The following is a 57671-nucleotide window of genomic DNA, read 5'->3' on the forward strand; positions in this document are numbered from 1 at the left end:
ACATTAAAGGTATTTTAATAGATTTTTATTGTTAACGAAAAACAAAATACAAATATTGTGTTTCTTAAATTCCGTTAATATTTTTTCTTCGGTATGTTTTCTCAAAATCTCACATAACGGGCCGCGTATTGGCGATAGTGGCGGATTAGAAAGCCTAAACTTTCAATTTTGCACTAAGCTAAGCAACAGCCTTTTATTATTTTCTAAATTTATGAAAAAAGGAAATATAAAAGGCTGTTGCGACAAAAAAAGGAGAAAATTTCAATTTTTTCCTTAAACCGCCATTTCGCCAATACGATGTTGGCTGTAGTTTTTTATTCGTAATATTCTTTATATAAGTTGTTGTTTAGCCTGAAATAGATATTCCCATTGTCATAGTCAAGGATTATATTGAATTTGTTCAGAAACGCATTCCCAAAAAAACCTGCTAATTTGTCTGTTGCATCTATTCCTTCTGTTACATTAGAAAGTGCCGCAGGTATGCGATAGAGATGTTTCTTTGCAAATTCTACTTCTGGGAAAAGAACAATAGGCATTTCATATTCTACTCCATTAGAACCGAGAAATCTTGATGAACCAATTTTTGTAGCTTTATTGATGAAGTCGTTCTTTTTGGCGAAAGGGGAAGCAATAGTTAACACATTGTCTGCTCCCGTATCAAGACCAAAAAGACCTTTATACTTTTTACCTTTAATAATAATTGTACTTTTTATATAGCTAGGATAAATATCAGAAGAATATAGTTTTAATTTTGTGAACTCTGTATAATTTATGCTATTGTCATTTTTTATAAAAAAATTAAGTTTTAAATTGTGGTAGTCGATTTCAATAATATGTCCTTTCATTAAATCTGTTCCAAAAACTCCATCAAATTTATCTGTCTCAAAAGAGATTATAGTAAATGAAATATCCTTTTTTAGGATGTTTCCAATTTTTATTTTGTTACCAGAGCTACTCTCTACTTCATTTACGCCATTCGACCCTTGATTCAAGGATTTTCCATTGATATTAAGATTTAGTTTTTTTAATGATTGTTTATTGATAACAGAACCATTGGCTCCAGTGTCAAAGAGAAATTTTATACTATCTGTTTCATTTACTTTGCAGTAAAAGTAAATATGATTATTCTCTACTGTAAATGGTAAAGACGTAAAAGGTGTGGATTGTGCCCAAACAGATGCAGACACTAAAACCAATGAAATTACAAATATTCTTTTCATTATGGTGTTCAGTTAAAATTACAGCCAACGGTTTACGTATTGGCGATGGTGGGGCATTTGGAAAACGTCAGCCCAACATTTGCACAAATGCCCAATAGAATTACAAATGTTGAGTTTACAACTGTCAGCCCCACTATTGCCAATACGATGTTAGCGGCTGTTATATTCTCTGTCCTTATTTGTTCGCACATAATTTATTCAATGCTTGAAATGTCTAAATAATCTCCACTGTCATGTCCTGTGGCTACAAATAATTTGTCTTTGCTTGTCAAAAAGAGTTTCTTGTTGAGTTTCGTTCTGATAATTTCGTCAAGCGTCAACGCACAATAAGCAAGCGGTAAAATCCAGTCAAGGAATTCATAATTGTCTTCGTCTGTTTTTGCTATGTCGTCAATTTGTTGTAGCAATGGAGGTTGAGCATATCTATTCTCAGGGAAGTAAATAGGGTCGCAAGCCCAATCAATATCGTCTTTGTCATAATTGTCTGCACCAGCTAAATAAATTGCAGGAATTTCTTTGTCATTGTCGGCAAACTTTAAAATGCCAACCCAAAGTGCAACCACACTGTCAGGAAGAGGAGAAGCTGTTACAAGATGTTGAAGCCACTCTACAATATCAGCTTGCTCTTTGTCAATGTCTAACTGTCGCAGAGCAGTCCAGTAAGGTTTAGGCGTTGTCTGTTCGTGAAAGTCTATAAACTTGTTCCAGGCATCTTTGGCTGTCAGTTTAGAAGCAAAAATCATTGTCAAGCTGTCCCAAGATTTGTCGTGTTGAAATTCCATGTCGTTATTTTCTAATTAATTTTTGCTGTCTGTTTAAGGATTGCACTGTCGTCAAATAATAGCCGCTAACTCTTAAATATACGCAATAATACAACTTTTTTATCAAATTCAGTACAACATCTTTATAAAAAATCAACAAGCTGTTTATCAATCATTTAAGTGCATTATTACAATTGCGTAATTGGTATTGTTTCACCTCTGAAAAATTGCGCATATATAAATCTACAATACAAAACGCGCATTAGAGGTGCCCATCATTTTTTTATTCTTGAACCCTCTTAATCTCTCAAAGTCTGACCCGCACTCCCCTGTTCTGCCCTGAACCTCAATCTTCGGCTTCGCACGTGAAATTCCGTACAACAAGTCCCAACATGCCTTCCGGACACCCCGTTCCTGATGCATCCACACCCATAGCCCCGATTGCAGCGGCATCCTTTTCCGGTGACGGCGCGGAGACGCCGTCACCGGAAAAGATACAGCGGAAAGCGGGAATAAGCTCCTGATTTCCAGTGTGGATTTCCCAGTTCCAAAGTTTGTAGGGTCATCCCGTTTACTGCTCCGCAATTTCTTTTACTTTCTGGAGTGCCCTGGGGAATATTTCCGAAAAGTGCGCCAGGTATTCATCCGTGATGTTCAGTGTGGCCGTGAGCGAAACCCTGCCGTTGTCTTCGGTAAGGTCATAATGTTCAATCGCTTCTTCGCCATAGATGGCTTCCTGTTTTTCACCCGCCAGCACTTCGCCCAGATGCCGGAAGTGCGCATGGTGCAGCGGCACCACATCTTCTACTACCCCATACATCCCGTTTTCTCCCGGCGAGAGAAACCGGATTTCTGAACCGGGCTGCAGATCGGACTCATAGTAACTTCCCGGATAAAAAACTTCCGTCCATTCCCGGTAATGATCGTGGTTCCAGAGGGCATCCCACACCTGCTGGCGGGACGCCTCTATGTCTATGGTAAACTGTATTTTTCTCATGGCTTTATTTTAAACTATAAAATTACGCAAAAAGGGAATGTGATGGGAAATTACGCCCAATTTTCACCAACTTTTCAGTTTAATAAACCTTCATCTACGTTGTGAGGCAGCGTCACCTTCAGATTGGGTTCTGCTTCCATAGCCCGTTTGATGGCGAAAACAGCGCCTTCATTCCGTGCCCAGCTTCGGCGGGCAATGCCATTATTCACATCCCAGAACAGCATGGATTTCAGTCTGCGGTCTGCATCTGCCGAGCCATCCAGCAGCATTCCGAAACCACCGTTGATCACCTCGCCCCAGCCTACGCCGCCGCCATTGTGAATGCTCACCCAGGTGGCCCCCCGGAAACTGTCTCCTATCACATTCTGTATGGCCATATCTGCGGTAAACCGGGATCCGTCATAGATATTGGAGGTTTCACGGTACGGAGAATCGGTACCGGACACATCATGGTGATCACGACCCAGAACTACCGCACCAATTTCCCCTCTGCTGATGGCCAGGTTAAAGGCTGCCGCTATTTTCATACGGCCCTCGGCATCTGCATACAGAATTCTGGCCTGGGAACCCACCACAAGATTATTATCCTGCGCACCTTTGATCCATTGAATATTATCCTGCATCTGCTGTTGGATTTCTGCCGGCGACTCCCGCATCATTTCCTCCAGAACTGCACAAGCCAGATCATCGGTTTTCTTTAAATCTTCCGGCTTGCCACTGGTGCACACCCATCGGAACGGACCGAAACCATAATCAAAACACATGGGTCCCATAATGTCCTGTACATAAGACGGATATCTGAACTCACGCCCCGGCGTGGGGTGTTCTGCCATCACTGCTGCCCCTGCCCGGCCGGCTTCCAGCAGAAATGCATTTCCATAGTCAAAGAAATAGGTTCCCTGAGCAGTATGCCGGTTAATGGCTGCTGCATGTCTGCGCAGACTTTCCTGCACTTGTTCCCGGAAGCGTGCGGGCTCTTCGGCCATCATGCGGTTGGATTCTTCAAAGCTTTGTCCCGCAGGATAATAGCCGCCTGCCCACGGATTATGGAGCGAAGTCTGATCTGAGCCAATGTCAATTTTAAGGCCGGCTTCATAGAATTTCTCCCATACTTCCACCACATTTCCAAGATAGGCCAGTGAGACGGTTTCTTTACTCTGCTGAGCAGACCGCACCCTTTCCACCAGCGCATCGGAATTTTCAAAAATCTCATCTACCCATTTCTGCTCATGCCGGATCCGTGTGATTTTCGGGTTGACTTCTGCGCAAACCGTCACGCAGCCTGCAATATTTCCGGCCTTGGGCTGTGCGCCGCTCATGCCGCCAAGACCGGAGGTTACAAACAAGCCGCCCTGAGGTTCTTTCTTAATTTTGCGGAAGGCATTCAGCACCGTAATGGTGGTGCCGTGCACAATACCCTGCGGACCGATGTACATATAGCTCCCGGCCGTCATTTGCCCGTACTGGGTTACGCCCAGTGCATTAAACTTTTCCCAGTCATCCGGCTTGGAATAGTTCGGAATCATCATCCCGTTCGTCACCACTACCCTGGGCGCATCTTTATGAGACGGAAAAAGTCCCATGGGATGTCCGGAATACATGACCAGCGTCTGTTCATCGGTCATTTGGGAGAGGTATTTCATGGTGAGCAGGTACTGGGCCCAGTTGCTGAACACGGCGCCATTTCCACCATAGGTAATGAGCTCATGCGGATGCTGTGCCACGGCATAATCCAGGTTATTCTGAATCATCAACATAATAGCTTTGGCCTGCTCGGACTTGCCGGGATATTCTGAAATGGGTCTAGCCTTGATCTCGTAGTCCGGGCGGAACCGGTACATATAAATCCGGCCGTAGGTTTCCAGTTCATGGCGGAATTCCGGCAACAGTTCTGCATGAAATTCCGGATCGAAATAGCGCAGAGCGTTTCTCAGCGCGAGTTTTTTCTCTTCGTCCGTCAGAATTTCTTTACGCTTCGGGGCGTGGTTGATATGGGTTTCATAAGGTTTCGGCTGCGGAAGTGTGGCGGGTATTCCCTGCTGTATTTGTTCCTGGAATGTCATGGAGGTTAGCGTATTTCAGATTAATGATTATTTAAAAATAAAAGCGGGTTACTTGCTGGTGCTTCCCAGCATGGGCACAAATTTATAGGCACCAAATTCTTCTTTCTCAAATTCCTTGTCAGATTTTTTGGTAAAGCGGGTCAGAATCTGTTCATCTGTTTTGCCCAAAGGAATGACCATCATGCCCCCTATTTTCAGCTGATGAAGCAATTGTACCGGCAACATTTCTGCGCCGCAGGTCACCAGAATTTTATCAAACGGAGCGAAGGTAGGCAGTCCGGCAAAACCATCGCCAAAGACCTGAAATTTGGGACGCAAATGCAGTTCTTTCAGTTTTTCTGTGGAAAAATCATACAGATCCTTCTGCCGTTCGATGGTATAGACCAAAGCGTTCATGGCCACGAGCACAGCGGTCTGGTATCCGCTTCCGGTTCCTATTTCCAGGACTTTCTCTCCGGCACTCAGCTCCAGCAATTGGGTTTGTTCTGCCACAGTAGAGGGATGCGAAATGGTCTGCCGGGCCGCGATCGGAAATGCTCGGTCTTCATAGGCATAGTCCTCAAAAATACTTTCAATGAACAGATGACGGGGCACCTCGTTCATGGCTTTCAGCACATGCTCATCGGCAATACCTGCTTTCTCGCGAAGGTACGTTACCAGAATCTTTCTTTTTCCTTTGTGTAAAAATGAATCCTGCATCCCACAAAAATAGGAAATAGAATTGAGAGCCTCTTTAAATTTTCATCTAAAATCTATCAGCAAACTGCAAGCGGCACCTTTTCAGCAGGTTCAGATTCTTTAACTGCTTAAAATTAAAAATAAAAGCAGAAAATAAGCATCCCGAATAATACCGAAACAGCGCTCTGCCGGAGCCGTGCCGACCGAAATTTCAACCGATGCCGGGAACACCGGTGCTCCGGAAAATCAAAATTCTTATCTTTGGCAAAAGAAAAATTCTATGCTCAAAGCAGGTTTGGTAGGTGCCGGTCACTTAGGCAAAATTCATCTGAAATTATTAAATCAGTCAGAAAAATACAATTTAGTGGGCTTTTATGACCCCGATGCAGAAAACGGCAGAAAACTGGAAGCGGAATTCGGCTACCGGTATTTTGAAAATTTCAACGAACTGCTGGCAGAAATTGACATGCTGGATATTGTAACGCCCACACTGTATCATTACGATTATGCGCTGAAGGCCATTGAAAACCGCAAACATTTTTTCATTGAAAAACCGGTGACCCAAACCCTGGAACAGGCCGAAGAAATTCTGAGAAAGTGTCGTGAATTCGGCATAAAAGCGCAGGTAGGCCACGTAGAGCGGTACAACCCGGCATTTATAGGGTCAAAGGATTTCATTAAGAATCCCATGTTCATTGAAATTCACCGCCTGGCGGAGTTTAATCCCCGCGGCACCGATGTTTCCGTAGTGCTGGACCTGATGATCCATGATCTGGACATTCTGCTTTCCATAGTAAAATCACCGGTAAAAAACATCCATGCCTCCGGCGTATCCGTGGTTTCCAAATCTCCGGATATCTGCAATGCCCGCATCGAATTTGAAAACGGTTGCGTGGCCAATCTCACCACTTCACGAATTTCTATGAAAGCCATGAGAAAATCCAGATTTTTCCAGAAAGATGCTTATATCTCTGTGGATTTCCTCGAGAAAAAGTCAGAAGTGATCCGCATGAAGCCTGCTCCCGAACAACCCAGCGATTTCGACATGATTATTGAAAATGCGGAAGGCGAACGGAATCAGATTCTGTTTGAATATCCGGACATCCGGCCGAACAATGCCATTCTGGATGAACTGGAAAGCTTCGCCACCGCGGTACTGGAAGATAAAAATGTAGAAGTTTCCCTGGAAGACGGCACAGAAGCCCTGAAAGTAGCACTGGAAATTATGAAACTGATTACTGCCCAGCCCGTTGTGAATTCATGAAAAAACTGCTGCTGCTTTTCTTTCTCCTGATCGCCACCTCCGGATTTGCCCAAAGTCCATGGGACATCCGCTTTTATAACGAAGTAAAAGACGGCGTGGTGCACATCTATGCAGACAATCAGGAGCCCATGGAGATGTCTGCCCGCTTTGAATTTAAACTCCAGAATGTAACCTCGTCCCTGCCGAGCCGGGAAATAGTAGTGGTTCCTGCAGACACCCTGAAATTTCTGATTGCTACCCTGACGCCGGTTAAGAAGAATGCAGCCAACAAATTTTCATACACCAATACCTTTAATTTTGGCAATGCCCTGCAACAGGATTACGATCAGAATCACATCTATTCGCTGCCTTTTGAAAAAGGAAAAACCCAGCGGATCTATCAGGGTTATTACGGAAAATTCTCACACCAGAACGCCCAGGCGCTGGACTTCGACCTGCAAACAGGCGATGAAATTTTTGCCGCCCGGGAAGGAATTGTGGTAGAAACCGTGAGCCACCATCACCGCAACTGCCCCGACATTTCCTGTGCCAAATTCAATAACCGCATCCTGATTCAGCATGAAGACGGCACCTTCGCAGATTATGCCCACCTGAAACAAAACGGCGTCTCCGTAAAAAAAGGTGATTTTGTGAGCAGAGGTCAGCTGATCGGGTATAGTGGTAATACCGGATATTCCAATGGGCCACACCTGCATTTTTCGGTCTTCATCAACCGCATTGATGGCAGCCGCACCTACCTCCCTACTCTTTTTAAAACCTCTGAAAGCGAAGGTACTTTGCTGAAGGAAGGTCAAAAATATACCCGAAATTATGATTAAAAGATCCACTATACTCCTCATTTTGCTGCCTGTTCTCTTTTGGGCACAACAGATCAATAACAGCCTTACCGGCTACTATCAGCAAAAAGGGGATACAAGTTTCTACCCCTATTTTTCCTTCGATGGCAATGGCAAAGTAGATATTTCCGGATATGGGACCGAAGATTTCTTCGTGAAAAATGACAGCGTATTTATTTTTACAGATAAAACCGATGTCTTCATTTTTAAACTGAAAGGCAATCAGCTTACAGGCCTCGCTACCGGTTATGTGAAAGGAGAACGCTGGCAGAAAAAAGATTCTGCCGTGACCAACAACCGGCGGGATGATGCAGCTGCACAACGCACAGCCGTACTGCTGAATGAATATTATTTGCGCACGGCCAAAAACCGGGATTTCACCATGCTTTTTGACGAAGATGCAAACCATAAATATGCGGACACACTGAACGATTTGTGCGGAAAAGGTTTGATGAAAGCCTGCAAAGAATTTTTTGCCCTCAGGCTGATGAACTTGTCCGGCGGTGTATCTCAGTTGCTTTCCGGAAAGAAAACGAGCATAACAAAAAACCCCGAACTGGAAGGTTTGGCGCAAAAAATCATTCAATCCGGCGATGCAGATGGCTATCTGCTGATGGGCAGTTATTTACAAGCAACCGGAAAGGAGCAGGAAGCCCGGGAACAATTTGAGAAAGCCGCAGAGGAAGGCAGTACAAAAGCTGCTTTGTTGCTGTGGCAAATGGAAATTGCAGAAGAAGAATCAGAACTTTAAACACATCGCATGAAAAACCGTCTCTTATTTCTATTCACTCTGATGTTTGCCATTTTGCCGGCACAGAAATCAGCATTAAAAAAGACCATCAACCACATTACCGAAGGTAAAAATGCCACGGTAGCCGTTTCCGTAAAGGGAATTGACTTCCCTTTTGAGTGGCACAATGCGGATGGTGAAAAAAAACTCCCCATGCTCAGCGTGTTCAAATTCCACATAGCCCTTACGATACTGAACGAGGTAGATCAGGGAAAATTGAAACTGGACCAGCGCATATTCATAAAAAAATCGGATTTGCTGGAAAACACCTGGAGTCCGATCCGGGAAAAATATCCCGATGGAAATATGGAACTTCCTTTAAGTGAAATCATCAGGTACACCGTAGCGCTGAGTGACAATAACGGTTGCGATATCCTACTGCGGCTGCTGGGCGGCACCGAAAAGGTACAACAGTTTATGGATGAAAAAGGCGTGAAAAACTTTCAGATCAGATACAATGAAGAGTGGATGCACAAGGGCAAAGAATACCTGTACCCGAATTATACCACCACCCGCTCGCTGAACCATCTGTACAAAGATTTTTACCATCAGAAAATACTGTCGCCTGCTTCTACAAAATTTCTGATGAACGTGATGCTGAACACCACCACGGGCGGCAACAAACTGAAAGAACAGCTGCCTGCGGGAACACCCATCGCCCACAAAACCGGCTCGTCCGGCAAGGAAGGCCCGTTAACCATCGCCGAAAATGACTCCGGAATCATTACCCTTCCGGACGGTCAGCATTATGCCATCTCTGTTTTCGTGAGTGATTCATCTGAAACCGACGCGGTAAACAATAAAATGATTTCAGACATCTCCAAAGCCGTTTGGGATTACCTGAATGCACCACGGCAGGGATTTTTCTTTCACCGGAAATAAGGCTTTTCCGTGAAAAAATCGTAATTTTAGACCTTTATAAAAAATCAATTCAATACACATGAAGAACATTGTTGTTATCGGCGCCGGAACCATGGGAAACGGCATCGCACACACTTTTGCACAAACCAATTTTAAAGTCAATCTGGTGGATGTTTCGCAGGAAGCTCTGGACAAAGGCCTGAAAACCATCAGCACGAATCTGGACAGAATCATTGCCAAAGGCAATCTTACAGAAGAGCAGAAAAACGAAACGCTCGGCAACATCACCACCTTCACCCAGCTTTTTGATGCCTGCGGAAATGCAGATTTAATCGTGGAAGCGGCGACCGAGAATCAGGAATTAAAACTGAAAATCTTTACGCAGATGGACGAACTGGCTCCTGAAAACTGCATTCTGGCGACCAATACTTCTTCTATTTCCATAACCAAAATTGCTGCCGCCACCAAAAGACCTGAAAAAGTGATCGGAATGCACTTTATGAATCCCGTTCCGATCATGAAACTGGTAGAAATCATCAAGGGATATTCTACTTCAAAGGAAACTTTCGATGCGGTATACGAAATGTCGAAAACTTTAGGGAAAGTTCCGGTAGAAGTTAATGACTATCCTGGGTTTGTAGCCAACAGAATTCTGATGCCCATGATAAATGAAGCCATAGAAACCCTGTATAACGGTGTGGCCGGTGTAGAAGAAATAGATACCGTAATGAAACTGGGAATGGCACATCCTATGGGTCCGCTGCAGCTGGCAGATTTCATAGGTCTGGATGTGTGTCTGGCCATTCTGAATGTGATGTACGACGGTTTCAAAAACCCGAAATACGCCCCTAACCCACTATTGGTCAATATGGTAACTGCCGGAAAACTGGGAGTAAAATCCGGTGAAGGTTTCTATGATTATTCTGAAAGCCGAAAAGCCGAAAAAGTGGCGAAGATGTTTTTGAAATAATCTTTTTTTCTTATTAAATCTTTCTGAAATGAACGGTCTTTCCGGGATGAACAATAACAAAAAGGTGCAACGCGACCACTGGATCATTATTTCAGTGGTTGCGCTCACTATTGTCATGATTGTTCTCCGGATTTTCCTGAACGAAAAAGGTAGAATTTCTCCGGATTCTATACGATTTATGCGTTTTGCGAACGTGCTGCCCGTTATTGATAATACCACCACGCCGCTCGGTTATCCACTGATTTTAAAATTCTTTTCCTATTTCACCTTCAGTGAGTTTTGGAGCAGCAAAATTGTAGGCATTTTATCTTATCTTTCTATGGTTTGCTTTGCCTGGAAGAAGAATTTTTACTTCCGGGAAGTGGTTCTGACAGGCGGATTGTTCAGTTTTGTGTCCATTTTCGCAGCTACATTGAGCGAATCTTTCACCCTGCCTTTTGTTTTTCTTTTGCTGTATGTTTCGCAGGGCGTTATTCATCAGAAGTATAATTTCAGGAAAGGAACGCTTTTGTTAACTCTGGCATTACTCGCCATTTTCAATGTCCGCTACAGCGGCTTATTCATCATGGGAGCGAGTTTTCTTTTCGGACTTCTCAGTTTGAAAAAAAGTTATGGCAAACAATTTATCATCAGTTCACTCATAGGTTTTGCATTTATAGTTTTGTACAAATTTCTGTTCATTGATACGTTTAATGAAACCTATCTGGATGGTGCTTTGGAAATTGCCCACTATCCTACTTCTAAACTGATTCCTGAATTTTTTGCAGGTGTCGCCACTTCTTTTAATCCTTTTATTCACATGACGGATCCGGGTGGAAGTATCCTGAATATCGGCATTTATGGAATCGGTGCTTTCACAGTGCTGGTTCTGATTTATTTTATGATAAAGAAAAGGGGGACAAAACACGAAATGTTTTTCATCATCACCGGTGTTTCCGGAATTTTCTGTTCCTTTTTTATACAGTATTTTTATGTGGTTGATCCGATTAATTACCGGTTAATATCCATGTTTACTTTGCCTTTGTGGCTGTTCTTTTTCTCTAAAATAAAGCCAATTTTAGGAATGAAAACTTATCTGATAACCTTTTTAAGTATGGGAGTCGGTGTTGCTTTTATGTGGATGGCACGAGGAAATTATCTTGAAAACCGGGCTGAAGCGGCACGCTATCTGAAAGCGGAAAATCTGGAAGAAACTCCTTTGCTTTTCTATGCAGAAAATTATGAAGACGGAGAAGCCATTGATCTGGCAGAACTTTTTTCTACTGTACAGTCCAATCTTACCCTTACTTTCAAGAAAGAGGATACACTGAGGCGAAATACGTTAACAAAGCACAAAGTTTTGCAAAAAATTACTCTGGACGAAAACAAATACAGATAAATTATTTATCTTTGATGAGTTTTAAAACATTAGAAAATGAAAATACCAAAGTTTTTATTAGCCGATAATTCCGAGATGCCGGAAGATTTATTTGTAGTGCACACCGAGTATCCAAGGTTCATTCTGAACGTAGAAGAAGAAGAGGTAGAGTGGCTGGATGATCTGGAGGGTGATGATGAGGAAACGATGGCAGAAGAAGCAACCAAAGTTGTGGAACAGGCCTTCAAATGGTGCGATGAGGAACTCGCGAAATATGACGACGAAGAAGACGACGAAGAATAAAACAAAAGGAACTCTGAAAATGAGTTCCTTTTTATTTTACTGTACCTTGCTGAATTTCAACAGCAGTAATCCGTCCTTGTAAAGCTCCAGTGAATTGCCGCTTACCCGGTATTTATTGGCTTTCGGCAGCATTCCGAAAAATGCCTGCTCTGCGTCCATATTCGGACAGGCCATTTTGGTAGCCCCTATACTTCCTGCAGAGAAAGATCCGGTAGCCTCATCGGCTGCCAGGTTTCCGAAATAATTATTACAACCACCGTTTCCGGTTATTTTTCCGTTTTCAATATTCAGGGTAGGCGTTTTACCTTTCACCTGGTCTGCCAGTTGCCATTTGGTATTCACCAGTGACGGCTGCTTTCCGCCGTTTGTTCCCGTTCCGGTTACTCCGCAGGCAATGAGCAGTGCAGAGGCACATACGGTCATGATCAGCTTTTTCATAAAATTTTTAAATATTTAATTTTTCGTTTTCGTTTCTATAACGAAAATCGCAGGGTATTATTTTCAGAAACTATGCCAAAAAAATGTCGATATATTGCGCATCAGCCGCGAAGCTCTGCACCGAATTCTGAACGGAATTTTGTTACAAGACCATTCATTACTTCCGTAATTTCCTTTTCTTCCAGGGTTTTTTCTTCGTTCAGCAACTCAAAACTCATGGCATAAGATTTTTTGCCCGCCGGCAGTTTATCCCCTTCATACACATCAAAAAGATTGACTTTTTTCAGGAATTCTGACTTATTTTCCAATGCCGAAGCATAGAGGTCATTGTAGGAAATATGCTGATCTATCAGCAGTGCCAGGTCGCGGCGCAGCACATTGAACTTCGGAATATCACGGAATTTAAAACTTCCTTTCGGTCTGATTTCCTGTACATGGTCCACTTCTATTTCGGCGTAGAAACATTCCTGGTCCACATCAAATTCTTTCAGTAGTTGTGGCGCAACTTTCCCGAGTCTGGCAATGGTGTTGCGGCCGGAAACGATTTCAAGTCCGTCAGAAAAACGCTCATCTTCCAGCGGTTTTTCTTCGGTATTCAGATTCAGCAGACTCAGCAGCTGCATGACATATCCTTTCAGAAAGTAAAAATTAGTGGCCGATTTCGGGAGCAGCCAGTTCTCAGCCTTTTCCCTGCCGGTGACCAGCATGGCGAGTTGCTTTCTTTCGCGCGCATAACTTCCGCCGACATTGCGGTTTGGATTTTTATGATAAATATTTCCAAGTTCAAAGAACTTCAAATCCGGAGATTTGCGGTGAATATTATGCTCTGCATTATCCAGAAGACCTTCCAGTAAAGATGTTCTCATGAAAGCAAGTTCTTTACTCAGCGGATTCAGCAGTTTTACGGCATCCGTTTCATCCTTTACAGCAGTGAGCGAGTTGTTCATGACTTCATTGAAACCATTGCCTTTCAGCATAGACGACCAGGAATTCTCCAGCGCCTCGCGGCCGTCAAAATTCAGTTTTACGGGCGAGTATGATATTTTCTTTGGGGAATCCACTTTGTTATAGCCATATATTCTGAGTATTTCCTCAATGACATCTATTTCTCTGGTCACATCTGCACGGTATGCAGGAACCGAAATCTCCAGTCCGTTCGGAATATCATTCAGAATTTTGATTTCCAGTGCCTTCAGAATCTCTTTGATTTTCTCCATGTGGATTTTGATGCCCAGTATCTGTTCAATTTTTGAGAATCTTAAAATAATATAATGATCCTCTGCAGGGGTAGGATAATGCTCCAGTGGTGGTGCTACCAGCTTAGCACCGGCTATTTCTTCCAGCAATGCTACAGCATGTGTGAGTACAATGTGGGTGATGTGCGGATCTGCCCCCCGCTCGAAACGGAAAGAAGCATCGGTATTCAGACCATGATGTTTAGCCGCTTTGCGCACCGCCACCGGATTGAAGTATGCACTTTCCAAAAACACTTTGGTGGTGGCATCTGACACACCGGAATCCATTCCGCCAAACACGCCGGCAATACACAGTGGCTGGTGATTGCCGTCTTTAATCATGATTTCACTGCCATTCAGCTTGCGCTCCGTACCTTCCAGAGTAGTAAACGGGGTCCCGGCTTCCACTGTTCCTACAATAATTTTGTTGCCGCCAATTTTGCCTGCATCAAATGCATGCAGCGGTTGCCCGTAACTGTGCAGCATATAATTGGTCACGTCCACCACATTATTGATGGGTTGTACTCCTATGGCCAGCAGGCGGTTTTTCAGCCATGCAGGCGATTCGGCCACCGTGACATTGTGCAGTACGGCGCCAATATATCTGGGGCATAATTCTGAATCTTCAACTTCCAGCTGAAAATCTGTGGTACCCTCAGGATTCAGTGTGCGGGCACTTACTTTTTCGAATTCAGGTTTAATATTGTTAGTTACCAAAAAGGCATTCAGGTCTCTGGCTACCCCATAATGTGACATGGCGTCTGTACGGTTTGGCGTAAGACCTATTTCATATACCTCATCCTGTACCATACCAAAGTAAGTGGCCAGCGGCTCACCCACCACATATTTTTCATCATCCAGCACCATAATGCCCTCATGACTTTTGCCCAGACCGAGTTCGTCTTCGGCACAAATCATCCCCTGGGATTTTTCGCCCCGGATTTTTGCCTCTTTAATTTCAAACGAACCACCATCCGGCATATGAATAGTCGTTCCTACGGTGGCCACGGCTACGGTCTGCCCCGCCGCCACATTGGGCGCACCGCAAACAATGTCCAGCAAAGTCCCGGTTCCCACATCTACCGTAGTTTTGCTAAGGCGGTCAGCATTCGGATGTTTTTCACAGCTTATCACCTTGCCCACTACGATTCCCTGCAGACTTCCTTTGATACTTTCAAACGATTCAATTCCTTCTACTTCCAGACCGGTATCGGTAAGATATTCGGCGATTTTTTTGGGTTTTAAATCTGTTTTAATGTATTCCTGTAGCCAGTTGTTTGAAATTTTCATTCTAATTATTTTGATTGCGTACCGGGTCCCTGCACCTCCTGTAAACCGGAAAAACCAGCACCCGAAATTCTATTTTATTCAGCGTACAAATATCGTAAAATTTCGGCAGAGACGAAACAACCACACTCAGAAAGAATGTGGTGAACAGATGTAATTAACAAAAATATGATGATTTCTGAATGAAAATCACCGGGCAGTTAACCTCAGTTATTTTCTACATATTTATGAAAGTTATTCAGAATATTGTACCAGGTATTGCGCTGCATCTCCCGTGAATTCCTAAATTCCAGATCAAAAATCTGTCTTACCTGCGTGGTATTGTCGTCTATTTTATTAAAATACACTTCCACTTTGCGGCCATCAAATAACGTATATTGTACAAACTGATGGGGAATAATTTCATCATACACGCCTACGATGTCATAGCCGAAAGAGTGGTTTTTTGCCTCCATCCGGGCTTCAAACCTGCCCCCTACCCTGAAATCATTGCTAGCCCGGGGGCAATACCAGTTATCCTGAATAAAATTCCATTTGGTAATATGCTTCGGGTCATGCATATAGTTCCATACCTTTTCCAAAGGTTCCAGAATCACGATTTCAATATTAATGGGGTCCATAATTTTTTCTTTTAAATATACAACAATTCTTTAAATATACAAATAATATGATGACGAAGCATTGATTTCATTCAGACAAATTGAACAGTATTACAAAAACACTCCGAAAACCACATTCATACACCGCACTGAATTCACAACCGGAACGTGTTCTGAGCGTCAGACAAGAGACACCGGCTACTGCGGTTTGCCCAGAATTTCCTTGCGGATTCTGCTGAGGGAAGTATCGGTAATTCCTAAAAACGAAGCGATATGTTTCAGCGGTGCCTGGCGGACAATCTGAGGCTTTTCTGCCAGCAACTTCAAATACCTGGTCGATGCCGTTTCTGTAACCAGATCCAGTGAGCGCTGCTTCATGGCAAACACCTGATAGGCAAACCAGGCTCTGCCCCACTCCCGCAGGCCTTCCATCTGTTCAAAAAGTGCTTGAAAGGTTTCGTAATCAATCTTCCAGAGCATACAGTCTGTGACCGCCTGTACCGTTTCCTGTGACGGAATATGGTGGAATAGCGAAGCAGGAACGATCGCGATTTCATTCTCACAGAAAAACTCCGTGGTAATTTCCTGACCCTGTAATCCTGTGACAAACGCCCGCACGAGCCCTTCTTCTACAATATAATACTCCTTTGCTACCTGACCTGCAAGCAGCAACAATTCACCTTTGCCAACTTGTACAGGCTGGTGCGCTTTCACAATCGCTGTCACGTTCTCTTCACTGAGGAGAAAATGAGCATAGATGAGTCGCATGGCAGCACTTTCTGTGGGATTGATCATAAATCTTCAGTCAAAAAATAACCTTAAAGCAAAAACTTCAAGGTTATATACATGTGTTTTATGCTGTTATCCGGCAGCATTCAGCGCAGCAGAATAATCCGGTTCCTGTCCTATCTCCGGCACTTGCTCGGTATAGATTACCCGGTCATTTTCGTCGGCCACAATAACCGCGCGGCTCAGCAATCCCTTCAGTGGAGAATCGCTCAGCGTAACGCCGTAATCTTCGCCGAAACTACCTCTGAAATCGGACAGTGAATCTACATGATCCAGACCTTCGGCAGCGCAAAACCGCTTCAGCGCAAAAGGCAGATCGCGGGACACGTTAATGACCACTGTATTTTCCAGATTTCCGGCTTCTTCATTGAATTTTCTTGCCGATGCCGCACAGACTCCTGTATCAATACTCGGAAAAATATTGAAAATTTTCTTTTTTCCCTGATAGTCGCCTTTGGTTTTCTCGTTCAGATCTTCATCAATCAGTGAAAAATCCTTAAGCGTACTTCCGTTCTCGGGTAGATTTCCGATGCTGTGAATTGCATTTCCATGCAGTGTAATATTTGCCATAGTTTTGTGATTTTAGTGAGTTACCTCACAAAATTACGCAAAATTATGTGGTCTGGATTCAAGTGAATGGTTAAATAAATCTTAAATATGAAGCATAGCGGCGTCACACCGGACTTAAATGCTGCAAAAAAATCAGGTTACCGGATTCAGACCAAGCAGCTTCCCCTGCTCAATGACAAACGAACGTGCTTGCGCATGGTCGTTGGCTATTTCACCTTCCAGAATAGCCTCCTTCACTTTTTCTTTCAGGATTCCGATCTCGCGTCCGGGTTTCAGGCCAAACAGATCCATAATCTCCTCTCCCGTCACCGGCGGCTGGAAATTGCGAATCTGATCTTTCTCTTCCACCTCCTTTATTTTCGCCGCCACGTACTCAAAATTCTTTTTAAACTTCTCTTGTTTGCGTGCATTTTTGGTTGTAATATCTGCCTTGCAAAGGGTAAAAAGATCCTCCAGATCGTCGCCGGCATCAAATAGCAGTCTTCGCAAAGCCGCATCTGAGGTATCATCGGTAATCAGTGCAATGGGCCGGGAAGAAAGCTTCACCATCTTCTGTACATATTTCAGATCAGCTCCCAGCGGTAGTTTCAGCCGGTGAAATAATTTTTTCACCATTTTGGAACCCAGAAATTCATGTCCATGAAAAGTCCAGCCGGTTCCTTCCACAAATTTTTTGGTCGGTGCCTTGCCGATGTCATGCAGCAGGGCCGCCCAGCGCAGCCAGAGATTGTCAGTATTCAGTGCAATATTATCAACCACCTCCAGGGTGTGGTAAAAATTATCTTTATGCGTCTGGCCTTCCACTTCTTCTATTCCTTTTAAGGCCGTAAGCTCCGGAATAATCAGTTTCATTAACCCTGTTTTTTCCATCAGCATCAACCCTTCAGAAGGTCTGGCAGACATCATGATTTTATTAAATTCTACCATAATCCGCTCCATAGATACGATTATAATGCGGTGGGCTTCCGTTTTAATAGCTTCCAGCGAATCCTTTTCAATAGAAAAATTCAGCACAGAAGCAAAACGGATGGCGCGCATCATGCGCAACGGATCATCAGAATAAGTCTGGCGCGGCTCCAGTGGCGTGCGGATGATTTTTTCCTGAATATCCTCCTGCCCGTAAAACGGATCGATTAATGTTCCGAAATCATGCGCATTGAGGGATATGGCCAATGCGTTGATGGTAAAATCACGGCGCAACTGATCATCCTGCAGCGTGCCAGTTTCCACTTCGGGATTTCTGGAATTTTCCGCATAACTTTCTTTTCGGGCACCTACAAATTCTAGTTCCAGGTTCTGAAATCTGAACATGGCAGTTCCATAAGTTTTGAAAACCGAAACCTTAAGCTCCGGACTGATATGACGTGCAATGGCTTTGGCCAAATCTATCCCGCTGCCCTCTGTAACAAAGTCAATATCTGACGGCGCACCGCGTTTCATCAGCAAATCGCGCACGTAACCGCCCACGATGTACACGGACTGATGATTCATTTCCGCTACCTGAGAAATGGTTTTGAAAAGTTTAAAATTTTTATTCTGAATAAGGTTGATTTGCATCTTCTGATATGTAAAAAGGAATCAGCCGGAATCATCACCTGATGAAAATATGCTTCCCGGCTGTAAAATTTTGACAAAGATAATTATTACTCCCGTAACACCTTCACCCGGCCGTCCTGCCAGATGCGGATGACGGAGGAGCCACTGTATATGGATACGCGGTCACGGTGCTCCTCCACAGCATAATCTACTGCGGAAACCAGTTCTGAAGCAATATCCGAAAATTTCACCGGTGACGGATTGCCGCTGAAATTGGCAGAAGTGGATACCAGAGGTTTATTGAGTTTTGATATCAGTTTTCTCAGGAAATCGTCCTTTACCAGGCGGATTCCAATGCTTCCGTCTTCTGCAAGAAGCTCAGCCGGCAACCCCTGAGGATGGTCATAAACAATGGTCACAGGCTTTTCACTGAGGTCTATAATTTCCCAGGCCATTTCCGGCACTTCTACCAGTTCCTGCAGGCGCTTTTCGCTTTCCACCAGAATGATCATGGATTTAGACGGCTCTCTTTTTTTAATTTCAAATATTTTACGGATTGCCTCCGCATTTGTGGCATCACAACCAATTCCCCAGATCGTATCTGTGGGATAGAGAATGGTGCCGCCCGCTTTCAGAATCTGAATGATTTTATCCATAGAACATTATTAAAAAACCTTCAGGACCGTGCTTCGCTGAAGGTTTTGATGTTTTCATTATGCAAATGCACGTTCCAGATCTGCAATCAGATCTTCTATATCTTCTATGCCCACACTCAGACGCACCAGATCATCGGTAATGCCCAGTTCGGCCCGTTTCTCTGCCGGAATGGAAGCGTGGGTCATCATTGCAGGATGATTGGCCAGAGATTCCACGCCACCCAGGGATTCTGCAAGCGTGAAAACCTTCACCTGCTCCAGGAATTTTATTGCATCTTCCTTCTTGCCGGATTTAAAGGTAAAAGAAACCATTCCGCCAAAATCCTTCATCTGCCGCGTGGCCAGTTCGTACTGCGGATTGTCTTCCAGTCCCGGATAGAACACTTTATCTACCGAAGGATGCTGCTGAAGGTATTTTGCCACAGCCTTTCCGTTTTCAGAATGTCTCTGCACCCGCAAAGCCAGGGTTTTGATTCCCCTGAGCACCAGATAGGAATCATGCGGCCCCAGAATACCGCCGCTGGCGAACTGAATAAAATGCAGTTGCTCTCCCAGTTCTTCTGTTTTGGCTACCAATGCCCCGGCAATCACATCAGAATGCCCGCCCAGGTATTTTGTGGCAGAGTGCATCACGAGATCGGCTCCCAGATCAATGGGTCTTTGCAGATAAGGGGTAGCGAAGGTATTATCTACTGCCACCAGGATATTTTTACCTTTCACCAGGTCTGTCACGGCCTTGATGTCTACCAATTTCATCAGAGGATTGGTGGGCGTTTCAATCCAGATCAGTTTGGTGTTTTCGGTGATATGCTGTTCAATTTTTGAAACATCATCAAAATTAACGAAGGTGAACTTCAGTTGATATTTATCAAAAAGGCGTGTAAACATTCTGTAGGTTCCGCCGTAAAGATCATCTACCGCAATAATCTCATCGCCGGGACTCAGCAGTTTCAGCACGCAGTCTATAGCGGCAAGACCGGAACCAAATGCCAGTCCGCGGGCGCCGTTTTCAATGCTTGCCAGGCTGTCTTCCAATGCCTGACGGGTAGGATTGGCTCCCCGTGAATATTCGTATCCGTTTTTCAGTTCGCCGGGTGTTCTCTGCGCAAAGGTAGAAGTCAGAAAAACCGGCACGTTTACAGATCCGGTATGCGGTTCGTGCTGCTGACCGCCGTGTATTACTTTTGTATTAAAATTCATAATATCTTTAGGTTTGGTTGAAAATTATTAAATAACATTACATTCTGATGGCAGATTTTTTGGCAAATTCCTCAGCCATTTCTTCCATCCATGCGGCTACATCTTCCTCTCCGGTAGCGCGCTCGTAGGTATTGCCCAGCGAAATTAAGATCTGGTGAATGAACATTTTCATCTGATCTACCGGCATATCCTTGGTCCAGAGATCAATGCGCAGTGCTTCCATTGCAGCATCGTCCCACACCGAAATCATGGTGGCTTTGGTGGGTTGCTTTTCCACGCCGCCGTCCTGTGCGTTCCACATCATGGTTTCCGGAACGTGATTTTCATCCAGTTCCACATCTATTGTTATTTGGGTTTTTCTCATAGCTGTATCGGGTCCCGCTGTTGTTTGCGGGCTTTATTAAGGCTTATATTTTGACTGATTAAAAATATCCTGAGCGCTGGTTTTCAGGAAATCACTCAGTTTTGTTTCGGGATGTTCCTGATAATACTTCCGGCAGATGCGCCATCCGGTGAAAATCCCGACCTGCGGAGAAGAATCACGGTCTGCGTCTGTATAAAATTTGGAAAAAGGTCCTGCAGAGATAAATCTTTCGGTAAGGCGTGGATCGGGACTGAAAAGATAATCGTTTTCAATAAAATAATCCCAGATATTGCCTTCATTGGCTACACTCCACTCGTATTGTTTGGCAGTAGCATTCATTTTCAAATGATCCGGAAGGTGCGGAAGAAACGCATCCTGCAGGGTCATGATTTTCCCGAAATACACCATCTGATCCAGAAATTTCTGTGAAACCTCATCATAAGGGACAATGGAAATGGCGATTGCCTCAGAAACTTTGGGGATGATATTCTCCGGGTTCATGGACAATTTGAGATACTCTTCCAGCCCTTTATAATATTCATTTTTTTCGCCCATAAATCCGGAGATGTCAATAAACAAAAATCCGGCACCGGAATCAAAGATAACGGGATCTGCATACATCTGAGTACTGGATGAAAATGTGTAGACTGCGGGTGTTTTAAACGCCGGAAAATGATATTTCACTCTGGCAAAAAGCTGCCCCAGTTCCGTACCCAATTTCTTAAGATCAACTTTGGAGGCGGCTTCACGATATAATTTTGCTTCCTCATCGTTATTTTTTCTATTGGCAAAATCTTCGTCACTCACCGTTCCCTGAAACCAGGGATATTGTGCTTTAAACTCATCCAGACTTACCTGCGGATCAAAAAACATTTTTGAAATATCCGTAATCTGTACCTGCTCTGCCGGGCTCTCTACCTCCACATCCCAGATATTTTCCGGCTCCTTATTACAACTGACAGTCCCTAACAGGAAAACTGCTGAAAACAGTAAAAATCTAAAAAACTTCATTACTTTTACACCTGAATTTAAGTATGCAAAAATACTAAATTAATGCGGATAAAGCCATTTGAACCTGCAGGATTACAGATTCGGCTGCTGGACCAAGCAAATGCCACAGCTTACGGACTGTCCGGGTGAACTTCTGAAGCGCTTCCAGCAGCCTGTACATCCCTCAGAAACGGAAAATAAATCTGCAACTAACTTGTAAAAACACGGGAATTATGCAAACCCAACTCATTACTGAACATATTGTAGAATGGCTGAAAAACTATGCCGTCAATGCCAACGCCAAAGGTTACATCATCGGCGTTTCGGGGGGTGTGGACTCCGGAGTGGTTTCCACATTATGTGCCATGACAGGACTGAAACTGCTGGCCGTAGAAATGCCCATACGCCAGAAAGCCGACCAGAAGAGCCGTGCACTGGAACACCTGAAATTTCTGGAATCTGAATTTCCCAATGCAGAATGCCGTACCATAGACCTGAACGCTGCCTTTGAAGCCATTTATGAAACGTTTGATGCAGATGACGAAGTTTTTCCCGCAGAAAATCTGGCTTTTGCCAATACCCGTGCGCGCCTGCGTATGCTCACCCTCTACCATTACGGCCAGATTAACGGGCTGCTGGTGTGCGGTACCGGAAACAAAGTGGAAGATTTCGGCATCGGATTTTATACCAAATATGGCGACGGTGGTGTGGATGTATCGCCGATAGCCGACCTTTATAAAACCGAAGTCTATGAGCTGGCGAAGTATCTGAACTTGCCGGAATCCATTAAAAATGCCATCCCCACAGATGGATTGTGGGACGCCGAACGCACAGACGAGCAGCAAATAGGCGCCACCTATCCCGAACTGGAAAAAATTCAGAAAGAATGGGGCACGAGAACGGAAGCAGATTACAGCGGAAGAGATCTGGAAGTTTTCAGAATCTTCCAGCGCATGAACCGCGCCGCGCAGCATAAAATACAGCCGATTCCGGTCTGTGAAATCCCGGAAAATTGGCGGAAATAATGCCTGTTTTGTAACATCAACCCCCAATCTATTGTTTTAACATTCACCCATGAACAGACAAAAAATCAAACTCTTTCTGTACTTCATCATCGGAATGCTGAGCGCATTTCTGATCATGTACCTGATAGACCATTATGAAATCATCCGGAAAAATCCGGATAAGGAAACAGCAGCCATCGAAGCCCATGCTGAAAACTCAGGTTCTTTTCAACAAAATAAATCGCAAATTCCAGGCAATAACGCGCCACAGACTACTAAAAACTCCGGAATTGATGCCCTTACCGAAGAAAATCATGTCATTGATTATGTGAAGGCGCACAAAGCACTGCCGGATTATTATATGACCAAAAGTGAAGCCCGGAAAGGAGGCTGGGTAGCCTCTGAAGGTAATCTTTGTGAAGTATTGCCGGGAAGAGCTATTGGCGGAGATCACTTCAGTAACCGTGAAAAACGGTTGCCGCAGGGTGAAAAATACTTTGAAGCAGATGTGAATTACCAATGTGGACGGCGGAATGCAGACCGCATTGTTTTCACCCAAAAAGGTGACGTATGGCTCACCAAAAATCATTATAAAAGTTTCGAAAAAAGATAGATCATGAGCACCATCTATATAGACTTTGCCGACCTTGGCGATTATGAAGATTTCTACGCACAGCTGAAAGTAAAAATGGAACTTCCGGAATATTTCGGGGAGAATCTGGATGCTTTATACGATGTAATTACCGGTGATGTACAGCTTCCGTTGCACCTGGAATTTGTGAATATGAGTGTGGATCAGCTGGAAACTTTTGAGGATCTGCTCACCACGCTGGAGGATGCCGAAGTAGCACTGGAGGATTTCACCTTTGCTTATTATCTGGAGCAATATGAAGATGAAGATGATGAGCGCAGCACAGAATGATGCGGCCTTATGCCTTAAATTAATATTCAGTTAAAAGATAACTTTTATCTTTGTCAAAATATTTTTCCCAATGAAAAGAAGAGATTTCCTGAAAGGCGGCTCGCTGGCATTTGGCGGTTTGCTTTTCGCACCCATAGGCTCCAGGGCCAATACCATCAAAGAAGAATACGGCTCTAAAAAAGCCAAAAACATCATCTTCATGGTGAGCGATGGCATGAGTTCCGGCACCCTGATGATGGCCGACATCTATTCCAAAAGAAAATTCGGAAAGCCCAGCAGCTGGATTGCACTGTATGAAAATGACCTGCTGAACCGGGGCGTGATGGATATGGCATCTCTGAACTCCATTGTAACCGATTCTGCAGCAGCCAGCTCTTCCTGGGGAGGCGGCCACAGGGTGAATAACGGCAGTCTGAATGTAGGGCCCAACGGTGAAGAATACCTTCCTATTCTGCAAAAATTTCAGAAAGCCGGGAAGAAAGTCGGGGTAGTGACCACTGTTCCGGTAACCCACGCCACACCTGCCGGATTCTCTGTATATACCAAGAGCAGAGGCTCACAGGAAGAAATAGCCTCCATGTACCATGATCTCGGATTTGATGTCATCATGGGTGGCGGTCACAAATATTTTGACCCTGCACAGCGAAAGGATAAAAAAGATATGTACGCTGCATTCCGCAAAAAAGGCTATCATGTAGCCCGCAACAAATCAGAAATGAATGCGGCACCCCGAAATAAGCCGGTGCTGGCAACATTTGATGAAGACGGTCTGCCCTACTCCAAAGATCACCAGACCAGCAGCTTCATGAAAAGCAATATTCCCACCATTGCCGAAATGACAGCCAAAGCCATAGACCAGGTAAAAGACCACAGCAAAGGTTTCGTAATTCAGATTGAAGGCGGAAAAGTGGACTGGGCAGCACATGGCAATGACATCACCGGTTTATTGTACGACCAATTGGCCTTTGACGAAGCGGTAAAAGTGGCCATTGACTTTGCTAAAAAAGACGGAAACACGCTGGTAGTGGTCACTTCTGACCACGGAAACGCCAATCCGGGACTGATCTACGGGAAAAATGTAAATTCAGATTTCGACCGCATTCAGAATTTTACGCAGACCAATGAGTGGATTCTGCAGGGACTGAATGCTTCAGATTCCGTAACCACCGTGAAGAGCAGAATTGCCGGAGCCAATGCCGGAATTTCCATTACCGATGATCAGGCCAAAGAAATCCTGAGCTACTATTCCAAAGCAAAAATGGAAGACGGACTGTACAATCCACGCCACCTGCCGTTCAAATTACTGGCCGATATTCAGCAGGCGCACACCTCTGTAGGCTGGATCAGTATGGATCACTCCTCAGACTATACGGAACTGGCCATGTACGGTCCCGGCAGTGAGCAAATGAAACCCTTTATGAAAAATACGGAAATGCATCACTTCCTGCTGAAGGTGGCAGAAGTAGAAAATAAATTTTAAACAAAATCTGCTCTACAAGTAAAACGCTCCGGAAAGTCCGGAGCGTTTTTGTATCATTTACGAAGGCAGATTATTTACCACCACCCTCATTTTTCTCTACATTGGTCTTGGTATTCTCCTTTACTTTCTGATTGCCAAAACGCTTGGTCAGTGTAAAGGAAGCGCCATACCATGACGATTTGCTCACGGTGTGGAACACGCCCACCTGGCTGTAGGTCGTATTGTCAAACACCGGCTTTTTGAAGATATTGTTCAAACGGACACTGGCCTCCAGCCCCAGATCCTCGAAGATTCTGGTAACCGACAGGTTGTGATAGAAGTTAAAAGTATTGCCCTGTGTATTGCCGTTGTTCTGTTTGTACATTCCGCCCCAGCCGGAAAGGTTAATATTCCTGCCAAAGAGATTGGTGTATGAAAAATTAGCCGAACCACTGAAATTGGTCAGATAATCCCGGGTATTGATGCCGTTTTTTTCATTGAAATCACTGTTGTCTGTATAATTAAAACCCAGATTAAGGTTGACATTCAGTTTGTTCTGAAGAAAAGTCTGGTTGGTATTAAAATTAGCCGAATAGCGTTCAGACCTGCCGGGGAAATTAGACGGATAAGAAATCAGCCGGTCACCGTCCTGAATGTAATCGGTCCAGTAATCCTGATTGGTAAATCCGTAATTGAGTGACAAAAAATATTTTTTATACACACCAATTTTCATTGAAAACCGATGATTCGGATTGGGTTCCAGATCCATATTTCCGCGGTAGAAAGTACCATCGCCGGAAGGAAGTTCAAATGGATTAAATTCCGAGAACCAGGGCCGCCAGACACTGTAATTGTAAGAACCAGACACATTGAAATTGGGCGAAAAAGTATATTTTAAAAGCACATTAGGCATCAGTAATCCATAGGAATCTTTACGCTCTTCGCCGGTGGTTTCCTGCTTCAGTTTCAGCATCATATATTCATACCGGAGTCCTATGCGCACGTCCAGTTTATCTAAAAACTTACTGCTGTAATTGGCATAAACCGAGTTCAGATTATCCCGGTAGCGGAATCTGCTTTTCAGCACTTCTGTGCTGAATCCGTGATAATCTGTGGGGATTATATTATTGTTAAAATCGAATTTCATTCCGGCTTCAAAATTGCTTCCTGCTGAATCCAGCGGTTGCGAATAATCCAGTTTCAGATAGTAATTCCGCATCTGGCTGTGATTGGTCACCTGCGTGAGTTCCTCTGTTGGAGCAATGGTTTGGTTACGCAGAAAATTGCGTTCATTATCATGGGCATTGTAATTCACGCCCGTATTCACATCAAAGATCCTGTTTTTCTCTTTATCATAATATTTGTAAAAAACATTGGAATTCAGTACCAGGTAGCGCGAATCCTCATTCTGCCGAACGGTGTATTGATTGTAAGGCAGGTCATTCTGTAAGATCTCCCCTGTGGAACCGCCATCTGAACTGCTTCGGTTCTGGAAAAACTCACCGATGATGCCGATATTATTGCGGTCATTAAGCTCCAACTCTGATGTGGTGGAAAAAGACGGCATTCTGTTCCGGTACACATTTTGGGCTTCCACATGCCGGGTTTCATTGTTCTGGAAGAGCAGACTTTCGGACACTTCAGAATGTTCATTGGTCTGGTCTGCATAACTCCCGATGAGGGTTTGGGTAAAATTACCTTTATGGTAGTTCAGGTTTACGTTGCTGTACTGACTGTTTTTCTGATTCTGGGTACTTGTTGCAGATACACTGCCCTTTATGCCCTCGTCATCACGTTTTTTCAGGACAATATTGATGACCTGACCGCTGGTCTCATATCGGGAGGAAGGATTGGTAATCACTTCTATCTTCATCAGATTATCAGCAGGTATAGATTTCAGATATTCCTTCAGTTCCTTACCGGTAAAAACAGATTTCCGGTCGTTGATGTAAACGGTCACACTTTCGCCCTCAGATTTCACCACATCATTATTGTCAATGCTCACCAGCGGCGTCATTCTCAGGACATCCCAGGTGGTATTTCCGGCCAGAATGGAGGAATTTTCCACATTGAACACGGTACGGTCTACCTTAGATTCTACGGTAGGCTTTCTGGCGATGATGGTTACTGCCTCAATATCTTTTTGCCTGATGGTATCCTGAGCAGTCTGCGCAGAAACCACAGCACCAAGGCAAATGAGCGCAAGAGTAAAAGAAATCTTCATAAATTCAGTTCTATTTCAGATTAATAAGACTGCGTAGAACGGTTTTTGTTACACACGTGTGTGAATAGATCGAACTTTATACATCAATTACTGATTGACAGACGTGAAACAAATGGGATTTTTTCGGGCGGCGGCTTCGCCGCCGCCCGAAAAAAAATGAGCGCGGCCCTGCGGGCCGCGCTCAAAAAGCTTTATTTTAAATCCGAATCAGAACTTCAGATCTGCATTCACCTCTCTTACTGCTTTGGCAGCAGTAGCGAATTTTTCTTTTTCTGCGTCTGTAAGGGTAATGTCCACTATTTTTTCCACACCGTTTTTCCCGATGATTGCCGGAACTCCCAGGCAGATATCGCTTTCGCCGTACTCACCGTTCAGCATCAGGGAACATGGAATCATTTTCTTCTGATCACAAACAATAGACTGTACCAGAACAGATACAGCTGCTCCCGGCGCATACCATGCAGAAGTTCCCAGCAGTTTGGTAAGTGTAGCACCGCCTACTTTGGTTTCTTCTTCTACATAGGCTTGTTTTTCATCATTCAGAAACTCAGAAACCGGCACACCATTTCTGGTTGCTTTACTCATCAGCGGAAGCATCCCGGTGTCGCTATGGGCAGCGATTACCATACCGTCTACGTCTGAGATCGGGCAATCCAGTGCTTCTGCCAGTCTGTATTTGAAACGTGCAGAATCCAGCGCTCCACCCATCCCTATAATTCTTTCTTTTGGTAAGCCTGATGTTTTATGAACCAGATACGCCATGGTATCCATCGGATTAGACACCACAATGATGATGACATCCGGCGAATGTTTTACCAGATTTTCAGTTACATCTTTCACAATACCGGCGTTGATACCGATGAGTTCCTCTCTGGTCATTCCCGGTTTTCTTGGGATTCCGGAGGTGATAACAGCCACTTTGGATCCGGCTGTTTTACTGTAGTCACCGGTAGTCCCGGTAATTTTGGTATCAAAACCATTTAAGGAAGCAGTTTGCATCAAATCCATTGCTTTACCTTCGGCAAAACCTTCTTTGATATCTACTAAAACAACTTCTGATGAGAAGTTTTTCATGGCAATGTACTCTGCGCAACTTGCGCCTACTGCTCCGGCTCCAACTACGGTTACTTTCATAATTTAACTTTTAATTTATACTTATTTTTTATTGTTTGCGAAAATGCAGTTCAAATTTATGAAAACTAAAAAGTTCGGGCAATTTTTAAGGGATAAAATCCCGAAATTTATTCGCCGGGTTCTGCTTTATAGCGGTCACTGCTCAGCGTGCGGAGGAATGCGGCAAGATCTGAAATCTCCTCATCTGTAAGGTCCAGCCGTTTAATCATGTCAGATTTTTTAGGAAAGGCCGGATCTTTCTGTTGCCTGCGGGTCAGTGTTTCGGTGCCCATCCCTGCGTTATACATCATCAAAACATTGCGGATTTCCGGAAACTGCCCGTTGTGCATGTAGGGTGAAGTGAGGGTCAGCTCACGCAGCGAAGGTGTACGGAATTTCCGGCGGTCGGCTTCTTTTCCGGTCAACTCATACAAGCCCATATCTTCATCTTCGCTACTGAAAAAATCGAGCCCGATATTGTAGAATTTCTGGTCAGAAAACAAGGGTGTATTATGGCAGTTCACGCAGTTTGCTTTGGTGCGGAACAGGTGCAGACCGCGGACTTCCGCATTGGAAAATTCGTCCTTTTTACCTTCCACAAACAAATCAAATCTGGATTTCCCGCTTACCAAAGACCGTTCATAGGTGGCAATGGCCTGTGAAAGCCGGTGTGCTGTAATTTCGTCTGAACCAAAAACCTCTCTGAACTTCTGCCGATACTCCGGATTTTCTTTTACCCGTTCCAGTGCCAGATCCATGGTAAAATTCATCTCCCGCGGATCTTCCAGCGGGTGTTTCACCTGCGCCTCCAGCGTGGAAACACGACCATCCCAGAACAAGGTATGGAAGTATCCGGAATTGATTACGGTGAGTACATTTCGTAACCCCAACTGACCCTCATGACCGGCCGTGAGCATATTGTAATCGGCAAAGCCATAAGATGGCAGGTGACAGGCAGCACATGATATTTTCCCGGACTCCGAGAGCTGAGGATCAAAGAAAAGTTCTTTTCCCAGTTCTGCGCGGGCTTCAGACCAGGGATTATCTTCAGGAAAAACCATAGCGGGCAGCGGTCCGATGTCCTGAAAACCTTCGCGGGCGGCATTAAACAGAAATGGTCTGGGCCACAGTTCAGGTCTGCCACTGCCATAAAGTTCCCGCAACTCCTCTACCGTATAGTTATTTTCCCGGAGCGCGTAGCTGCACAGAAAAAGAATCAGTGACAAAATCAAAAATCCGGAAAAAAGAATACTTTTCAACTGCGGCTTCATAGCGGGTACAAAGTTAAGATATTCAGTGGGAACGGGTGAATCGTTTACTTTTCCTCCTCGTAATACAGGCGGTAGTACTTCCCTTTTTCATCTTGTCCGGTCTCAATCATCTTGCGGTCACCGTGCACATAGATATGGAAATTTTTGTCCAGTTTTATCACACTTTTAAATCCGCGGCTTTGCTTCTTTACGGCTGCTTCATTGATTGCAAAATCTTCAGAAATAGAGACCTGCATTTCCTGTTCGTAATCACTTTTAAAGTTTCCGAAACTTTCAATAACCTGCTGATCTTCAAGAACTTTTGAGGTAAACTCCTCAAAATCAAATTGTTCCCTGTCTTTAAAGAAATTAATGGATTTATTCAGAAAATCTGCCTGGTCTGCTTTGGATACTTCAAACTCCTGTGGCAGTTGCTTCGTCACGTACTCCTTATACACATTCAGGGTTTCCTGGGTATGAAAATACTCGTCATTGCGCTGGCGGATTTTCAGAAAATCTTCGAACCAATAATACATATCGCCATTCTTGTTATTGTCTACGGCCGATACTACAAATCCGGTGTCCTTGCTGTTGTTGTAAATCAGCGCTCCTTTATCCAGTTTCCCCAGAGAAATTCCGTAATCCCTTTCAATGTCAAAGGTATCTTCTTTTGGGAAAATTTTCAGAAAAGGATCTTTCTTTTCGGTTTTAAAAATTCCGATGGAGTCAATTTTGGCGCCGTCTGCCCCTTCTTCACCTTCAAAATAGATGATGAACACTTCACCGGCCTGCACGCGGGGATTCTCTGTAATATCATACAGATGATTGGCAATATTTTCAGCCTCAAACAAAAATTTGTCTTTATCCTCAAAAATTTCAGCTACCGAGGAATACACCGGATTGAGCGTAAGATAGGTATCGCTGTAAAACTGAAACTGTTCTTCAGACTTGAACGCTTTCAGGAAAAAATTCTCCAGCAATTCTTTCATATCATCCTCCAACTGGAGTTCTGCATCTGAGAGAAAAAGGGATTCCTGATTGATTTTATTACCAACTTTATGAACTACGATTTTAGAAAACATGCTGTAATGATATAGGTCTGCAAAGATATTCCAAATCATTGAAGCAGGAAATTTTTAGTGCCTTAATTCTGACTCTGCACCCATCATTAAACCAAAATGCCGGTGCAATGGTCTTCTGAACTCCCGGTGGACGAACTCAGTACATTTATTTCGTTATGAAGGCGGAGAATACCCATGAACGCAAAAATAAGGGCTTCTTTGTAATTAATGATTTCTGCTGAAGGAATGACCAGCGAACATTCTGTCTTTTTCCGAAGCTCTTCCATCAGAAAAGTATGATAAGCACCACCACCCGTCACCAGAAGATTTCTGATGCCGTACGCATTCAGCACTGCGGCAATCTGAACCGAAATATGCGCGGTAAAAGTAGCGAGCGCATCTGCCGGCTTCATCCTTTTCATCAGCGGCAATATTTCGGCATTCACCCATTCGGCACCGAGTGACTTCGGGGGTTTCCGGCGGTAGTATGACAATGCATTGAGTTTTGCCAGCACTTTTTGGTTTACGGTTCCTGTTCTGGCCAGGTTGCCACCATCGTCAAAAGGCAGTTTCAGTTTATTCGCAAAGAAATTCAGGACTCTGTTTACCGGACAAATATCAAAAGCAATTCGCCGGTCTTTTATTTCTATTGAAATATTGGAAAATCCGCCCAGATTCAGGCAGGCATCATATTCAGAAAACAACAGCTGATCGCCCACCGGTACCAGCGGTGCACCGTTTCCGCCGCGCAGCACATCGGCACTGCGGAAATCATAAACCACAGGGACATCATTCAACAGCCGGATCGCCCGGCCGTCACCAATCTGCACGGTATATTTTTTTTTCGGATTATGAAAAACCGTATGGCCATGAGATGCAATCACATCCAGCTTTTTAATCTTGTGTCTGCTGATGAAATGCTTTACGCTTTCACCCAGATAAAAACCATAAGACGCATTCAGTTCATAAAGTTCTTCGGCACTCATGCGCATGGCATCAGCCAGCTTCCGCTCCATGCGGCGCGGATAAGATTCGGTTTCACCGGCCAGAATTTCGAAATTCCAGATGCCGTTTTCATTTCGGGTAAAGGAAGCGTAGCAAAGATCCAAACCGTCCAGGCTGGTCCCGGACATCAGACCGATGGCATAAAAAGTCATTGATAATTTTTCTTAAAGATAATGATATCTGAGAAACTTCAGCAGAAATTATCTTTGCTGATCCGGAATTTTTTTGGCATTGATATCACCGGCATTGTTAAAGAAGGTATATTCCGAGAAATCATCTTTGGCCCACATTCCGTTGGAAGCCACGAGCGTAGATCCGTCCTTGTCTGTGACGTACACGGTATCCGAAGTATAAATTTCCTTTTTGGCCTGATCCCAGAAAACGGTTTGCATGGCAAATGTCTGCCCCTCACTGGTGAGTACTTTCACATTGCCCCGGGCTTCATAAAACTGTTTCATCTCCGTCATTTTTGCATATTTGGCGGTAATTCTGCCGGGATTCTTCGGGTTTTTTTTATCGAAATATTCTATATCAATGCCTTTATTGGCCACCACATAGGGGGTATCAATCAGCTCGTATTTTTCAATAAGCGGTGCTTTGGCGCGCATCTTCACAAACCCGGAATCACGCTGCACAATATGGGCATTGTATATAATCTGGGATGGAAAATCCACTTTTTTATTGGCCGCATTCACATTGGCCAGATCTTCTTCACAGGATACAAAAAATATAGCCAGACCCAGAAGGCAGGCTACATTCTTTAATTTTATGCTGAAAAGAAAGTTCATTTCTTAGTTGTACAAACGTTTCTGGAACCAGCGGTCTGCAAAGTTAAATCCTACTTTCACATTGATATAGTTCTGATTCACCAGATTATTTTTGAGGGTACCTCTTTTACCCAGTTCCACTCCTACATCCAGACCGGTCATGCGGTTCAGTGTGGTATTTTTGAAAGGCAAAGTAGCTCCGAATGTAATTCCGAAACGATTGATATCGGTATCATTGATCTGGAGATTTCCCTTTTCGTAGAAAGCACCATAGCGGTAAATAATTCTTTCAAAATAGTTTCTGAAGTTATTGGCATTGGGTAAAAACCATCCTCCGGCTGCTACCCTGTAGGAATCCTGATACTGGAAATCCTGACCTACGAACTGAATGGTTTCCCCCTTGCGGTAATCTACCTGCGCACCGGCAAACCAGCGAAGATTATGCCCGAATCCTGCTCCTACAGACGCTTCCAGCGGCAACAGATTGTTCCCGGAGGTATTGCGCTCTTCCACCACACTTACATAATTTTTTATCCCGTTGTTGTTATAAAAATAGGTACTGTTGGTAAAATAAGATTCCATTTCATTGGAGTTACCAAAAGTTGTGGTCGCCCCGATGGTCAGTTTTCTGTCGTTTTCGTATTTTTTCTGATAGGTAGTCCCCAAGGTGAAGTTATAATTTTTCACCCGGTTTCTGGTTTCATAGCCGTTTATAAGTTCTGCATCAGAATACATCAATTCATCAATATCATACAGGTTTCCAAAGTAGAAATTGGTACGCAGACCCAGGGCAAACTCCGGAGAAATCTGGTAAGAAATTGCGCCCTGCACGGTGCTCAGAGTTCCTTCTCCACGGAAATTATTGGCTTTGATGCTGCCATCACTCAGCGTTTCGGTTACCACCACATTATAATTTTTTGAGCTGTATGGCTGGTACCCCAATCCAAATTTCACTTTTTGGGAAACAGGAAACGCAATAGAGATATTGGAAAGGTAGGTAGAATGCTTGGTGACCTTATAATCGTTATGATCTGACTTGAAGAAATTATTCTCATTGGTCGCTTCCAGTTTAATGGAAGTGAGTTGCAAATTTTCGTTGGCTGCGGGGTTTTTAAAGTTAAAACTGCTGTTAAAATCGGTAACATAAGCTGTAGAAATACCGGCCATAGCCGCATTTTCTACGGTATTGTCATATTTCACATCTCCGATTCCGTAGGCGGCATACGGTGAGTTCCCGATGTTTTGGGCGTTCAGATAAATCCCTGCGGTTACGAATGTTATAGCGAAAATAAATTTCATTCTCTTTTTTTAAAATAATGCGCAAATATCTTAATTATTACTGAAATGAAGAAATTTACTTTGGTTAAAGTTTGTTAAGTGCTCATGCCTGAAAACCAAAGCCCAAGGTGTTTTGCAGCTTCAAAATCGGCTGCACACTATCGCTCCGAAGCCAAAATTTTATATCTTTGAAACATGGATTGGGATCATATTGCAGGTCAGCAAAAACTGAAAGAACAGCTTCAGAAAAGCATCACGGACAACCGCGTAAGTCACGCCCAGCTTTTTCTGGGAAAGGAAGGCCACGGTACACTGCCTCTGGCACTGGCCTATGCGCAGTCTATTCTGCGAAATGAAAATGAGGCGGCCAAATCCCGGGTAGAGAACCTGAACCATCTGGATTTGCATTTCAGTTTTCCGGTGTACAGCGAAAAGAGTAAATCCCAGAGCAGCCGGTTCTTTCCGCAGTTCCGGGAGATGATTCTGGAAAATCCCTACGCCGGTTTCGATGACTGGAGCAGCCTGCTGGAATCCGAAAACAAACAACTCTTCATCTCGGCAGATGAAGTAGATGAGCAAAACGAAAAGTTTCTGCTGAAAAGTTTTGAAGGCGGCACCAAAATTCTCATCATGTGGCGTGCCGATAAAATGAACGTATCGGCGTCCAACAAATTACTGAAGTTTCTGGAAGAACCACCGGCGAAAACCATTATCCTGCTCACAGCCGATACCGCAGATGATATGTTGCCCACCATTCTCTCCCGCACCCAGACCATAGAAGTTCCGGCGGTACAGGATGAAGACCTCGGCCGGTATCTGCATGAACAGCACGGTGCCCCCGAAGACCAACTGGAAGAAATTGTGCGCCGCTCCACCGGCAATGTGAATACGGCATTAAAGATTTTGCGGAATGAAGGTTCCGGCGAATTTGAGGAGTTGTTTATTCAATGGGTACGCGACGCATTTCAGGTGAAAAAGAAACCCGAATTTCTGAAAAACATCATCATGTGGGCCAGAAACATTGCCACCTGGAACCGGGAGAAGCAAAAAAGCTTTCTGGATTATTGCAGCGAAATGTTCCGCCTCGCCCTGCTGCAAAACTACGGTTTGAATCATATGATTTACCGCAAGATTGACCACTCGGGGTTCAACTGGGACAGCTTTACAAGATTCATTCACGGCGCCAATATTGAGAGTATCATGGAGGAAATCACCACTGCCGATTACCATTTGCAGCGGAATGCCAATGCAAAAATTGTGTGGACGGATTTGGGCATTAAATTATCACGCTACATCCACAAATCAGCGCAATAAAACCGGCATTCAAATTCCGGAATTTTTTTTAACCCACGGTCTGTTCATTTTCATCTTTCAGGATTTTACGTTCCTTGAGGGCTACCAGCATCCTTTCGGTTTTGTATTTTTCCCAGTCGAAACGTTCCAGGAACTCCAGACCGGCGCGGAAACCTTTATTAAAGAGTACGATTTTCTCCTGATCTTCCATAAAGAAATTCAGCCAGCTGCTGGGACTGCAATCTACCGATTGTATGCTGTGTTTATTGTAAAAACTGTACTTATTCAGAAACATTTTGTCATTATACCCCTTCAGCGTATCAAAAATATTGACCAGAAAGCTAAAAGGGGTTTTCAGAATCCGGCTGCTGCCCAGACCATTCTCTGCGCCCTGCTCGCTGCTGTCTGTAAGCCGTGCACCAAACACCGGAATCCTGGGGTAGAAAATATCGTTCTCATGAAAGATATCAATCGGGAAATTAGAGATGCTGCCGCCGTCTATGAAAACCGCTTCATCAAAAACTGCTTTAGGATCGGCATTCAGCCAGAACTTCCATGCATTCACAATTTCGGCTTCCGCCCGGTTTATCTGATGTACCATCGGCTCAAAAAAATAGGGCACAGACATGGACGCCCGCACAAATCTGGCGGGACTGATATTGCAGATATCATGACTGGTCCAGTACAGATCAGCCATTTTCGGAAATTCAACTTTAATTTTGGCATTGATATCCGTGGTGATGACGGTATAATCTGAACGCAAAAGCAGAAAGGGATTATCCTTATACATCTGGGTGCTTTCCATACTGGTCATGAAGTTGCGGTAACGGTTTTCGTCTATAGAGCCGGATTTTTCCTGATGAATTTTCCGGATCTGCGCCAGTGCGTGGTCATAATATTGGGATTCATTGCCCAACCGGTAGTTCAGTCCCAGATCCCGACCTTTCTTAATATAAGCTTGATTCAGTTCCTCTACGGTACGGATCCCAAATTCATCCAGCGCTTCTTTTAATTTCCGCTCGAAGGCATGCCCCGGATTAAGCCCGATGTTATTCTTCCTGAACAGACTGTAATAATCTCTGAAATGAAGCACCAGCGTCATAAAAATCAGGAAAGGAATCAGGTAAAACCAGGAGGAAATCCCCAGGGTAAGATTCAGAAAAGGAAACAGGAGAATGATAAAGAGCAGCACCGCCACCAGAAAAAGTGACCGCCGTATGTAGGTAGAGCTGCGCAAAATCTTCCCTGCCACGTTGCGCACCACAGGCTTTCCATCCATAAAATCCACAAAATTCCAGCGGAACAATATTTTTTTTATGGCACTGCTTTTATTGGCAGAACGGTCTCCCAGCGCCGCAATGAGCATGGTATTGATGGCCCCGGCACTGGTCCCGGCAATCCGCAGAAAACGCACCCCGAAGGACTCCAGCGCATAGAGATAGCCCACGAGTGCAGTACCCCACACACCGCCGCCTTCCTGCACAAAATTGACATATTGATTGCCCTGATCGTCCAGAATATCAGAAAATTCCTTGGCCGAAATCTTTTCATGCAGTGCTGTAAGCAGCATCCGGGAATCTTTGTCCAGAGTTTTATCCTGCAGCAATTGGTTTAAGTAATCCGTTTTCATACGTTGAGTTTTTATTGAGCCTCAACCGGGGAGGTTATCAGTTACTCAAATTTAAGAAAAAATGACGCTGGCCGGTGTCCCTCTGGTGAAAAAGGGTGTTTTTCCTGTATTACCAGTTGCGGCGGCGCATGTACAGGAAAATTACGAGAACCACCAAGCCCATAAAAGCCAGGGTAAGCCAGTAGCCATACGGGCTCTGCAGTTCGGGCATGTGGTGAAAGTTCATGCCGTACACCCCGGCAATAAAAGTGATGGGCAGAAAATAAGCAGAAAACTGGGTGAGCAGTTTCATCACTTTATTGGATTGCTGGTCGCTCATGGCCAGCAGCATGGTAATGAGACTGTTGACCTCAGCATTCAGGTGGTCGTAGTCTGCGGTGACATCATCATGTTTGTCTTTCAGGTCAGAGATTTGCAGCCTTTTCAGTTTCAGTCCGCTGAAATTGCTCACCCATTCTGCCGAAAGGTTCAGCAGGCGGGCATTGAGAGCGCTTTTACGCTTCACGAGGTACAGTTTCCTGATGAGTTTGGCAGTATCGGCATGGCGCAGAAAGATTTCTTTTTCCAGTTGATCCAGCGTTTCCAGCAATTTTACGGATTCATCGTTGAATGTTTTCAGCACTTTCAGGGCCAGCATCAGGGCAATTTCATCTGCGGTAAGCCTTTCGGATCCCCGGTGTTTCTGCAGTTCGCTGTACGTTTCGGTGACCGTGGTGGTTTCCAGGCGGTGTACGGTAATCAGGGTTTCATGGACCAGGAAAATACCAATTTTGGTAGAGACATCACTCACGCCGCCGGGATGTCGCTTTTCGGGATGATGGCTCTCGCGGGTCAGAAAAAATTTCACCTCATCAGCTTCCTCATATTTTGGCAGGTGATCACGGTCCACGGTGTCTTCCAGCAACATCATATCTATGCCCCAGGTCTGATGCAAGGCCTCCAGATCTTCGGTTGTGGGTGCTTGTACATCCACCCACAGGCAGTGTTCATTTTCAAAAAGAGTTTTGGCTGCCACAGGCAAAAGAGGATTTTTGAGGGTTAAAATTTATCAATAAAATGATACATTTGTCAAAATTACTAAAGTTATGGTAAAAAGCATCATAAAAGGTGCCGGACATTATGTACCGGAAAACACCGTGACCAATAACGACCTGGCGCAGCGCATGACGACCAGTGATGAATGGATTACCGAGCGTACCGGCATTAAAGAACGGCACCACCGGAAAAACAGAAACGACGCCGAGGAAACCACAGCCTTTCTGGGCTTTAAAGCGGCAGAAATGGCATTGAAAAACGCCGGAATGACTGCCCGGGATCTGGATTATATAGTCTTTGCCACCCTCTCTCCGGACTATTACTTCCCCGGTTGTGGTGTGCTGGTACAGGAGATGCTGGGTTGTGATACCATAGGCGCGCTGGATGTGCGCAACCAGTGTTCCGGGTTTGTGTATGCCATGAGCGTGGCCAATGCTTTCATAAAATCCGGGACATACCGGAATATTCTGGTCATTGGTGCTGAAATTCATTCGTTCGGGCTCGATTTTTCAGATGAAGGACGCGGCGTTTCTGTTATTTTTGGCGATGGTGCCGGAGCCGTTATCCTTTCTGCTACCAAGGACGAAACTGCCGGCGACATTCTTTCGGTGAATATGCATGCTGAAGGAAAATACGCAGATGACCTCTGCACCAAATTTCCCGGCTCCAAATACGGCTGGAGTGACCGCATGCGTCTGGAACCCGGGGCGGTAACCAATCACGAAGTGTACCCGGTGATGAATGGTAATTTTGTGTTCAAACATGCCGTGACGCGCTTCCCGGAAACCATGATGGAGGCACTGAATGCCGCCGGAAAAACCATAGATGATCTGGATTTGTTCATTCCCCACCAGGCCAATCTGCGGATTGCCCAGTTTGTACAGCAAAAGATGGGTCTGCCCGATGATAAAGTGTTCAACAATATTCAGAAATACGGCAATACTACGGCAGCTTCCATCCCACTGGCACTGAGCGAGGCTATAGCCGCCGGCAAAGTACAGCGAGGCGATCTGGTGCTGCTGTCTGCCTTTGGCAGCGGTTTTACCTGGGGCAGTGTGTTGTTTGAGTATTAAAAACAGATTTGCTGCGCACGGAAATTGAGCATCATCCTTAAAGGGAAACCATTTTATACAGGGCGAAATCCGAAGTACGGACTTCGCCCTTCTCATGGTTGTGAAATTCGGGTGGTTTTGTATCTTTGGTGAGGCGCGGTACAACAGTGGCGCAGTAATGTAATATATCAGATTATGAAAAAAGCTCTGTTAATTACCACGGTACTTTTATCCTTAAGTTTTTATGGTCAAACTAAAGAACAAAAAGTTGAATTTATTATTAATGAATTAGGGTATTTTAATTCAATTAAAGGTGCGATAATCGACTTTCATATTCCAAATTTGAAAAATTTTGGAAACAAAAACGATGTTAGAATTCAGGCACTTGAGGATCAGTTAAATGACTGGGAAATCATCAGAAGATTATCCAACGCTATTGATAAAACTTTTACTGAAAAAGAAATTTCAGAAATCTATAAATTCTACAATTCACAAACCGGCAAAAAACTGGTGCTTAGCCAGAATATTATTGACGAAAACATCAAGGATAATTTCATTGATATATTTGAAGAAATCAATACAATCCGGCAGGACAATGAAAATTTACAAAATAGACAGGCCGCTTATTTGATGGCCTTTTTTCAGGCAATACATGATAAAAAAGATGGGTTTTATCTTGTGAGCGAGAAAAAACGAAATAACAATGAAACGGAATTTGAAATAAGCGAGAAAGCTGCTTTTGAACCCAAAGATATTGAAGATATCAGATCCAGTTACAATGACCTAGGAAATCTGATCATTGATATTAAATTCAAAGAAAATGTAAAGTCAAAATTGCAGGAAATAACCGCTACCAATATCAATAAAGGAATGGCCATAATCGTCGATAAAAAAATTATTACAATGCCCATTATTTATTCTGAAATCGCTGATGGAAAATTACAGATTTCAGGACTTTTCTCTGTAGAGGAAATCAAAAATATAGTAAGCAAATTAAAAAAATAGACCAGTGAGAAACCGCCAAAAAAAACAGTCATGTAAAGTGGACTGTATAATAAATATTATTAAAAACACGAACTAAATAGCAATACAATATACAGCGGCGGTAAATTAAGTGTTGAATATACTAACGAACACAATGAATCGATAATCACCGAGATACCTACAAAAACGAAATGGGAGATAAATGTTGGCCCTGTGAAGAAAGGGTTTAATTCCAACGTAAAAGTAAGTGAGATCGGAAATAATTATGGAAAACTCACTTTAAGCGGTCAAATCTCTTCTACCAAAAACAACAGTCCATTCGCAATAAAAAAAGCAGACAACAGTAGTACCCCAAGGACTTCGCTACAGTTAAATTATACGATTGATTATTAGTAGACAGCACTGAGGCAATATTATTTTGTTTATGAAGATAACAAAGTAAAATTGTGGTCACCTTCTTTCCTTTTTTAAATCAAATTTTCGTTGCTCCTTCTTCCCACAAAAAATCCGCCTCTCACGAGACGGATCTTTCATATTTCCGGATCTGATGCTTAGCCCAGATAAGGATATTTGTAGTTCTTCGGTGGTACGAAGGTTTCCTTTACCGAACGTACGGACACCCAACGCAGCAGGTTCATTTTGGATCCCGCTTTGTCATTGGTTCCGGAGGCACGGGCACCGCCAAACGGCTGCTGACCCACTACCGCACCGGTAGGCTTGTCATTGATATAGAAGTTACCGGCTGCATTTTCCAGCGCGTTATAAGCTTCTTCTATCGCGTATCTGTCTTTGGAAAAGATGGATCCGGTAAGGGAATACGGTGAGGTTTCATCTACCAGCTTCAAAGTTTCTGCCCAGTTTTGATCTTCATACACATAAACAGACAGAATTGGACCGAAAATCTCCTCACAAACCGATTCATATTTCGGATTGGTGGTCTGAATCACGGTAGGCTCTACAAACCAACCTTTGGAATCATCACATTTTCCGCCGAAGATTACGGTAGCATCCGCAGCATTCTGCGCACGCTCTATGTATCCTTTGCACTTGTCAAATGAGTTCTGGTCAATCACCGCATTCACAAAGTTGGACGGATCTTCCGGGGAACCCATTTTCACCGTTTTCAGTTGTGCGCCCACAGATTCTTTAACCGCATCCCAAAGAGATTGCGGAATGTATGCGCGGGAAGCGGCAGAACATTTCTGTCCCTGATATTCGAACGCGCCCCGTACCATAGCCGTAGCCACTTCTTCGGCATTGGCAGACGGGTGCACCATGATGAAGTCCTTACCACCGGTTTCGCCTACAATTCTGGGGTATGTTTTGTATTGATGAATATTGTTCCCGATTTGCTTCCACATGCTCTGGAAAACACTCGTAGATCCGGTGAAGTGAAGTGCCGCAAAATCCGGATGTGCCAGCACTTTCTCTGCCGTTTCCTTGCCCGGAGTAAAAATCATATTGATCACGCCAGCAGGCAATCCGGCTTCTTCCAGAATGTCCATGATGATTTTGGCCGAAAGAATCTGTTTGTCGCTCGGCTTCCATACCACCACATTCCCCAGCATGGCCATACATGCAGGCAGGTTACCGGAAATTGCGGTAAAGTTAAACGGCGTCACGGCAAAACAGAAGCCTTCCAGCGGACGGTACTCGGAGCGGTTCCACATGCCGCTGTCTGAGATGGGCTGTTCACTGTACATTTCGGTCATGAATTCTACGTTGAAACGCAGGAAATCAATGAACTCACAGGCGGCATCAATCTCTGCCTGGTGCACATTTTTGGACTGGCCTATCATGGTGGCCGCATTCAGGCGGTCTCTGTACGGACCTGCAATCAGGTCTGCTGCTTTCAGGAAAATCGCTGCACGCTGCTCCCAGCCCAGTGCATTCCACTGCTTTCTGGCAGCCAGAGCGGCATTTATGGCATCTTCTACATGCTGCATATCTCCTTTATAGTAAAATCCGAAATCGTGCTGATGATCCTGCGGCGATTTCAGGTTTACTTTCTGATCGGTGGTGACTCTGGTACCGCCGATGACCATAGGAATTTCAAACTTTTCCTTCCACATTTCCTTATAAGTGGCGATGAGTGATTTCACTTCGGCAGAGCCGGGTTCGTAGCTTCTTACGGGCTCATTTACGGCGTAAGGCACCTGCGAAATAGCTTTTGACATATCAATTTAGTATTAGTGATTAATTCTGAGATTCGCACAAAGTTACGACTTTTACACCAACGGAAAAAATACTTTCCGGACCGAAATTCCCGAACCCAAATTTCGCCGTCCGGTTTTAAGCATCCTGAAATTCTCATTCTCAGATTCGTAATTTTTAACCCTTATAAATAATGATAATATTCAGTTTTAAGGATTTTTACCCAGGTACAAACAAAAATATTTCGTACTTTTGAGACAAAGCTATATTATGTTTACGAAAGAAATTCTGCAGAAAAGCAAAATTCCGCACCACACCCTCCGTAAAAAAGACATCCTCTTCCGCGAAGATCAGAGAGCCACTCAGCTCTTCTATCTGCTGGAGGGAGAAATCACCATCTATAACACGGATTCTGAGGGTAAAGAATTTCTCATCAACCGGGTAAACGACCATCATTTTCTGGGTGAACCGCCTTTTTTACTGGGCGAAAGATATCCTGCCAATGCCCTTATTACCAGTGAAACGGCCGTCATTTACAGCTTTACAGATGAATTGTTCAATACGTTTATGGTGAGCAACCCGGATCTGCTCATCCGTTTCACCCGCGAGATTGCCAAAAAAGCCTTTGAGAAAACCATTAAACTGAAATCCATCGTACACCAGTGCCCGCATGAGCGCATTTTGAATTTCCTGAAAAATCACAAGCGCAGCCTGGGCCTGGAACCGGAAACCAAAACCATCATAGAAGTCACCAGAAAAGAAATGGCCAATTCTATCGGCCTGGCCGTGGAAACCGTGATCCGCACCGTGAAGAAAATGGAGCGCGAACAGAAAATAGAACTCATCAATCATAAAATTTACTTCTGATGAAAAAAACCTTCTTGCTGAAGTTTTCCGTATTTAATTTCCTCATTGTGGCGCTGCTGGGCGTCATGATGCGCTATAAAATTGTATTCTCACTGCCGCTTCTGAACCAGAAATATGTGCAGGAAGCCCATTCGCATTTCGCTTTTTATGGCTGGACTACCCATGTGATCTATGTTTTGTTGCTGATTTATCTGGAGAAAAATAACCCTCAGATTACACTCAAAAAATATTACCGCCTCATCCTGATCAACCTGGCGGCGTCATTTGCCATGCTGGCCACCTTCCTCTACGGCGGCTATTTCTGGGGATCCATAGCAGCATCGGCAGTGGCTTTGCTGGTGAGTTTCGTCTTTGCCGGTTTCTATTACAGAGATTCGCGGTTCATCAGTGATCCGTCCAAAATCTGGTTCAGTGGCGGACTGGCTTTTGCCATCCTCTCGGCAGCGGGCGTGGCCGGACTGGCGTACACCTCCGGCAGCAAGGTTGTTTCTCAGGATTTATATCTGGCTTCACAGTATTATTATCTGCATTTTCAGTACAACGGATTTTTCATTTTCAGCTGCATCGGGTTCCTGCTGTATTCCATGAAGGAAGCCGGAGCCGCTATCAGTGCACGCCAGAACCGATTGATTTTCTGGCTCATGTGCGCCGGCTGCATCATCGGGTACGGATTATCTGTGCTGTGGCTGAAAATGCCGGCATCGGTCTTTGCCCTTATTGTACTGGCCACGGTGGCCCAGACGGTGGGTGCGGTGTTGCTGTACCGGTTTGTGAAGAAGAACTGGACGCCGCTGGTCCTGAAATGGTCGGCGATGCACCGATTTGTGCTGATCTTCGCCGGATTTGCCTTCGCTGCTAAAATTGCACTGCAACTGGGTTCCAATATTCCGGCTATCAGTCAGTTTGCCTTTGGCTTCCGGAATGTGGTCATTGCGTACCTGCATCTGGTATTGCTCATGTGCATTGCCACCTTCCTGCTCAATCAGGTGCTGGCCACCAATTATTTCACGGTGAGCAAACCACTCTTCACCGGACTGAAAATATTCCTGCTGGGCATTTTCCTGAATGAGTTTGTACTGGGGCTGATGGGGGTTTTCTCCATCAGATACATTGCGGTGCCGTATGCCAATCACATGCTGCTGTATATCTCAGCTTTGATTTTTGTGGGACTGTTGTGGCTGCTCCTCTCACTCCGAACTCGGAAAGCTTAACCCCGAAACGGTTTCATTGCTTTGAATTTTAAAGTTCCAAAACCGTTTGGAACAAGACTTTTACATCTGTACCGCATCTCCAATCCCTAAGTCTCTAATCTCTAAGTCTCTAATTTCTAAGTCTCTAATCTCCACTCTCCCATCTCTAATCTCTAATCTCTAATCTCTAAGTCTCTCATCTCCACTCTCCAAAAACGTGCAACCCCCGAAGTCTTCCGGAGGCTGCCACATTAAACAAAACACAAAAAACTATTCGGGGAGCAGCACCTCATCTATGGCATAGACAATGCCATTGGATGCCGGTACTGTGGCTACAATTTTCGCTTTACCGTTGATCACCGGTTTACCATCCTGCAGGGTAATGGTAATGCTTTTACCGTTGACCATCCCCAGGCGCAGGCCATCCGTCATCTGATCTTCCTTAATCACGCCCACGTAGGTATGATAGCTCAGAATTTCGTTCAGGTCATCGGCCTTATCCGGTTTTAGGAGTCCATCTACCGTACCGGCAGGCAGTTTGTCAAAGGCAGCATTGAGCGGTGCAAACACTGTAAAAGGTCCCGCATTGCTCAGGGAAGTAGCCAGGTTGGCAGTTTGCACGGCAGTAACCAGGGTAGAAAGGTCCGGATTTTTCACGGCCAGTTGCACGATATTGGGGTTGGAAACCTCGTCTACGATTCCGTCTTGCCCGTGGAGGGTTGCTTCTGCCACGTCACCGGAGGGTGCGGTGGGTTTGGATTCATTCTGGGAGCAGGAAAGCAAGGCGAAACCCAGCATTCCGAGGATTAAAACTGACTTGTTCATCGCTGTAAATTTTCAATAAACTTACCGCCTTTACCCCACCCTTCCGTATGACCCCGGTCATACTTAACCCCCTGAGGGAATGAGATTTGTCATGCAAACACTGCAAGATTTAAAGTGTGGGAGGGTTAGGTTTTGGAACTTAAAAGTTCAGCAAGTGTAACGGTGAAAGGTTTTGCAGAGGAGCGGTGGGTTTCGAATTTGGCAAGCTCCCGCAGATTAAATTTCAGACGGTCAAAATCAGATGCTGCTTCACCTTCAATTTCATAAACGAGATAGAACTCACCTTTTGGTTCCGGATAATCTTTACGGCGGAGATCATTAACTGAATAAACCTTAGCCCCTGCGGATTTCAATTTATAGATTCTGGAGGTCTCCAGTTCATTTTTACCATGCAAAACGAGATATTTCGCATCCATATTTTCTTTGGTAAGTGCAAATGATCCTTTGTCTGTTCCGCTTCTTAAATTGTAAAGATTGTGTTTTATGATCCAGTCCAGATGTTTCTGATCCTTCCACCCTTTAATATATTGGCTTCAGAAAGAATCAAAATTGGCGGATATTTTTTATTATCATGTATTAAATCATAGGTAGATGAATGTCTACCTACTTTTAAATCTGGATTTTCGTCAATATTCCTGACTGCTTTTAACAATTCTTCTCGTGTAAAATTCATGGTTTCGCTATTAGTTGGAGAATAATTATTCTAAATGAAAATATATCCTCTATCCCACAAAAATAACAATAATTTCCAGTTAAAAAACTAAATTGTAATGCTTGACCCCACAAAAAAACAGGCGCCGGGCACCTGTTCGTAAAATGGGATGCCGCGCTGCCGCTACAAATCCTTCTTATTGAATTTCAGCAGTGAATACACAAACGGAACGATGGCCCAGATCAGCAATATGGTGAGGGATATGCCCATGCCGCCGCCGGAGCCAAACACCTGCTGAAAAACCGCCCCGGAGTAGCCCAGCATGGCCGAAATATTGAGCTGCAGCAACACGAAAATACGGGATAACCCAATGGGATTAAGCCCCGCCAGCGTCGCCATTACGCCCTCTATGGGATAGTCTGCAAACTGGAACATGAGCACCAGCAAAATGCCGTCGTAAATGATGGCAAAGAACAACCATATGAAAATGGAAATCCCGATGCCCTTCGCCCGGTCCCGCGTAAGGATGGCCGCCAGCATGGCAAAAGAGGTGAAAATAACCGACAACAAAACGCCGCAAATAATGAGCGAAAAGCCCGTTTCTACAGACGCATACAGGAAAATGGGAATGCCGCAGCCCAGCAGAAAAGCCAGTACCAGCGCGGTAGAGAGTCCCAGAAAAATATTGAACCACACCCGGCTGCGCGCCACCGGCTGACTGAGCAGCAACTCTATGAACTGACCGCTGTTATACACATAAATGGTAGAAAAAATAATGCTCACCAGCGGCACCACCAGCAAAACCACATTCAGCAGGCTCAGCGTGGCCTTGGTATAATTGCTCTCCAGCCCCAGCACCGACCAGGAAATAATGAACAGCAACACGGTGTAGAAAATGACGATTTTGTTCTTTAAAATATCAAAAAGGATAAAACGGGCAATTTTGTTCATTTCTTCATTTCTTTTAAAATACTCACAATAGACTCAGAAATCCTGGCGGAATTGCGCTCAGACATCATATCTTCCACCGACTGCTGTACAATGATTTTTCCTTCGTTCATAAATACAATTTCACTCACAATATCATCCAGCTCACTCAGCAGATGCGAGGTAATGATGATGAGTTTTCCCTTATTTTTTTCTTTGATGATTTTGTTTTTCAGAATCTCAGACGCCAGCGGGTCCAGTCCGGCCGTGGGTTCATCCAGAATAATGATTTTCGGGTTGAACATAAACGCCAGCACCGCACTTACTTTCTGGGTGGTTCCGCCGGAAAGGGTTCCCATTTTCTTGGGGTACAGGGTTTCCAGCTCAAAATCCCGAAGCAGTTCGGTATCCAGTTCATCCTCCGGCACATTGCGGGTATCCTGAATCATTTTAATGGTCTGCTCAATGGTCATATTCTCCGGATAGCGACCTATTTGCGGCATATAGCCTATCTTTTCGCGGTAGCGGAAATGGTCCCGCACACTTTCGCCATCTACCATGATGTCGCCGGTTTCTATGACATTCAGCCCCAGAATGGCCTTGATGAGGGTGGTTTTCCCGCAACCGTTGGGACCAATCAGCGCTACGGATTTCCCATTGGTGAACGTCAGATTCATCCCGTCCAGTGCGGTGAATTTACCAAATTTCTTGGTTAAGTCTTTTACTTCTATCATATTTCTGGTCTTCTAATCCTTCCGGTTGTATTCAAAATAAAACTACAAATCTCCTGTCTCCAATCTCTCTGTCTCCTTTCTCTTGTCTCCAATCTCTCTGTCTCCTTTCTCTTATCTCCAATCTCTCTGTCTCCTTTCTCTTATCTCCAATCTCTCAGTCTCCCATCTCTTATCTCTCTGTCTCCAATCTCCACTCCACCCTTCTCATGAGCGGCTGTTCATCCACAAAATTTTCGGGGGTAAGGCTGGGCACTATTTTCTCGGTTTTATCCAGCAAATCCACAAAGAACGTACGGAAGAGCAGCATGACGGACGGATTGTTTTCTACCAGTGCTGAATAGAGGCTGAGCGGGTGATACGGCACATCGCCAATTTTATCTTTGTCCAGATCATAACCGCTGTACTTGTCCCAGTAATTCCGGCGGAAATCATTCATGGTCATGGTTCCGGTGGTGCTCACATCAAATACATTATTGACGAAATTATTATTCACAATCCGGTTTTCCATACAGTTGGAATTAATTTTCATAGCCCAGCCGTTGTCTTCCAGATTATTCCGGAAGAAATCTATTTTGGTAGCGCCGTCCATAAAGATGGCGGTGGTATTGTTCTGAAAACGGTTGTGTTTGATTTTGCTGAAAGAAATATCCTTCAGGAGCAGTCCGTAATTGGCATCGCCCCAGTTATTGATGAAACTGTTGCTCACCATGCCCACATTATTGCTGTACATCACCGCCACACCGGCATTGTTATTATCAAAGGTATTGCCCACGTACACATCATCATTAGACGACATGAAATGCAGGCCGTACCGCAGATTTTTCTTGGCATAGTTGCGGTAAATATAGGAGTTGATCACTTTTTCCAGGTAAATTCCGTCCCGCTGGCCTTCTATATAGTTGTTTTTAATCCAGATTTCATCACTCACCCAGGCGTGGATGCCGTCTCCGATCCGCTCCTGAGAGGTGGCCCGGTTAGAAATGATTCTGTTATTCTCAATCAGGCAACGGTAGCCGCGCTGGATGTAGATTCCGAAATAATTATTCTCAAAAATATTATTGGCAATGGTGGTAAACCTGCTGTTGTACAGGCGTATGGCGCCAATATTTTTAATCTGATCCTCGCCGGAGTTGATGATTTTAAACCCCTTTACCACGATGCGGTCTGCGCGCAGCGAGAGAATTTCGTATTTCATTTGGCCGTCCAGCACAGGTCTGCCCACCCCGATTAGAGACAGCGGATGGTTAATGCTGATATTGCCTTCGCGGTAAACACCGCTGTGCACCATAATACTGTCGCCACTTTTGGAAGCGGCAACCGCCTGGCTGATGGATTTGTACGGTTCATTTTTCCCGACTTTCAGCACGGCAGACGATGCCAGAAAAGGGAGGAATAAAAACAACAATCTGATCATGATAAATTTAGTTGATGATACTGGCGCCGGTGGCCGCTGCGGCAGCTTCGGCAGCACTCCTGTCTTTGAAGGCCTGGGTATTTCCGCCCATAGGAGACCGGATTTCGCCGCCTTTAATGAGGGTTGCCTGGTCTTTTTCCATAAACTGACCGGTGGGGAAATCGGCCACATAGGTTTTGCCGGCAGTGGCTTTGTCCGGGTTGGAACCTTCGTACATGGTCATGCAACTGATGTCATCAAAAATATAAACCCTGCCTTTGGAGGTGATGAGTTGCGTGGCATATTCCGGTGCGGTGATGGTCATTTTACAGTTTTCACACTGGTCTTTGCCCACAGTAATTTCCTTCGGACTGCTTTCGGTGCAGGACACCAGAGCCAGTGCAGCGGCGGCAGGAATCAGATTTCTGAAAATTTTCATAGTAGTATTTTTTTGTGTTAATGAATTTAAACCGCAACGGTACGGCGGCTGCGGTACTCTGTAAAGGCTAAGATAACCAAAATAACGGCAACGCCAAACATAATTCCGCCACCGATATTCGGCCAGGAATAGGCTTCAAAATTCAGGAGTTGCTTGAAGCCAATCAGTGGCGGTTGGTAAGTCATGCCCGGCACCTGTATGGCGGCCTGCGGATCCAGATTATGGCCATAATCATACTCCCAGAGCCAGAAATCTACCATAAACGCCACCCCGAAAATCATGAACAGCACGGTAAGGACATACAGCCAGGACTTTTTGTTGAGGTACGCGGTGAGCAATGCCAGCAGGGCAAAAAATGCCAGGATATACGGCAGCACGCGGAACTCCCAGAAATCCTCCTCATGAATGGTTTTCATGCCGATATAGTGATTCAATCCATTGATGATTTCATAGTCACCGGAGATTTTATGAGACCACAGATACATGGCCAGACCTTCCGGATACTGCGGTGCAACGAGGTAAATGGACCACAGCGGCACAAAAATAGAAACAATGAGGGCAATACCGCAGAAAATGAGCAGCGATCTGGTTATTTTTTTTAAAGATTTCGTTTTCATTGTTTTTTGAATTAAAAAGGGCAGATGAATCTGCCCTTTTATGAATGGTATTATACTATTTGGTTTCCCCTTCTTTAACAGGACTTTGAGCATTGTCCTTTTTATTATTCAGGTAATAAATAAGCGGCGTATTGCTGCCTGCCGGCGATACTCTTACGTATCCCTGCATTTCCTGGTGCAGTGCACTACAGAAGTCGGTACAGTACATGGGGTACATTCCCGGTTTCAGCGGAACCCACTTCAGTGTGCAGGTTTCACCCGGCATGATCAGCAGTTCTGCATTCTGTGCTCCTTTGATGGCAAATCCGTGCGGTAAATCCCAGTCCTGCTCCAGATTGGTCACGTGGAAGTAGACCTCATCTCCTACCCGGATTCCTTCTATATTATCTGGTGCAAAGTGCGAACGGATGGAAGTCATGTACACATGTACCTTGTTGCCTTCGCGTACTACTTTGGCTTCGGCCTCGCCTTTGGTCACATACGGGTGCTTATTATCTCCGATGTTAAAGAATTTCACCTGATTTTTGGAAATCATCTCGCCCGGCAGTGCCTGTGCGTAATGCGGTTCTCCGAAGGTAGGGAAATCCAGCAACAGTTTCATTTTATCACCACTGATGTCATAGAGCTGTGCCGACTGTGCCAGTTCGGGACCGGTAGGCAGGTATCTGTCTTTGGTAATTTTGTTATATGCTACGAGATACTTACCATAAGGTTTGGCAGAGTCACCACCAGGAATCATCAGGTGACCTACGGAGTAGAAAGTAGGCTGTCTGTCCAGCACGGTAAGGTCTTTCAGGTTCCATTTCACCACTTCAGAAGACACAAACATGGAGGTATAGGCATTACCCTGACCGTCAAACTCGGTGTGCAGAGGGCCTAATCCCGGCTTCTGAACTTCGCCGTGCAATGCTGCTTCATATTTCAATACAGTAACACCGTCATATTCCCCACTGAATTCTTTATTGGCAATGGCATTCTGAATTTTATCAAAACTGAACACCGGAATCAGTGCCGCCAGTTTCCCGGAACCCACGATGTACTCACCGGTAGGATCTACATCACAACCATGCGGAGATTTCGGACAAGGAATCAGGTACATGGCTTCCTTCATATCCTCCACAGACAGTACGATCACTTCTTTTTTCATGGTTGATGTAGCCATGTGGGTATGTTCATCATACGTATTATGCGCATAGTCGGTCACTACTTTTCTGCCTTTTCCGGCTTTCACCATTTCTTCGGCTTTTTTCCAGTTAACCGCCATAATGAAGTCTTTGTCATTCTGTGAAGCGTTCACCTCCAGCAATGTATTGGCTTTCTCTGAGTTGTAGCAGGAGAAGAAGAACCAGTCACCTGATTTTTTCTTGCCGGCATGTGAAAGGTCAAAGTTAATCCCAGGAGCTTCAATCTGGAAAGAAAGATCCATCGCACCGGTCTGCTGATCGATTCCGATGAATGACAGCACACCTTTGAAGGTTTCTTTAAAGGAATCAATAGGCACGTCACCATTTACATCATCTGTAGGAACGGCGAAACGGGTACCAGCCACCACATACTCTGTATTTTCTGTAAGGAAAGGCGAAGAGTGATTTCCTGCGGAGTTCGGCAGTTCCAGAATCTCCACTGTTTTAAAGGTTTTCAAATCAATTCTGGCTACGCGGGGCGTGTTGTTGGCATTGGCAAAGAGCCATCTTCCATCTACCTCACCTTTGGTTTGGGAAAGGGAAAGGTGGTGCTGGTCGTCCCAGGGGATAAATCCGTGAGAAGTTTCCAGCATAGGCTTGGTTTCTTCGCTGTATCCGTATCCGTTTTCGGGATTCTGAGAGAATACAGGAAGTACTTTCAGGAGTCTGCCGCTGGGTAATCCATAGACATTCACCTGCCCGTTGAAACCACCGCTCACAAAGTTGTAGAACTCGTCGTATTTCCCCGGTGCTACATACACGCGCTCTGCAGCATCACCACTCACTGCGGTTTCTGTACCTTTTGGTTTACAGCCCGTAAGGGCAGTTAAGGCCACAATGGTGCTGAGTCCAAATAATTTAAGACTTTTCATTATATTGATTTTAATTGGTTTTTAGTCCGTAGCGGCGGTGTTATTTAGCACCATCATTCTCTCTCATGAACTCCAGGATGGATCTGGCTTCATTATCTGCCAGTCCCTGGTTCGGCATTCTTACCAGACAAAGTTCCAGTTGTTTCTGCAGCTCAGGATCCACATCAATCATCGGATCGGGATTAGAAATGAAGTTCATAATCCACTCCGGGGTTTGTCTTTCGGTAACACCTTTCCAGCCAGGCCCTACCAGTCTTTCATCTGTAGTTTTGTGGCAGGACATACATTTTACATCGGCTACTTTTTTACCTTCAGCTGCAAGAGCAGGATCAAAAGTGCTGACGTCCACATTTTCGTGTTTACCAATTCCGCGTTTCGGATCATAGTCTGCAGGACCACTTTCAGCAGCAGGAGCTTCGGTAGCCGCAGCAGTACCGTCGGCGGTAGGAATGGTGTCTGTTTTTTTGTCTCCGCCACATGAAAATAACACGCTGGTGAGGAGAGCGCAAGCAAGAATTTTTAAGGTATTCATATCAATTTCTTTTTTTGTTAACCCAAAAGTATCAAGATTTGCCGGATGACGAGTATGACTACAGTCATACGCTTTATATGACATTTATCGTCATATTTGTGAGCATAAAGTCCCGGTAATTCGGTATTTTTGATCAAAATAAATTTAATATGAAACGATTGACAGCAATTTTAGCAGTATGCATACTTGCATCGTGTGGTAAAAACAATGTAGAACCTCAGACAGAAGTGAACCAGATGCTGGAAGAACCGGTAGCTGGTGCCGCAGAAGCAGACGCCAGACATCCGGGTCAGGCACTTGTGGAAGGTGCAGACTGCCTCACTTGCCATAAAGTAGACAGCAAACTGATTGGTCCCTCTTATCAGGACGTAGCCGCAAAATATACCGAGGCAGACATTGACCAGTTGGCCACCAAAATTATAGAAGGCAGTGTAGGCGTATGGGGCGAAATTCCCATGACCGCACACCCGGGCATGAGCCCCGAGAATGCCAAGAAAATGGTAGAATACATTCTGACTCTGAAACAATAATCCGGTTCGCAGCCCTATAACTATATATTGAATGAAGACTGTTATCAAAACGCTGCTGTCCTTCGCTCTGCTGGTCATGAGTTGTAAGGAAAACGGCAAAAAGCCGGTAGCAGAACACGCGGTACACACCGAAGAAAGCCTTGTACAGGAACCGAAAATCCTAAACAGTGAAAAAAACGGTGCACTTTCCCTTACTTATTTCGCTCTGGGTGAACAAGTAGCGGTTAAGCTGAAAAAAGAAAATGCACCGGAGCGTACTTTGCTTCCCTCCGGAACCAATACCAGCGGCAATCCGGTATTCACAGACGGGGAAACCCTGTGGGAAATGTTGCCCGATGGCCAATCCGGTATTTATACCAATGAAAACGGAATGGCAGAGACCTACCGGTAGATCTGCATGAAAACTATAAAAACTGGCACTCCAAAAACGGGGTGCTTTTTTCATAAATGCCAATTTGTCATAATTTTTTGCTTGGTATGCATTTGGAGAATGTCATGGCAAATCATTCTTTTTAACTAAAAAATAAAAAAAATACTATGAGTAAAATAATCGGAATCGATTTAGGAACAACCAATTCCTGTGTGGCCGTAATGGAGGGTAAAGACCCTGTTGTAATTCCTAACGCTGAAGGTAAAAGAACCACTCCGTCTATTGTAGCTTTTACAGAAGACGGTGAGAGAAAAGTAGGAGATCCTGCAAAAAGACAGGCGGTAACCAACCCTACCAAAACGGTATACTCCATCAAGAGATTCATTGGTACGCACTTTAAAGATGATGCCAATGAAGTAAACAGAGTACCGTACACCGTGGTAAGCGGACCCAATGATACGGTAAAAGTAAAAATAGACGACAGAGAATATACGCCGCAGGAAATTTCTGCCATGATTCTTCAGAAAATGAAGAAAACTGCAGAAGACTACCTGGGTCAGGAAGTGACCAGAGCGGTAATTACCGTACCGGCTTACTTTAACGATGCACAAAGACAAGCTACCAAAGAAGCCGGAGAAATTGCCGGACTTACGGTAGAAAGAATCATCAACGAACCTACGGCCGCAGCACTGGCCTACGGTCTGGATAAAAACCATAAAGATCAGAAAATCGCAGTATATGACCTGGGAGGTGGTACTTTTGACGTATCCATTCTGGATCTGGGCGATGGAGTTTTTGAAGTATTGTCTACCAACGGTGACACCCACCTGGGGGGTGACGACTTTGATGATGTGATCATCAACTGGATGGCAGATGAATTTAAAGCTGAAGAAGGGGTAGATTTAAAATCCGACGCAATCGCGTTGCAGAGATTGAAGGAAGCTGCGGAAAAAGCAAAAATCGAGTTGTCTTCTTCAAGCCAAACAGAGATCAACCTTCCGTACATCACTGCTACCGCTACAGGACCAAAACACTTGGTGAAAACCTTAACAAAAGCGAAATTCGAGCAATTGTCAGCAGATCTGGTTAGAAGATCAATGGAGCCTTGTAAAAAAGCATTGTCAGACGCTGGACTTTCCGTTTCAGATATTGACGAGGTAATCCTGGTAGGAGGTTCTACAAGAATCCCAATCATCCAAGAGGAAGTTGAGAAATTCTTCGGTAAAAAACCTTCAAAAGGAGTAAACCCGGATGAGGTTGTAGCAATTGGTGCAGCAATCCAAGGTGGTGTTTTAACTGGTGATGTGAAAGATGTTCTTTTATTAGACGTTACTCCACTTTCATTAGGTATTGAAACCATGGGATCGGTATTTACCAAACTTATTGAGGCCAATACCACCATTCCAACCAAGAAATCAGAGGTATTCTCTACAGCAAGTGACAACCAGCCTGCCGTATCCATCCGTGTTGGACAGGGAGAAAGACCGATGTTTAATGACAATAAGGAAATCGGAAGATTTGATCTGGCAGATATTCCGCCGGCACCGAGAGGCGTACCGCAAATTGAGGTAACATTTGATATTGATGCCAATGGTATTCTGCATGTTTCTGCTAAAGACAAAGGTACCGGAAAAGAGCAGTCTATCAAGATTCAGGCAAGCTCCGGTCTGTCTGATGAAGAGATTGACAGAATGAAGCGCGAAGCTGAAGAAAACGCAGCAGCAGACAGCAAGAAAAAAGAAGAAGTAGAAGTGTTCAATAAAGCTGACGGACTGATCTTCCAGACCGAGAAACAACTGAAGGAATTTGGCGACAAACTTTCTGCAGATAAAAAATCAGCCATTGAAACCGCTGCTGCCGAGCTGAAAACTGCTTTTGATGCCAAAGACATGGACAGCGTGAAAACCAAAACAGAAGCCCTGGATGCCGCCTGGATGGCTGCCTCCGAAGAGCTTTACGCTGCCGGTCAGCAGGGTCAGGATGCAGGTGCACAGCAACAGAATCCGAACGGCGGTACCGAAGATGTACAGGATGCCGATTTCGAAGAAGTGAAGTAATTGGTGATTCACATCACTTATTAATAAGCAACAAACCGCTGTAAACATTACGTTTACAGCGGTTTTTGATTTCTATACCTTTTAAATGAAGCATCAGAATTCTTGCCGGTGTTTGACAGGGGCAAACCATGCGGAAATCTGGTTCAGATTCAGACAAAAAAACCATCAAAAAATAAACTTGAAACCCATAAGCTTCTCAAGAAATTATTTCAAAAAATTTACGCCTATAGCTACACATAGCTATTTTTTTTGCAACTATAAAATTTACTTTTGTTAAAACAATTCACATTAAAAAATCTGATCATGAAAACAATTACAAAATCAGGATTGGCGGTAACCCTGTTTATGGCAACCGCAGTGTTCAACAGTGCTATGGCACAAAAATTTGAATTTAAAGCGACTTGGGTAAAAGGATCAAGCGGTTCTTATCAAGAAGTAGATCAAAAAGACAACAGTTTCTTCGTTATTGACTTTGATAATAAAAAGTTCGAAGGTCCGCAGGGAGAACTTTTAATTCTATCAGAAATTGTGACTCAAGATTACAGAACTCATTCAATACCGAAAGACAGGAGTTTTAGGTATTTATTTGCTGTAGGCGAGAAAACTGCAGCAGCCGAGATAATACTATCCATCAGGACCGATTCTGAACCTGACCAACTTTATATGTCAGATGGTGGTTCTTTTTCATTTAGATTTTCTGGCAAAGCAAGTGAAATACACCGATTCACAACCGAAAGACAAAATCCAGCCAGGAAGATGCTGATTTTTTACGGCAATGGCTGACTAAAAATGGAAAAGAAATAACTTATCTGCAGCAGATTTTACAAGAGATTGCTCATGCGCCTGCACCTACTCCAGCTTGGGTACCTGCACTTTGCATTGACTTAACAAGATATTTCTGAATAGCTTTATTATTTAGATTTTTTTCGATAACGGCAGTTCTGAAGTTGTTAATCCGAACTCAATGTGTCCTGATTCCATTTTAATGGATTTTGCCTGATATAACGGGCAATTCGATGGTATTCAAAATCATTCCTAATAATATGGTCGTGATAATTGGGTTGAAAAAAATGATTATTTCTGTTGTATTTAGGAATTTTCAGTTGGTATTCATCAATATAATCGTCAATTTTGCTGTTGACCGCAGATTTGAATCCGGCCATAAATGACGATATGGATTTTGGCAATCGTACCGGAAGGCCCGGACGGCCGTCTTGGTCAGCGATTGGGCCGTGCGGGTTGGAGTTTCCGGTAGATTGAATCGGACGGCTCGGTTGATACGAACGGTCGTTCATATCAACGATTGGGCCGTCCGGGTCAGCGACTGGGCCATGCGGGTTGGAGTTTCCGGTAGATTGAATCGGACGGCCGTCCGATTTTACCGGACCTGGATTGCGGATCTCTAAGATGGTATGCAAGTGATTGGGCATTATGATATATTCACACAAAAAAAGTTCATTGCGGATATCAAACGATCTCAAAAATTCGTCGTTCACAATCTTACCCATATCAGACAAGATCATTTCAGCATTGATGACCTTCCCTAAAATGCATTTTCTGTTTTGGGTGACAATGGTCAAAAAATACAATGCATTTGCCGAATAATCCCAATAGGGTTTTCGGTGTGAACCTATTCTGTATTTATTTTTGAATTTGGCCATAGCTCGTATAAAAATACAAAAAGCTGAATGAACAGCACGGTTATTTTAATATAATCAAATTATACGCAGCGTAAAAAAAGACTTCAATTGCATCAACCGCCTACAAAACAACTCAGCAACCAATTAATTATCAATACATTACATTTATTTTAATTTTCCCAGACTCATCTCAAAGAACATTGAAAGGAAGTAATTCACCTCATTATCCATGAAAAATCCCCCGGGTCTTGCAGACTTCCGGGGGATTTTATTGATATCAGTAACGATGGTAAACTCAGGAATACAGCGTTTCAATTTTATCTGTGAGGGCATTCATAAAATTCTGAAGTGGTTTTTCTACCATCATTTTCAGAAACGGATTGAATTTTCCCTCAAAAAACATCTGAGCTTCGGTACTGTTTTCTGAAACGGCATTCAGCACCGTAGATAATTCAAAGTCAAGACTGGAACTCGCCGACCTCAGCACTGCTTTCTGCTCACTGATTTCACCCAGTTTCAGGGCAATCTCCGGCATTCCTTTTAAAGAGAATTTAAACCCGTCTGCAATCGCCTCAAATTTCTGAAGTCCTTCCGGCATCAGCTGTTCATAGTTTTGCGGATCTTTCAGAAGCTCTACGATCTCTGCCACCGGTTTATTCAAGAAAATTTTTCTTCCTTCTAAATTCATTTTTCTATTTTTGTAGATTAAAGTCCTGCAAATGTATAAAGTTTTTGTGAACGAAAAAAAATTAACCCTCAGTAAGTATCCTGAAGAAGTAGAAAAAAAACTGCGTTACGAAGGCTTTGCTACGCTGGAAATAGCGATAGATCTGCTTCAGAATACCAG

The 57671-nt window shown here is 44.3% G+C and carries 58 protein-coding genes (1 of these 58 running past the window's edge); 21 read left to right on the forward strand and 37 right to left on the reverse strand.

Annotated features, from left to right (window positions below):
- Positions 1-314: 314 nt before the first annotated feature.
- The 5 genes from LKO26_RS07740 to LKO26_RS07760 form a co-directional block, all read right to left on the reverse strand.
- A complete protein-coding gene (locus LKO26_RS07740; RefSeq protein WP_227587285.1) occupies positions 315-1220 on the reverse strand; it encodes an aspartyl protease family protein in 906 nt (301 codons plus the stop codon).
- A gap of 194 nt (positions 1221-1414) precedes the next feature.
- Positions 1415-2002, reverse strand: coding sequence for a hypothetical protein (locus tag LKO26_RS07745; RefSeq protein ID WP_227587286.1), 588 nt, complete (start codon positions 2000-2002; stop codon positions 1415-1417).
- Between the two features lie 550 nt (positions 2003-2552).
- On the reverse strand, positions 2553-2978 hold the full coding sequence (locus LKO26_RS07750; protein ID WP_227587287.1) for an SRPBCC family protein: 426 nt from the start codon (positions 2976-2978) through the stop codon (positions 2553-2555).
- Positions 2979-3052: 74 nt separating this feature from the next.
- The gene (locus LKO26_RS07755) at positions 3053-5041 is read right to left on the reverse strand and encodes a urocanate hydratase (RefSeq protein ID WP_227587288.1); all 1989 of its coding nucleotides are present in this window, start codon (positions 5039-5041) and stop codon (positions 3053-3055) included.
- A gap of 48 nt (positions 5042-5089) precedes the next feature.
- Entirely contained in the window at positions 5090-5740 is a 651-nt protein-coding gene (locus LKO26_RS07760) for a protein-L-isoaspartate(D-aspartate) O-methyltransferase (RefSeq protein ID WP_227587289.1), read from the reverse strand.
- Positions 5741-5999: 259 nt separating this feature from the next.
- Here LKO26_RS07760 and LKO26_RS07765 point away from each other — a divergent pair, with 259 nt between their 5' ends.
- The 7 genes from LKO26_RS07765 to LKO26_RS07795 are packed head-to-tail and all read left to right on the forward strand — an operon-like array spanning position 6000 to position 12100.
- The gene (locus tag LKO26_RS07765) at positions 6000-6983 is read left to right on the forward strand and encodes a Gfo/Idh/MocA family oxidoreductase (RefSeq protein ID WP_227587290.1); all 984 of its coding nucleotides are present in this window, start codon (positions 6000-6002) and stop codon (positions 6981-6983) included.
- Complete coding sequence (locus LKO26_RS07770) at positions 6980-7801, forward strand: M23 family metallopeptidase (protein ID WP_317206375.1); 822 nt, start codon at positions 6980-6982, stop codon at positions 7799-7801. Before LKO26_RS07765 ends, LKO26_RS07770 begins: the two co-directional genes overlap by 4 nt.
- Complete coding sequence (locus tag LKO26_RS07775; protein WP_227587291.1) at positions 7794-8570, forward strand: hypothetical protein; 777 nt, start codon at positions 7794-7796, stop codon at positions 8568-8570. The genes LKO26_RS07770 and LKO26_RS07775 overlap by 8 nt, the downstream gene beginning before the upstream one ends.
- 9 nt (positions 8571-8579) lie before the next feature.
- Positions 8580-9491: a class A beta-lactamase, subclass A2 gene (gene bla, locus LKO26_RS07780; RefSeq protein WP_227587292.1), complete on the forward strand. Its 912-nt coding sequence runs from the start codon at positions 8580-8582 to the stop codon at positions 9489-9491.
- 58 nt (positions 9492-9549) lie between these two features.
- Positions 9550-10440 carry a 3-hydroxybutyryl-CoA dehydrogenase gene (locus tag LKO26_RS07785; RefSeq protein ID WP_227587293.1) on the forward strand — a complete coding sequence of 297 codons (891 nt, stop codon included), beginning with the start codon at positions 9550-9552 and terminating at the stop codon, positions 10438-10440.
- Between the two features lie 28 nt (positions 10441-10468).
- Entirely contained in the window at positions 10469-11818 is a 1350-nt protein-coding gene (locus LKO26_RS07790) for a hypothetical protein (protein ID WP_227587294.1), read from the forward strand.
- A gap of 36 nt (positions 11819-11854) precedes the next feature.
- The gene (locus tag LKO26_RS07795; protein WP_227587295.1) at positions 11855-12100 is read left to right on the forward strand and encodes a hypothetical protein; all 246 of its coding nucleotides are present in this window, start codon (positions 11855-11857) and stop codon (positions 12098-12100) included.
- Positions 12101-12136: 36 nt separating this feature from the next.
- On the opposite strand, the gene LKO26_RS07800 is transcribed toward LKO26_RS07795, so the two are convergent.
- From LKO26_RS07800 to LKO26_RS07845, 10 genes are all read right to left on the reverse strand, one after another.
- On the reverse strand, positions 12137-12538 hold the full coding sequence (locus tag LKO26_RS07800; RefSeq protein WP_227587296.1) for an META domain-containing protein: 402 nt from the start codon (positions 12536-12538) through the stop codon (positions 12137-12139).
- 101 nt (positions 12539-12639) lie between these two features.
- Positions 12640-15063: a phenylalanine--tRNA ligase subunit beta gene (gene pheT / locus LKO26_RS07805; RefSeq protein ID WP_227587297.1), complete on the reverse strand. Its 2424-nt coding sequence runs from the start codon at positions 15061-15063 to the stop codon at positions 12640-12642.
- A 203-nt stretch (positions 15064-15266) separates the two neighbouring features.
- Positions 15267-15680 (reverse strand): SRPBCC domain-containing protein, encoded by a 414-nt coding sequence (locus LKO26_RS07810; RefSeq protein WP_227587298.1) that lies wholly within the window; start codon positions 15678-15680, stop codon positions 15267-15269.
- A gap of 177 nt (positions 15681-15857) precedes the next feature.
- A complete protein-coding gene (locus tag LKO26_RS07815) occupies positions 15858-16454 on the reverse strand; it encodes a Crp/Fnr family transcriptional regulator (protein WP_227587299.1) in 597 nt (198 codons plus the stop codon).
- A 66-nt stretch (positions 16455-16520) separates the two neighbouring features.
- The gene (tpx, locus tag LKO26_RS07820; protein WP_227587300.1) at positions 16521-17018 is read right to left on the reverse strand and encodes a thiol peroxidase; all 498 of its coding nucleotides are present in this window, start codon (positions 17016-17018) and stop codon (positions 16521-16523) included.
- 132 nt (positions 17019-17150) lie between these two features.
- Positions 17151-18575 carry a CCA tRNA nucleotidyltransferase gene (locus LKO26_RS07825; RefSeq protein WP_227587301.1) on the reverse strand — a complete coding sequence of 475 codons (1425 nt, stop codon included), beginning with the start codon at positions 18573-18575 and terminating at the stop codon, positions 17151-17153.
- Positions 18576-18661: 86 nt separating this feature from the next.
- Positions 18662-19210, reverse strand: a complete 549-nt coding sequence (locus LKO26_RS07830) for an L-threonylcarbamoyladenylate synthase (RefSeq protein ID WP_227587302.1) — start codon at positions 19208-19210, stop codon at positions 18662-18664.
- 57 nt (positions 19211-19267) lie between these two features.
- The gene (locus LKO26_RS07835) at positions 19268-20410 is read right to left on the reverse strand and encodes a cystathionine gamma-synthase (protein WP_227587303.1); all 1143 of its coding nucleotides are present in this window, start codon (positions 20408-20410) and stop codon (positions 19268-19270) included.
- Between the two features lie 37 nt (positions 20411-20447).
- The gene (gldC, locus tag LKO26_RS07840; RefSeq protein WP_227587304.1) at positions 20448-20774 is read right to left on the reverse strand and encodes a gliding motility protein GldC; all 327 of its coding nucleotides are present in this window, start codon (positions 20772-20774) and stop codon (positions 20448-20450) included.
- Positions 20775-20810: 36 nt separating this feature from the next.
- A complete protein-coding gene (locus LKO26_RS07845) occupies positions 20811-21785 on the reverse strand; it encodes a gliding motility protein GldB (RefSeq protein ID WP_227587305.1) in 975 nt (324 codons plus the stop codon).
- Between the two features lie 212 nt (positions 21786-21997).
- On the opposite strand from LKO26_RS07845, the gene nadE reads away from it, so the two are divergent.
- The 4 genes from nadE (at position 21998) to LKO26_RS07865 (ending at position 25170) form a co-directional block, all read left to right on the forward strand.
- Positions 21998-22789 (forward strand): NAD(+) synthase, encoded by a 792-nt coding sequence (nadE, locus tag LKO26_RS07850; protein WP_227587306.1) that lies wholly within the window; start codon positions 21998-22000, stop codon positions 22787-22789.
- A gap of 49 nt (positions 22790-22838) precedes the next feature.
- Complete coding sequence (locus LKO26_RS07855; protein WP_227587307.1) at positions 22839-23381, forward strand: ribonuclease domain-containing protein; 543 nt, start codon at positions 22839-22841, stop codon at positions 23379-23381.
- A gap of 3 nt (positions 23382-23384) precedes the next feature.
- The gene (locus LKO26_RS07860; RefSeq protein WP_227587308.1) at positions 23385-23690 is read left to right on the forward strand and encodes a barstar family protein; all 306 of its coding nucleotides are present in this window, start codon (positions 23385-23387) and stop codon (positions 23688-23690) included.
- A 70-nt stretch (positions 23691-23760) separates the two neighbouring features.
- Positions 23761-25170, forward strand: a complete 1410-nt coding sequence (locus LKO26_RS07865) for an alkaline phosphatase (protein WP_227587309.1) — start codon at positions 23761-23763, stop codon at positions 25168-25170.
- 70 nt (positions 25171-25240) lie between these two features.
- Here the strand turns inward: LKO26_RS07865 and LKO26_RS07870 are convergent, their stop codons facing one another.
- The 7 genes from LKO26_RS07870 to LKO26_RS07900 all read right to left on the reverse strand — a co-directional run bounded on the left by LKO26_RS07870 (position 25241) and on the right by LKO26_RS07900 (position 33868).
- The gene (locus LKO26_RS07870) at positions 25241-27373 is read right to left on the reverse strand and encodes an outer membrane beta-barrel family protein (RefSeq protein ID WP_227587310.1); all 2133 of its coding nucleotides are present in this window, start codon (positions 27371-27373) and stop codon (positions 25241-25243) included.
- A 207-nt stretch (positions 27374-27580) separates the two neighbouring features.
- Complete coding sequence (locus LKO26_RS07875; protein WP_227587311.1) at positions 27581-28507, reverse strand: malate dehydrogenase; 927 nt, start codon at positions 28505-28507, stop codon at positions 27581-27583.
- Between the two features lie 107 nt (positions 28508-28614).
- Positions 28615-29757 carry a cytochrome-c peroxidase gene (locus tag LKO26_RS07880; RefSeq protein WP_227587312.1) on the reverse strand — a complete coding sequence of 381 codons (1143 nt, stop codon included), beginning with the start codon at positions 29755-29757 and terminating at the stop codon, positions 28615-28617.
- A gap of 44 nt (positions 29758-29801) precedes the next feature.
- Positions 29802-30818, reverse strand: a complete 1017-nt coding sequence (locus tag LKO26_RS07885; protein WP_227587569.1) for a nucleoid-associated protein — start codon at positions 30816-30818, stop codon at positions 29802-29804.
- Positions 30819-30904: 86 nt separating this feature from the next.
- Positions 30905-31954 carry an anhydro-N-acetylmuramic acid kinase gene (locus tag LKO26_RS07890; RefSeq protein ID WP_227587313.1) on the reverse strand — a complete coding sequence of 350 codons (1050 nt, stop codon included), beginning with the start codon at positions 31952-31954 and terminating at the stop codon, positions 30905-30907.
- Positions 31955-32002: 48 nt separating this feature from the next.
- Entirely contained in the window at positions 32003-32590 is a 588-nt protein-coding gene (lptC, locus tag LKO26_RS07895) for an LPS export ABC transporter periplasmic protein LptC (RefSeq protein ID WP_227587314.1), read from the reverse strand.
- Between the two features lie 3 nt (positions 32591-32593).
- Complete coding sequence (locus LKO26_RS07900) at positions 32594-33868, reverse strand: hypothetical protein (RefSeq protein WP_227587315.1); 1275 nt, start codon at positions 33866-33868, stop codon at positions 32594-32596.
- 174 nt (positions 33869-34042) lie between these two features.
- On the opposite strand from LKO26_RS07900, the gene LKO26_RS07905 reads away from it, so the two are divergent.
- Positions 34043-35161, forward strand: coding sequence for an ATP-binding protein (locus LKO26_RS07905; protein ID WP_227587316.1), 1119 nt, complete (start codon positions 34043-34045; stop codon positions 35159-35161).
- A 28-nt stretch (positions 35162-35189) separates the two neighbouring features.
- Here the strand turns inward: LKO26_RS07905 and LKO26_RS07910 are convergent, their stop codons facing one another.
- Both LKO26_RS07910 and LKO26_RS07915 read right to left on the reverse strand, forming a co-directional pair.
- Positions 35190-36770: a patatin-like phospholipase family protein gene (locus LKO26_RS07910; RefSeq protein ID WP_227587317.1), complete on the reverse strand. Its 1581-nt coding sequence runs from the start codon at positions 36768-36770 to the stop codon at positions 35190-35192.
- Positions 36771-36879: 109 nt separating this feature from the next.
- Positions 36880-37785 (reverse strand): CorA family divalent cation transporter, encoded by a 906-nt coding sequence (locus LKO26_RS07915; RefSeq protein ID WP_227587318.1) that lies wholly within the window; start codon positions 37783-37785, stop codon positions 36880-36882.
- A gap of 70 nt (positions 37786-37855) precedes the next feature.
- Between LKO26_RS07915 and LKO26_RS07920 the strand changes: the two genes are divergently transcribed.
- Complete coding sequence (locus LKO26_RS07920; RefSeq protein ID WP_227587319.1) at positions 37856-38878, forward strand: 3-oxoacyl-ACP synthase III family protein; 1023 nt, start codon at positions 37856-37858, stop codon at positions 38876-38878.
- A 174-nt stretch (positions 38879-39052) separates the two neighbouring features.
- A complete protein-coding gene (locus tag LKO26_RS07925; protein ID WP_227587320.1) occupies positions 39053-39862 on the forward strand; it encodes a DUF2059 domain-containing protein in 810 nt (269 codons plus the stop codon).
- A 530-nt stretch (positions 39863-40392) separates the two neighbouring features.
- On the opposite strand, the gene pruA is transcribed toward LKO26_RS07925, so the two are convergent.
- Positions 40393-42018, reverse strand: a complete 1626-nt coding sequence (pruA, locus tag LKO26_RS07930; protein ID WP_227587321.1) for an L-glutamate gamma-semialdehyde dehydrogenase — start codon at positions 42016-42018, stop codon at positions 40393-40395.
- A 247-nt stretch (positions 42019-42265) separates the two neighbouring features.
- Here pruA and LKO26_RS07935 point away from each other — a divergent pair, with 247 nt between their 5' ends.
- Positions 42266-42862, forward strand: a complete 597-nt coding sequence (locus LKO26_RS07935) for a Crp/Fnr family transcriptional regulator (protein WP_227587322.1) — start codon at positions 42266-42268, stop codon at positions 42860-42862.
- The gene (locus tag LKO26_RS07940; protein ID WP_227587323.1) at positions 42862-44073 is read left to right on the forward strand and encodes a hypothetical protein; all 1212 of its coding nucleotides are present in this window, start codon (positions 42862-42864) and stop codon (positions 44071-44073) included. The genes LKO26_RS07935 and LKO26_RS07940 overlap by 1 nt, the downstream gene beginning before the upstream one ends.
- 249 nt (positions 44074-44322) lie before the next feature.
- Here LKO26_RS07940 and LKO26_RS07945 read toward each other — a convergent pair whose 3' ends face one another.
- The 10 genes from LKO26_RS07945 to LKO26_RS07990 all read right to left on the reverse strand — a co-directional run bounded on the left by LKO26_RS07945 (position 44323) and on the right by LKO26_RS07990 (position 52227).
- Positions 44323-44877 carry a fasciclin domain-containing protein gene (locus tag LKO26_RS07945; RefSeq protein ID WP_227587324.1) on the reverse strand — a complete coding sequence of 185 codons (555 nt, stop codon included), beginning with the start codon at positions 44875-44877 and terminating at the stop codon, positions 44323-44325.
- Positions 44878-45002: 125 nt separating this feature from the next.
- Positions 45003-45293 (reverse strand): hypothetical protein, encoded by a 291-nt coding sequence (locus tag LKO26_RS07950; protein ID WP_227587325.1) that lies wholly within the window; start codon positions 45291-45293, stop codon positions 45003-45005.
- A 65-nt stretch (positions 45294-45358) separates the two neighbouring features.
- Positions 45359-45550 carry a hypothetical protein gene (locus LKO26_RS07955; RefSeq protein ID WP_227587326.1) on the reverse strand — a complete coding sequence of 64 codons (192 nt, stop codon included), beginning with the start codon at positions 45548-45550 and terminating at the stop codon, positions 45359-45361.
- A gap of 162 nt (positions 45551-45712) precedes the next feature.
- On the reverse strand, positions 45713-46480 hold the full coding sequence (locus LKO26_RS07960; RefSeq protein ID WP_227587327.1) for an ABC transporter permease subunit: 768 nt from the start codon (positions 46478-46480) through the stop codon (positions 45713-45715).
- Positions 46477-47190, reverse strand: coding sequence for an ABC transporter ATP-binding protein (locus LKO26_RS07965; RefSeq protein WP_227587328.1), 714 nt, complete (start codon positions 47188-47190; stop codon positions 46477-46479). Before LKO26_RS07965 ends, LKO26_RS07960 begins: the two co-directional genes overlap by 4 nt.
- Before the next feature lie 169 nt (positions 47191-47359).
- Entirely contained in the window at positions 47360-48604 is a 1245-nt protein-coding gene (locus tag LKO26_RS07970) for a nitrous oxide reductase family maturation protein NosD (RefSeq protein ID WP_227587329.1), read from the reverse strand.
- 7 nt (positions 48605-48611) lie between these two features.
- Positions 48612-49022 (reverse strand): nitrous oxide reductase accessory protein NosL, encoded by a 411-nt coding sequence (locus LKO26_RS07975; RefSeq protein ID WP_227587330.1) that lies wholly within the window; start codon positions 49020-49022, stop codon positions 48612-48614.
- A 26-nt stretch (positions 49023-49048) separates the two neighbouring features.
- On the reverse strand, positions 49049-49639 hold the full coding sequence (locus tag LKO26_RS07980; protein WP_227587331.1) for a hypothetical protein: 591 nt from the start codon (positions 49637-49639) through the stop codon (positions 49049-49051).
- A gap of 55 nt (positions 49640-49694) precedes the next feature.
- A complete protein-coding gene (gene nosZ / locus LKO26_RS07985; protein WP_227587332.1) occupies positions 49695-51695 on the reverse strand; it encodes a Sec-dependent nitrous-oxide reductase in 2001 nt (666 codons plus the stop codon).
- A 40-nt stretch (positions 51696-51735) separates the two neighbouring features.
- The gene (locus tag LKO26_RS07990; RefSeq protein WP_227587333.1) at positions 51736-52227 is read right to left on the reverse strand and encodes a c-type cytochrome; all 492 of its coding nucleotides are present in this window, start codon (positions 52225-52227) and stop codon (positions 51736-51738) included.
- A 149-nt stretch (positions 52228-52376) separates the two neighbouring features.
- On the opposite strand from LKO26_RS07990, the gene LKO26_RS07995 reads away from it, so the two are divergent.
- The 4 genes from LKO26_RS07995 to LKO26_RS08010 all read left to right on the forward strand — a co-directional run bounded on the left by LKO26_RS07995 (position 52377) and on the right by LKO26_RS08010 (position 55967).
- Entirely contained in the window at positions 52377-52757 is a 381-nt protein-coding gene (locus LKO26_RS07995; protein ID WP_227587334.1) for a c-type cytochrome, read from the forward strand.
- A gap of 31 nt (positions 52758-52788) precedes the next feature.
- Complete coding sequence (locus LKO26_RS08000) at positions 52789-53148, forward strand: hypothetical protein (RefSeq protein WP_227587335.1); 360 nt, start codon at positions 52789-52791, stop codon at positions 53146-53148.
- Positions 53149-53294: 146 nt separating this feature from the next.
- Complete coding sequence (gene dnaK, locus LKO26_RS08005) at positions 53295-55184, forward strand: molecular chaperone DnaK (protein WP_227587336.1); 1890 nt, start codon at positions 53295-53297, stop codon at positions 55182-55184.
- Positions 55185-55487: 303 nt separating this feature from the next.
- Positions 55488-55967, forward strand: coding sequence for a hypothetical protein (locus LKO26_RS08010; RefSeq protein WP_227587337.1), 480 nt, complete (start codon positions 55488-55490; stop codon positions 55965-55967).
- Positions 55968-56134: 167 nt separating this feature from the next.
- Here LKO26_RS08010 and LKO26_RS08015 read toward each other — a convergent pair whose 3' ends face one another.
- Together LKO26_RS08015 and LKO26_RS08020 are read right to left on the reverse strand one after the other, a co-directional pair.
- Entirely contained in the window at positions 56135-56764 is a 630-nt protein-coding gene (locus LKO26_RS08015) for a transposase (protein ID WP_227587338.1), read from the reverse strand.
- 355 nt (positions 56765-57119) lie between these two features.
- Positions 57120-57512: an SRPBCC family protein gene (locus LKO26_RS08020; RefSeq protein WP_227587339.1), complete on the reverse strand. Its 393-nt coding sequence runs from the start codon at positions 57510-57512 to the stop codon at positions 57120-57122.
- Between the two features lie 31 nt (positions 57513-57543).
- Between LKO26_RS08020 and LKO26_RS08025 the strand changes: the two genes are divergently transcribed.
- Positions 57544-57671 carry the 5' end (the start) of an NUDIX hydrolase gene (locus LKO26_RS08025; RefSeq protein ID WP_227587340.1) on the forward strand. 481 nt of this gene lie beyond the right edge of the window, so the window shows 128 of its 609 coding nt (coding positions 1-128); it begins with the start codon at positions 57544-57546; the stop codon falls past the right edge of the window.

It is taken from the genome of Chryseobacterium sp. MFBS3-17 (assembly GCF_020687745.1).
Classification (GTDB): Bacteria; Bacteroidota; Bacteroidia; order Flavobacteriales; family Weeksellaceae; genus Marnyiella.

Bases quoted from the DNA above. Each gene is read 5' to 3' on its own strand.
- LKO26_RS07970 (WP_227587329.1), bottom strand. From the start codon at position 48,604: ATGATCAGATTGTTGTTTTTATTCCTCCCTTTTCTGGCATCGTCTGCC.
- LKO26_RS07825 (WP_227587301.1), bottom strand. From the start codon at position 18,575: ATGCAAATCAACCTTATTCAGAATAAAAATTTTAAACTTTTCAAAACC.
- gldC (WP_227587304.1), bottom strand. From the start codon at position 20,774: ATGAGAAAAACCCAAATAACAATAGATGTGGAACTGGATGAAAATCAC.
- LKO26_RS07865 (WP_227587309.1), top strand. From the start codon at position 23,761: ATGAAAAGAAGAGATTTCCTGAAAGGCGGCTCGCTGGCATTTGGCGGT.
- LKO26_RS07905 (WP_227587316.1), top strand. From the start codon at position 34,043: ATGGATTGGGATCATATTGCAGGTCAGCAAAAACTGAAAGAACAGCTT.
- LKO26_RS07795 (WP_227587295.1), top strand. From the start codon at position 11,855: ATGAAAATACCAAAGTTTTTATTAGCCGATAATTCCGAGATGCCGGAA.
- LKO26_RS07965 (WP_227587328.1), bottom strand. From the start codon at position 47,190: ATGATAGAAGTAAAAGACTTAACCAAGAAATTTGGTAAATTCACCGCA.
- LKO26_RS07835 (WP_227587303.1), bottom strand. From the start codon at position 20,410: ATGAATTTTAATACAAAAGTAATACACGGCGGTCAGCAGCACGAACCG.
- LKO26_RS07830 (WP_227587302.1), bottom strand. From the start codon at position 19,210: ATGGATAAAATCATTCAGATTCTGAAAGCGGGCGGCACCATTCTCTAT.
- LKO26_RS07860 (WP_227587308.1), top strand. From the start codon at position 23,385: ATGAGCACCATCTATATAGACTTTGCCGACCTTGGCGATTATGAAGAT.
- LKO26_RS07775 (WP_227587291.1), top strand. From the start codon at position 7,794: ATGATTAAAAGATCCACTATACTCCTCATTTTGCTGCCTGTTCTCTTT.
- LKO26_RS07755 (WP_227587288.1), bottom strand. From the start codon at position 5,041: ATGACATTCCAGGAACAAATACAGCAGGGAATACCCGCCACACTTCCG.
- LKO26_RS07940 (WP_227587323.1), top strand. From the start codon at position 42,862: ATGAAAAAAACCTTCTTGCTGAAGTTTTCCGTATTTAATTTCCTCATT.
- pruA (WP_227587321.1), bottom strand. From the start codon at position 42,018: ATGTCAAAAGCTATTTCGCAGGTGCCTTACGCCGTAAATGAGCCCGTA.
- LKO26_RS07955 (WP_227587326.1), bottom strand. From the start codon at position 45,550: ATGAATTTTACACGAGAAGAATTGTTAAAAGCAGTCAGGAATATTGAC.
- LKO26_RS07745 (WP_227587286.1), bottom strand. From the start codon at position 2,002: ATGGAATTTCAACACGACAAATCTTGGGACAGCTTGACAATGATTTTT.
- LKO26_RS07810 (WP_227587298.1), bottom strand. From the start codon at position 15,680: ATGGACCCCATTAATATTGAAATCGTGATTCTGGAACCTTTGGAAAAG.
- LKO26_RS07945 (WP_227587324.1), bottom strand. From the start codon at position 44,877: ATGAACAAGTCAGTTTTAATCCTCGGAATGCTGGGTTTCGCCTTGCTT.
- LKO26_RS07990 (WP_227587333.1), bottom strand. From the start codon at position 52,227: ATGAATACCTTAAAAATTCTTGCTTGCGCTCTCCTCACCAGCGTGTTA.
- LKO26_RS07875 (WP_227587311.1), bottom strand. From the start codon at position 28,507: ATGAAAGTAACCGTAGTTGGAGCCGGAGCAGTAGGCGCAAGTTGCGCA.
- LKO26_RS07800 (WP_227587296.1), bottom strand. From the start codon at position 12,538: ATGAAAAAGCTGATCATGACCGTATGTGCCTCTGCACTGCTCATTGCC.
- LKO26_RS08010 (WP_227587337.1), top strand. From the start codon at position 55,488: ATGAAAACAATTACAAAATCAGGATTGGCGGTAACCCTGTTTATGGCA.
- LKO26_RS07920 (WP_227587319.1), top strand. From the start codon at position 37,856: ATGGTAAAAAGCATCATAAAAGGTGCCGGACATTATGTACCGGAAAAC.
- bla (WP_227587292.1), top strand. From the start codon at position 8,580: ATGAAAAACCGTCTCTTATTTCTATTCACTCTGATGTTTGCCATTTTG.
- LKO26_RS07995 (WP_227587334.1), top strand. From the start codon at position 52,377: ATGAAACGATTGACAGCAATTTTAGCAGTATGCATACTTGCATCGTGT.
- LKO26_RS07980 (WP_227587331.1), bottom strand. From the start codon at position 49,639: ATGAAAACGAAATCTTTAAAAAAAATAACCAGATCGCTGCTCATTTTC.
- dnaK (WP_227587336.1), top strand. From the start codon at position 53,295: ATGAGTAAAATAATCGGAATCGATTTAGGAACAACCAATTCCTGTGTG.
- LKO26_RS07925 (WP_227587320.1), top strand. From the start codon at position 39,053: ATGAAAAAAGCTCTGTTAATTACCACGGTACTTTTATCCTTAAGTTTT.
- LKO26_RS07790 (WP_227587294.1), top strand. From the start codon at position 10,469: ATGAACGGTCTTTCCGGGATGAACAATAACAAAAAGGTGCAACGCGAC.
- LKO26_RS07750 (WP_227587287.1), bottom strand. From the start codon at position 2,978: ATGAGAAAAATACAGTTTACCATAGACATAGAGGCGTCCCGCCAGCAG.
- LKO26_RS07900 (WP_227587315.1), bottom strand. From the start codon at position 33,868: ATGAAATTTATTTTCGCTATAACATTCGTAACCGCAGGGATTTATCTG.
- LKO26_RS07785 (WP_227587293.1), top strand. From the start codon at position 9,550: ATGAAGAACATTGTTGTTATCGGCGCCGGAACCATGGGAAACGGCATC.
- LKO26_RS07890 (WP_227587313.1), bottom strand. From the start codon at position 31,954: ATGACTTTTTATGCCATCGGTCTGATGTCCGGGACCAGCCTGGACGGT.
- nadE (WP_227587306.1), top strand. From the start codon at position 21,998: ATGCAAACCCAACTCATTACTGAACATATTGTAGAATGGCTGAAAAAC.
- pheT (WP_227587297.1), bottom strand. From the start codon at position 15,063: ATGAAAATTTCAAACAACTGGCTACAGGAATACATTAAAACAGATTTA.
- LKO26_RS07870 (WP_227587310.1), bottom strand. From the start codon at position 27,373: ATGAAGATTTCTTTTACTCTTGCGCTCATTTGCCTTGGTGCTGTGGTT.
- LKO26_RS07950 (WP_227587325.1), bottom strand. From the start codon at position 45,293: ATGGATGCGAAATATCTCGTTTTGCATGGTAAAAATGAACTGGAGACC.
- LKO26_RS08020 (WP_227587339.1), bottom strand. From the start codon at position 57,512: ATGAATTTAGAAGGAAGAAAAATTTTCTTGAATAAACCGGTGGCAGAG.
- LKO26_RS07815 (WP_227587299.1), bottom strand. From the start codon at position 16,454: ATGATCAATCCCACAGAAAGTGCTGCCATGCGACTCATCTATGCTCAT.
- LKO26_RS07765 (WP_227587290.1), top strand. From the start codon at position 6,000: ATGCTCAAAGCAGGTTTGGTAGGTGCCGGTCACTTAGGCAAAATTCAT.
- LKO26_RS07740 (WP_227587285.1), bottom strand. From the start codon at position 1,220: ATGAAAAGAATATTTGTAATTTCATTGGTTTTAGTGTCTGCATCTGTT.
- tpx (WP_227587300.1), bottom strand. From the start codon at position 17,018: ATGGCAAATATTACACTGCATGGAAATGCAATTCACAGCATCGGAAAT.
- LKO26_RS07760 (WP_227587289.1), bottom strand. From the start codon at position 5,740: ATGCAGGATTCATTTTTACACAAAGGAAAAAGAAAGATTCTGGTAACG.
- lptC (WP_227587314.1), bottom strand. From the start codon at position 32,590: ATGAACTTTCTTTTCAGCATAAAATTAAAGAATGTAGCCTGCCTTCTG.
- LKO26_RS07910 (WP_227587317.1), bottom strand. From the start codon at position 36,770: ATGAAAACGGATTACTTAAACCAATTGCTGCAGGATAAAACTCTGGAC.
- LKO26_RS07935 (WP_227587322.1), top strand. From the start codon at position 42,266: ATGTTTACGAAAGAAATTCTGCAGAAAAGCAAAATTCCGCACCACACC.
- LKO26_RS07880 (WP_227587312.1), bottom strand. From the start codon at position 29,757: ATGAAGCCGCAGTTGAAAAGTATTCTTTTTTCCGGATTTTTGATTTTG.
- nosZ (WP_227587332.1), bottom strand. From the start codon at position 51,695: ATGAAAAGTCTTAAATTATTTGGACTCAGCACCATTGTGGCCTTAACT.
- LKO26_RS07885 (WP_227587569.1), bottom strand. From the start codon at position 30,818: ATGTTTTCTAAAATCGTAGTTCATAAAGTTGGTAATAAAATCAATCAG.
- LKO26_RS07855 (WP_227587307.1), top strand. From the start codon at position 22,839: ATGAACAGACAAAAAATCAAACTCTTTCTGTACTTCATCATCGGAATG.
- LKO26_RS07845 (WP_227587305.1), bottom strand. From the start codon at position 21,785: ATGAAGTTTTTTAGATTTTTACTGTTTTCAGCAGTTTTCCTGTTAGGG.
- LKO26_RS08000 (WP_227587335.1), top strand. From the start codon at position 52,789: ATGAAGACTGTTATCAAAACGCTGCTGTCCTTCGCTCTGCTGGTCATG.
- LKO26_RS07960 (WP_227587327.1), bottom strand. From the start codon at position 46,480: ATGAACAAAATTGCCCGTTTTATCCTTTTTGATATTTTAAAGAACAAA.
- LKO26_RS07770 (WP_317206375.1), top strand. From the start codon at position 6,980: ATGAAAAAACTGCTGCTGCTTTTCTTTCTCCTGATCGCCACCTCCGGA.
- LKO26_RS07975 (WP_227587330.1), bottom strand. From the start codon at position 49,022: ATGAAAATTTTCAGAAATCTGATTCCTGCCGCCGCTGCACTGGCTCTG.